Annotated in this window: 46 protein-coding genes and 1 tRNA gene (1 of these 47 running past the window's edge); 23 read left to right on the top strand and 24 right to left on the bottom strand. The window is 64.8% G+C overall.

Annotated elements, in window-relative coordinates:
* Together ACVJ19_RS30720 and ACVJ19_RS30715 are read left to right on the top strand one after the other, a co-directional pair.
* On the top strand, positions 1-2956 hold the 3' portion of the coding sequence (locus ACVJ19_RS30720; protein ID WP_453952891.1) for a DEAD/DEAH box helicase. Its footprint begins 350 nt before the window's first position; only the last 2956 of its 3306 coding nucleotides appear in the window; its start codon lies off the left edge, out of view; the stop codon is at positions 2954-2956.
* Positions 2957-3142: 186 nt separating this feature from the next.
* A complete protein-coding gene (locus tag ACVJ19_RS30715) occupies positions 3143-3817 on the top strand; it encodes a hypothetical protein (protein WP_453952890.1) in 675 nt (224 codons plus the stop codon).
* 45 nt (positions 3818-3862) lie between these two features.
* Here ACVJ19_RS30715 and ACVJ19_RS30710 read toward each other — a convergent pair whose 3' ends face one another.
* The 3 genes from ACVJ19_RS30710 to ACVJ19_RS30700 form a co-directional block, all read right to left on the bottom strand.
* Complete coding sequence (locus ACVJ19_RS30710) at positions 3863-4105, bottom strand: hypothetical protein (RefSeq protein WP_018642113.1); 243 nt, start codon at positions 4103-4105, stop codon at positions 3863-3865.
* A 522-nt stretch (positions 4106-4627) separates the two neighbouring features.
* Positions 4628-4798: a hypothetical protein gene (locus tag ACVJ19_RS30705; protein ID WP_235546311.1), complete on the bottom strand. Its 171-nt coding sequence runs from the start codon at positions 4796-4798 to the stop codon at positions 4628-4630.
* Between the two features lie 428 nt (positions 4799-5226).
* Complete coding sequence (locus tag ACVJ19_RS30700) at positions 5227-5385, bottom strand: hypothetical protein (protein WP_453952889.1); 159 nt, start codon at positions 5383-5385, stop codon at positions 5227-5229.
* A gap of 287 nt (positions 5386-5672) precedes the next feature.
* Between ACVJ19_RS30700 and ACVJ19_RS30695 the strand changes: the two genes are divergently transcribed.
* A protein-coding gene (locus ACVJ19_RS30695) for an IS3-like element ISRj2 family transposase (RefSeq protein ID WP_453947781.1) occupies positions 5673-6802 on the top strand; the annotation gives its coding sequence in 2 pieces (ribosomal slippage) (positions 5673-5925 and positions 5925-6802; 1131 coding nt in all).
* Between the two features lie 2190 nt (positions 6803-8992).
* On the opposite strand, the gene ACVJ19_RS30690 is transcribed toward ACVJ19_RS30695, so the two are convergent.
* The 4 genes from ACVJ19_RS30690 to ACVJ19_RS30675 form a co-directional block, all read right to left on the bottom strand.
* Positions 8993-10225, bottom strand: a complete 1233-nt coding sequence (locus ACVJ19_RS30690) for an IS110 family RNA-guided transposase (RefSeq protein WP_453952888.1) — start codon at positions 10223-10225, stop codon at positions 8993-8995.
* 573 nt (positions 10226-10798) lie between these two features.
* Positions 10799-10874 (bottom strand) — tRNA-Lys (locus ACVJ19_RS30685).
* Positions 10875-11201: 327 nt separating this feature from the next.
* Positions 11202-13865 (bottom strand): glycosyltransferase, encoded by a 2664-nt coding sequence (locus tag ACVJ19_RS30680; protein WP_453952887.1) that lies wholly within the window; start codon positions 13863-13865, stop codon positions 11202-11204.
* Positions 13866-14082: 217 nt separating this feature from the next.
* Complete coding sequence (locus ACVJ19_RS30675; protein WP_453952886.1) at positions 14083-14676, bottom strand: beta-1-3, beta-1-6-glucan biosynthesis protein; 594 nt, start codon at positions 14674-14676, stop codon at positions 14083-14085.
* A gap of 221 nt (positions 14677-14897) precedes the next feature.
* On the opposite strand from ACVJ19_RS30675, the gene ACVJ19_RS30670 reads away from it, so the two are divergent.
* Complete coding sequence (locus ACVJ19_RS30670) at positions 14898-16562, top strand: glycoside hydrolase family 17 protein (protein ID WP_453955251.1); 1665 nt, start codon at positions 14898-14900, stop codon at positions 16560-16562.
* Here the strand turns inward: ACVJ19_RS30670 and ACVJ19_RS30665 are convergent.
* The 3 genes from ACVJ19_RS30665 to ACVJ19_RS30655 form a co-directional block, all read right to left on the bottom strand.
* Positions 16522-16902, bottom strand: a complete 381-nt coding sequence (locus tag ACVJ19_RS30665) for a hypothetical protein (protein ID WP_211407859.1) — start codon at positions 16900-16902, stop codon at positions 16522-16524. The two genes, ACVJ19_RS30670 and ACVJ19_RS30665, sit on opposite strands and share 41 nt — an antisense overlap.
* 123 nt (positions 16903-17025) lie before the next feature.
* On the bottom strand, positions 17026-18162 hold the full coding sequence (locus tag ACVJ19_RS30660) for a hypothetical protein (RefSeq protein WP_453952885.1): 1137 nt from the start codon (positions 18160-18162) through the stop codon (positions 17026-17028).
* 111 nt (positions 18163-18273) lie between these two features.
* On the bottom strand, positions 18274-19662 hold the full coding sequence (locus ACVJ19_RS30655) for a hypothetical protein (RefSeq protein ID WP_453952884.1): 1389 nt from the start codon (positions 19660-19662) through the stop codon (positions 18274-18276).
* Between the two features lie 166 nt (positions 19663-19828).
* Between ACVJ19_RS30655 and glmU the strand changes: the two genes are divergently transcribed.
* Positions 19829-21184 carry a bifunctional UDP-N-acetylglucosamine diphosphorylase/glucosamine-1-phosphate N-acetyltransferase GlmU gene (gene glmU, locus ACVJ19_RS30650; protein WP_453952883.1) on the top strand — a complete coding sequence of 452 codons (1356 nt, stop codon included), beginning with the start codon at positions 19829-19831 and terminating at the stop codon, positions 21182-21184.
* A gap of 45 nt (positions 21185-21229) precedes the next feature.
* The gene (locus ACVJ19_RS30645; RefSeq protein ID WP_453952882.1) at positions 21230-21415 is read left to right on the top strand and encodes a hypothetical protein; all 186 of its coding nucleotides are present in this window, start codon (positions 21230-21232) and stop codon (positions 21413-21415) included.
* Between the two features lie 9 nt (positions 21416-21424).
* Here ACVJ19_RS30645 and ACVJ19_RS30640 read toward each other — a convergent pair whose 3' ends face one another.
* Entirely contained in the window at positions 21425-21643 is a 219-nt protein-coding gene (locus ACVJ19_RS30640) for a hypothetical protein (protein ID WP_260424098.1), read from the bottom strand.
* Between the two features lie 220 nt (positions 21644-21863).
* On the opposite strand from ACVJ19_RS30640, the gene glmS reads away from it, so the two are divergent.
* The 3 genes from glmS (at position 21864) to ACVJ19_RS30625 (ending at position 25514) form a co-directional block, all read left to right on the top strand.
* The gene (glmS, locus tag ACVJ19_RS30635) at positions 21864-23690 is read left to right on the top strand and encodes a glutamine--fructose-6-phosphate transaminase (isomerizing) (protein WP_453952881.1); all 1827 of its coding nucleotides are present in this window, start codon (positions 21864-21866) and stop codon (positions 23688-23690) included.
* 84 nt (positions 23691-23774) lie between these two features.
* Positions 23775-24551: a DUF502 domain-containing protein gene (locus ACVJ19_RS30630; RefSeq protein ID WP_453952880.1), complete on the top strand. Its 777-nt coding sequence runs from the start codon at positions 23775-23777 to the stop codon at positions 24549-24551.
* A 105-nt stretch (positions 24552-24656) separates the two neighbouring features.
* Entirely contained in the window at positions 24657-25514 is an 858-nt protein-coding gene (locus tag ACVJ19_RS30625) for a DUF1932 domain-containing protein (protein ID WP_453952879.1), read from the top strand.
* Here ACVJ19_RS30625 and ACVJ19_RS30620 read toward each other — a convergent pair.
* Positions 25511-26035, bottom strand: a complete 525-nt coding sequence (locus tag ACVJ19_RS30620) for an AAA family ATPase (RefSeq protein ID WP_453952878.1) — start codon at positions 26033-26035, stop codon at positions 25511-25513. The two genes, ACVJ19_RS30625 and ACVJ19_RS30620, sit on opposite strands and share 4 nt — an antisense overlap.
* Positions 26036-26138: 103 nt before the next feature.
* Between ACVJ19_RS30620 and panE the strand changes: the two genes are divergently transcribed.
* Entirely contained in the window at positions 26139-27068 is a 930-nt protein-coding gene (gene panE, locus ACVJ19_RS30615) for a 2-dehydropantoate 2-reductase (protein WP_453952877.1), read from the top strand.
* On the opposite strand, the gene recG is transcribed toward panE, so the two are convergent.
* The 3 genes from recG to ACVJ19_RS30600 form a co-directional block, all read right to left on the bottom strand.
* Positions 27065-29173, bottom strand: a complete 2109-nt coding sequence (gene recG, locus ACVJ19_RS30610) for an ATP-dependent DNA helicase RecG (protein WP_453952876.1) — start codon at positions 29171-29173, stop codon at positions 27065-27067. The two genes, panE and recG, sit on opposite strands and share 4 nt — an antisense overlap.
* Before the next feature lie 129 nt (positions 29174-29302).
* On the bottom strand, positions 29303-29926 hold the full coding sequence (prfH, locus tag ACVJ19_RS30605; protein WP_453952875.1) for a peptide chain release factor H: 624 nt from the start codon (positions 29924-29926) through the stop codon (positions 29303-29305).
* The gene (locus tag ACVJ19_RS30600; RefSeq protein ID WP_453952874.1) at positions 29923-31113 is read right to left on the bottom strand and encodes an RNA ligase RtcB family protein; all 1191 of its coding nucleotides are present in this window, start codon (positions 31111-31113) and stop codon (positions 29923-29925) included. Before ACVJ19_RS30600 ends, prfH begins: the two co-directional genes overlap by 4 nt.
* 410 nt (positions 31114-31523) lie before the next feature.
* Between ACVJ19_RS30600 and ACVJ19_RS30595 the strand changes: the two genes are divergently transcribed.
* From ACVJ19_RS30595 to ACVJ19_RS30585, 3 genes are all read left to right on the top strand, one after another.
* The gene (locus ACVJ19_RS30595; RefSeq protein WP_453952873.1) at positions 31524-31814 is read left to right on the top strand and encodes an FAD assembly factor SdhE; all 291 of its coding nucleotides are present in this window, start codon (positions 31524-31526) and stop codon (positions 31812-31814) included.
* On the top strand, positions 31811-35329 hold the full coding sequence (gene mfd, locus ACVJ19_RS30590) for a transcription-repair coupling factor (protein ID WP_453952872.1): 3519 nt from the start codon (positions 31811-31813) through the stop codon (positions 35327-35329). The genes ACVJ19_RS30595 and mfd overlap by 4 nt, the downstream gene beginning before the upstream one ends.
* Positions 35330-35685: 356 nt before the next feature.
* Positions 35686-36828, top strand: coding sequence for an acyl-CoA desaturase (locus ACVJ19_RS30585; RefSeq protein WP_453955250.1), 1143 nt, complete (start codon positions 35686-35688; stop codon positions 36826-36828).
* A 138-nt stretch (positions 36829-36966) separates the two neighbouring features.
* Here ACVJ19_RS30585 and ACVJ19_RS30580 read toward each other — a convergent pair whose 3' ends face one another.
* The 3 genes from ACVJ19_RS30580 to ACVJ19_RS30570 form a co-directional block, all read right to left on the bottom strand.
* Positions 36967-38190, bottom strand: a complete 1224-nt coding sequence (locus ACVJ19_RS30580) for a GGDEF domain-containing protein (protein ID WP_453952871.1) — start codon at positions 38188-38190, stop codon at positions 36967-36969.
* Positions 38191-38274: 84 nt separating this feature from the next.
* Entirely contained in the window at positions 38275-39777 is a 1503-nt protein-coding gene (locus ACVJ19_RS30575; RefSeq protein WP_453952870.1) for an AMP-binding protein, read from the bottom strand.
* 4 nt (positions 39778-39781) lie between these two features.
* Complete coding sequence (locus ACVJ19_RS30570) at positions 39782-41626, bottom strand: extracellular solute-binding protein (protein ID WP_453955249.1); 1845 nt, start codon at positions 41624-41626, stop codon at positions 39782-39784.
* A gap of 260 nt (positions 41627-41886) precedes the next feature.
* On the opposite strand from ACVJ19_RS30570, the gene ACVJ19_RS30565 reads away from it, so the two are divergent.
* Positions 41887-42714 carry an invasion associated locus B family protein gene (locus tag ACVJ19_RS30565; RefSeq protein WP_453952869.1) on the top strand — a complete coding sequence of 276 codons (828 nt, stop codon included), beginning with the start codon at positions 41887-41889 and terminating at the stop codon, positions 42712-42714.
* Positions 42715-42791: 77 nt separating this feature from the next.
* On the opposite strand, the gene hspQ is transcribed toward ACVJ19_RS30565, so the two are convergent.
* Complete coding sequence (hspQ, locus tag ACVJ19_RS30560; RefSeq protein WP_074120446.1) at positions 42792-43124, bottom strand: heat shock protein HspQ; 333 nt, start codon at positions 43122-43124, stop codon at positions 42792-42794.
* 106 nt (positions 43125-43230) lie between these two features.
* Between hspQ and ACVJ19_RS30555 the strand changes: the two genes are divergently transcribed.
* Positions 43231-44184: an AEC family transporter gene (locus ACVJ19_RS30555; RefSeq protein ID WP_453952868.1), complete on the top strand. Its 954-nt coding sequence runs from the start codon at positions 43231-43233 to the stop codon at positions 44182-44184.
* Positions 44185-44190: 6 nt separating this feature from the next.
* Here the strand turns inward: ACVJ19_RS30555 and ACVJ19_RS30550 are convergent, their stop codons facing one another.
* Positions 44191-45375: a UbiH/UbiF family hydroxylase gene (locus ACVJ19_RS30550; RefSeq protein ID WP_453952867.1), complete on the bottom strand. Its 1185-nt coding sequence runs from the start codon at positions 45373-45375 to the stop codon at positions 44191-44193.
* Positions 45376-45462: 87 nt separating this feature from the next.
* On the opposite strand from ACVJ19_RS30550, the gene pcsA reads away from it, so the two are divergent.
* From pcsA to ACVJ19_RS30535, 3 genes are all read left to right on the top strand, one after another.
* A complete protein-coding gene (gene pcsA, locus ACVJ19_RS30545) occupies positions 45463-46230 on the top strand; it encodes a phosphatidylcholine synthase (protein WP_453952866.1) in 768 nt (255 codons plus the stop codon).
* On the top strand, positions 46227-46961 hold the full coding sequence (locus ACVJ19_RS30540; protein WP_453952865.1) for a TerC family protein: 735 nt from the start codon (positions 46227-46229) through the stop codon (positions 46959-46961). Before pcsA ends, ACVJ19_RS30540 begins: the two co-directional genes overlap by 4 nt.
* 76 nt (positions 46962-47037) lie before the next feature.
* Positions 47038-48012: a quinone oxidoreductase family protein gene (locus ACVJ19_RS30535; RefSeq protein ID WP_453952864.1), complete on the top strand. Its 975-nt coding sequence runs from the start codon at positions 47038-47040 to the stop codon at positions 48010-48012.
* 153 nt (positions 48013-48165) lie between these two features.
* On the opposite strand, the gene ACVJ19_RS30530 is transcribed toward ACVJ19_RS30535, so the two are convergent.
* The 3 genes from ACVJ19_RS30530 to ACVJ19_RS30520 all read right to left on the bottom strand — a co-directional run bounded on the left by ACVJ19_RS30530 (position 48166) and on the right by ACVJ19_RS30520 (position 51533).
* The gene (locus ACVJ19_RS30530) at positions 48166-49362 is read right to left on the bottom strand and encodes an acetylornithine transaminase (protein ID WP_453952863.1); all 1197 of its coding nucleotides are present in this window, start codon (positions 49360-49362) and stop codon (positions 48166-48168) included.
* Between the two features lie 266 nt (positions 49363-49628).
* Complete coding sequence (locus ACVJ19_RS30525) at positions 49629-50270, bottom strand: hypothetical protein (RefSeq protein WP_453952862.1); 642 nt, start codon at positions 50268-50270, stop codon at positions 49629-49631.
* A 114-nt stretch (positions 50271-50384) separates the two neighbouring features.
* Positions 50385-51533 carry a tetratricopeptide repeat protein gene (locus tag ACVJ19_RS30520; RefSeq protein ID WP_453952861.1) on the bottom strand — a complete coding sequence of 383 codons (1149 nt, stop codon included), beginning with the start codon at positions 51531-51533 and terminating at the stop codon, positions 50385-50387.
* Positions 51534-51657: 124 nt separating this feature from the next.
* Here ACVJ19_RS30520 and ACVJ19_RS30515 point away from each other — a divergent pair, with 124 nt between their 5' ends.
* The 3 genes from ACVJ19_RS30515 (at position 51658) to ACVJ19_RS30505 (ending at position 53546) form a co-directional block, all read left to right on the top strand.
* A complete protein-coding gene (locus ACVJ19_RS30515; RefSeq protein ID WP_453952860.1) occupies positions 51658-52605 on the top strand; it encodes a hypothetical protein in 948 nt (315 codons plus the stop codon).
* 157 nt (positions 52606-52762) lie between these two features.
* Positions 52763-53194: a MerR family transcriptional regulator gene (locus tag ACVJ19_RS30510; RefSeq protein WP_453952859.1), complete on the top strand. Its 432-nt coding sequence runs from the start codon at positions 52763-52765 to the stop codon at positions 53192-53194.
* Entirely contained in the window at positions 53127-53546 is a 420-nt protein-coding gene (locus ACVJ19_RS30505; protein WP_453955248.1) for a carboxymuconolactone decarboxylase family protein, read from the top strand. Before ACVJ19_RS30510 ends, ACVJ19_RS30505 begins: the two co-directional genes overlap by 68 nt.
* 393 nt (positions 53547-53939) lie before the next feature.
* On the opposite strand, the gene rimO is transcribed toward ACVJ19_RS30505, so the two are convergent.
* Complete coding sequence (rimO, locus tag ACVJ19_RS30500; RefSeq protein WP_453952858.1) at positions 53940-55265, bottom strand: 30S ribosomal protein S12 methylthiotransferase RimO; 1326 nt, start codon at positions 55263-55265, stop codon at positions 53940-53942.
* A gap of 110 nt (positions 55266-55375) precedes the next feature.
* Between rimO and ACVJ19_RS30495 the strand changes: the two genes are divergently transcribed.
* The gene (locus ACVJ19_RS30495) at positions 55376-55966 is read left to right on the top strand and encodes an ANTAR domain-containing response regulator (protein WP_008564898.1); all 591 of its coding nucleotides are present in this window, start codon (positions 55376-55378) and stop codon (positions 55964-55966) included.
* Positions 55963-57126 (top strand): CmpA/NrtA family ABC transporter substrate-binding protein, encoded by a 1164-nt coding sequence (locus tag ACVJ19_RS30490; RefSeq protein WP_453952857.1) that lies wholly within the window; start codon positions 55963-55965, stop codon positions 57124-57126. Before ACVJ19_RS30495 ends, ACVJ19_RS30490 begins: the two co-directional genes overlap by 4 nt.
* The last annotated feature ends 302 nt before the right edge of the window (positions 57127-57428 follow it).

Raw genomic sequence — 57428 nt, 5'->3', positions numbered from 1 at the left:
CACCTTGCCGTTCGATCAGCTCGAGCCCTCGCATGAGCTCGCAGGGCGCAGAGCCTCGGTGCTGCGGCGCCTCGCAAGATCCAAGAAGCCGCTGTTTCTCGTCTCGACCGCGGAGGCGGTGATGGAGCGCCTGCCGCCGCCGGCGAGCCTGTTGCGCCTCAGCGTCAGCTTGAAGGTGGGCGGCGCGTTTTCCGAGCGGGAGCTCGAGAGCCGCCTCGAATCCCTCGGATACGATCTCGACGACGAGCCGGACTATCCGGGCGGGGCGCTGTTTCATGGACAGACCTTCGAGATATTTCCCGCAGGCGCGCTCGGTCCGTTCCGCATCGAGCATTCTGATCGCGCGATCGACCGCATCGTGGCGTTCGATCCGAAAGAGCACGACATCATCTTCGAGACGAAGGAGCTCGTGGTCGATCCGATGTCGGAGCGGCTTGGCTTTGCCGGCAAGGGCGGCAAGCGCGCGAGCCTGTTCGACTATTGCGGACGCGCCAAATGGATCGCCGATGCAGGCGTCCCTTCGCACGCCGACGGCTGGCTTGATACGATCGAGGAGGCCGCGCCGCGTGCGGAGCGGGAGCGCGAATATCTCGGACGCCGCGACTGGAAGCAGCTCTCCAGGGGCATGAAGGTGTTGCCGCGGACGGCATCGTTCCAGGCCGTGCCCGAATTCTCGAAGCTGACATCCGCAAGGAAAGCGCTGCGCGGCTTCGTCGAGGAGACGCGGCGCGCCGGTTCGCGGCTGATCCTCGTCGCCGCGCAAGAGGACGATCTGCGCGTGATGGAGCGGATGAGCGGCGTCAAGGCACAGCGCTGCGAGGATTGGGACGAGGCGACGCGCGGGGGAAACGGCGAGGCGGCGCTTCTGGCCGATCTCGATGCGGGCTTCGTCGTGCCGGGGCGAAAGCCTCTCGTCGTCGTGACGGCGTCCGACGTGCTCGGCAGCCGCGCGCATCATGCGCAGCCGATGGCGCGCGCCTGGAGCGCGGCGTTCGATCATGCCGATGTGCCCGAGCAGGGCACGGTGGTCGTTCATCTCCAGCGCGGCCTTGCCGTGCTCGACGGCTTGCAGACCGTCAACACCGGCGGCGGCGCCATGCGGGAGATGATCCGCCTCAAGTTCGCGGGCGACAATGCGGTCCTGGTGCCGCCGACGGATCTCGCCTTGATGTGGCCCTACGCCGCCGAGCTCGGCAAGCTGGCGCTCGACAAGGCGGACGGCAGCACATGGTGGGCACGCCGCAGCGAGGCCGAGCGCGAGATCCAGATCGCCGGCAAGGTGCTCGCCAAGCACATCAGCCAGCGCCGGCGGCGGCGCGCGGAAAAGCTGGTGCCGCCGGGATCGGCCTACGAGAAGTTCGTCGCGCGCTTTCCCTACTTCACCACGACCGATCAGGCCAAGGCGATCCACGACGTGCTGGATGATCTTGCATCCGGTCACCCGATGGACCGGGTGGTCTGCGGCGATGTCGGCTTTGGCAAGACCGAGGTGGCGCTGCGCGCGGCGGCCGCCGTGGTGCTGTCCGGCAAGCAGGTGGCGGTCGCTGTGCCGACGACGGTGCTGGCCCGGCAACATGTCGCAACGTTCCAGAAGCGCTTCGCGCCGTTCGGTATCGAGGTCGGGAACCTGTCGCGGGCTACCTCCGGCGCGGAGCTGCGCGAGACCAGGGAGGGCCTGCGCAGCGGCCGCATCAAGGTCGTGATCGGGACGCAGGCGCTCACGGCGAAGGATGTGAAGTTTAGCGATCTCGGCCTCGTCATCATCGACGAGGAGCAGCATTTTGGCGCGGCCGAGAAGGCAAAGCTCGCCGGCCTTGCGAAGAATGTCCATGTGCTGATGATGAGCGCGACGCCGATCCCGCGGACGCTCGCCGCAGGCCTTGCCGGCTTCCGCGACCTCAGCGTGATCGCCTCGCCGCCGGTGCATCGGCTGCCGGTCGCGACCAGGATTGCGCCGTTGTCGGATGCGGCCATTGCCTCGGCGCTGCTGCGCGAGCAGCGTCGCCATGGGCAGAGCTTCCTGATCTGTCCGCGCATCCAGGATCTCGATCCGATGTTGGCGCGGGTGCAGGCAGTGGCGGGCGACCTGCGCATCGTCTGCCTGCATGGCAGGCTGGCGGCGGACGAGATCGACGACCGCATGATGAGCTTCGTCGAGGGCAGGGCCGACGTCCTGCTTGCGACCAACATCGTGGAGAGTGGCCTCGACATTCCCCGCGCCAACACCATCGTGGTGTGCTGGCCCGAAAAATTCGGCCTCGCCCAGCTGCACCAGCTGCGCGGACGGGTCGGCCGCGGCGGCATCCGCGCCTTCGCCCATCTCTTGACCGAGACGGCGTCCGGGCATTCCGAGAAGCGGCTGGCCGTGCTCGAGGAGTTCAGCCGGCCGGGCGCCGGCTTTGCCATCAGCGAGCGCGATCTGGATCTGCGCGGCGCCGGCGATCTGTTCTCGGAGCAGCAGTCCGGCCACGTCCAGGTGTTCGGGCCCGTGCTCTACAGCCACCTCCTGAAAATGGCCTCGGAGAAGATCGACGAGGAGCGCGCCGCGGTGTGGGTGCCCGACCTCAACCTGCCGGTCGGCGACATGCTGCCCGAGACCTATATGCAGTCCGAGCCGGTGCGGCTCGAGCTTTATGCGCGCGCCGCACGATGCAGCAACGAGGACGATCTCGACGACCTCGAGGAGGAAACCTCCCGCCGCTTCGGTCCCTTGCCGAAGGTCGCCCGCGATTTCTTCGCCGCGGCCAAGCTCAGGATCGAGTGCAAGCGACGCGGCATCATCCGCCTCGACGTCGGCCCTGGCGCGGTGGCTGCGACGTTCCTGCCCGGACGGTTGCGGAAATCGAGAGGAAAGTCGCTCCAGCGCGACGGCGACCGCGTCGTCTATCACAGCCCGGTGCGCGATGCGCCGTTCGAGCGGGTGGAGGAGCTGTTCGAGGTATTGGACGAGGGGTAGGGCGCTGCCCACCACACATACCCCGTAATCGGCCGGGGTGGGATGGGCCCGTCGGCCGGCCGGGCCGCTAACGTGGAATTAATCAGAAAAGCCTACAATTTTAGGCAGTTGTGTATGGGTGCTGCGTAAAGGAGGCGTCGCGACGACGTTCCGGCGACGGCTTCCTTTTGCTCGCTCATGAGGTCAATGCAGATGACCACGACGTCCGAAGCGCAAGGCCTTGTCGAACAACTCGACCCTGCCGCCCTTGCAGCCGCCGCAGCACCCGAACCCGTCGCCCCGGAAGCTCCTGTGCCGACCAAGCGGTCCAGCCGGAAATCGGTCCTGGCACTCTCGGTGTGTGCCCTGGCCATCAACGGCTCGGCGGCCATCTACACGTGGCCGTCCGAGCTTCCGTCGCTGAATGTCCGCAAGTTCGCTGAACTGTTTCCGCGTCCGGAATCGTCCGCGCCAAAGCCGGATCCGGTGGTCGCCGCCTTGAAGGATATCCAGTCGGCCCAGCAGCAGCACACGGCTTCGCTGCAGGAGAACAACGCCTTGGTGCAGCAAAATGCAGTTCTGCAGCAGCAGGATACATTGGTGCTCCTGTCCCTGCGACAGAGCATCACGGACGAACGGGTCGATGTAAGGAAGATATCTTCGCAGCTGTCCACGCTGATCGCGAAGGTCGACTCGCTGCAAAATGTGATGATGTCGGACGTCACGTCCTCCATTCGACGAGCAAATGCGCGCTATGGACTGTCCGCAACGATGCGCAGGCGGATGGCGCGGGAATCGAAGCCTATAGGGCCTGTAGGGCCTGTGTCGGTTGGAGGAGCTCCGCTGAGCGTGCCGGCTACGGCGTCGGCTCCGGAGAGCTGAAGGCGTCAACTCCCTGACTGAATAAGGTTGGCCGAGTGCAGTCCGTCACTTCGAGGCGTGGTCGATCTTGTGCTGCAAATGCCCGGTGTCGTGATCGCGACGTAATTGGCTCAGCGATGTCTCATTGAGCTGGAGCAAGACCTCGCTGAGCTGTGTCGTATCAGGATAGCCGGCCGCAAAACCCTTTCCGTAGATCTTGCGCAACGTGCCGACCAGCGTGCTGCCATGCTTCTTGCTGATCCCGCCATCCTTGTCCCGGTGGCGGCCATCCAGGCCATGTTCCTTCATGTGTTTCTCCCTGTGCGGCGTCTTGAGCGCCTGGAGAGAGCGTGCTCCTAAACGAGTTGATTGGCAACGGCATGGCCCGCGGCAGTTGAGCGTTGGTCCGTGCGGCCGCAACAGTGTTGCCGTCACGTGTCCATCGCTGAGCTGTGATGCCGCCTTGGATTGCGGCGGGATCGTTGACGCATCACATCAACCCGGGCGGCGTTCGATTGGAACTGGTACGATGCGCTCTGTTCTCGCCTTGGGTCTGTTGATTGTCCTGTGCACTGCTGCGAACGCTGCGACGGCGCATCGCTGTCGCACACATCATCCGCGCTATCCCGCGGTCGATCGTTTCGGCGCAGACGAAGATCCTCGGGCACGCTTCGCGGTTCCCGGCTGGAGCGATGAGGCAACGCAGCGCTGGCTGAACAGCGCCTCGTCCAATGTCGGCCGAGGCGGATAGCCACCGCGATCGGTTGCGTTGGCAGCCCGCGGCGGCGATCTGATGGGATGGCTGATTTCCGAATAGCGGAGGCGGAGTGGCTAGGCCGCCTGCTCTTCGAACGAGGTGTAGATCCGGCCGGTCGGATCGACGATCTGAACGTCCCAGCACCCGTCCTCGACAAGCTCTCTGGCCTTCTTGAGCGCGGCTGCGAGCGACAGCCGCTTGAGGCTGACGACGCCTGCCGTGTCGAAACCGCTGATTTCAAACATGCCGCTCCCTCCTGTTTTCTCGAATCCTACACCTTTCTAGCGGGTTGTCTCGCGGCGTTTTGGGGTAGGGCGGTTGGAGCGGTCAGGGTTGCGTAATCCGGGAATCGAAACCTGCGCTGGGTCCGAACTCAGGAGCGCGTATCTCAGGGGTTCTGTTTGCTCCTTCGACCGGGAACAGCGGGCAGCAAGCCGCGCGATGTTGCCGCCCGAACACGTCACCGAATGTGCTGAAACGAACAGATCAGCGCTTCGATCTATGAGTAAGCTCGCATCTGCTCGGCCTTGAGAGGCGAGCATCTCCAGCGGCCCCGGCCTACACCCCAAAAGCCCCCCCGGCCGGGGCCGTCTTGCGGCTCCGTCGATATCGATTAGCGGCGAGGGGCCTTCCCTAACGAGGACGGCCGCCCGGTGGCGGCCAAGCGCAAGGGTTACCGGGTCGGAGATGCCTTCCATCCATAGGACTGACGCGCGATCTGGCCAGTGACGTCGAGATCCTTCTCGTCAGAGAGGCGCCAGGCCGCCACCCCGAAGCAGACGGTCAGAACGACGGCGGCCACTAGCAGCAGCATCGATAGAAACTGGCTCACGCCTACACCCCTGAACGCGACGCATGAGCGGAGCGACCACGGAACGTCGATTCGGAAAATGCAGACGCGCTGACCCATCCCCGATTTTCCCCCATCACTCACACCGGACCCAAGGTGCTCACGATTCCAATCGTGATCGGGACCAGCGCCACGATGGTCCATAGGACGGGCGAGCTAGAGGAAAGGCCAGCGATCAGTAAGAGCTGGCCCCGCAAATTCGGACAGTAGCTTGAGTGGATTTTCTGCCTGACAGCGGCGAGGATTCTTGCTGCGAATCAGGAGCGAAGATGACGAAGAAGAGCCGCCGGACGCATTCTCCGGCATTCAAGGCGAAGGTTGCTTTGGCTGCGGTCAAAGGCGACAAGACACTGGCGGAGCTGGCGCAACTGTTTGATGTTCATCCGAACCAGATCACGATCTGGAAAAACCAGCTCCTGGAAGGCGCCGCCGGCGTGTTTGGGCATGACAAGACATCGGCCGAGACGCCGGTCGATTTGAAGGCGTTACATGCCAAGATCGGCGAGCTGGCGTTGGAAAACGATTTTTTGTCCGGCGCGCTCACCAAGGCGGGCCTGCTGAGCGCAAAGCGATGATCGACCGCGATCATGATCTTTCTATCGTGCGCCAGGCGAAGGTCCTGAAGCTGGCTCGCAGCACGGTCTACTATGAACCTCGGCCAGTTTCGGCCGAGGACCTTGCCTTGATGCGTCGGCTCGATGAGCTGCATCTCGATTATCCCTTCGCGGGAGCGCGTATGCTGCGATCGTTGCTGCGGCGGGAGGGCGTATACGCCGGTCGCCGCCACATCGCGACGCTGATGAAGCGCATGCGGATCGAGGCGGTCTATCGTCGCCCGAAAACGAGCAAGCCGGCTCCGGGTCACAAGATCTACCCGTACCTGTTGCGCGGATTGAAGATCGAGCGGCCCGACCATGCGTGGGCAATGGACATCACCTACATTCCGATGCGGCGTGGCTTCGTCTATCTCGCGGCGGTCGTCGATGTGTTCAGCCGACGGGTCCTGGCCCATCGCGTCTCGATCACAATGGAGGCGGCCTTCTGCGTCGAAGCGGTCCAGGAGGCGTTGGCGAAGCACGGCAGGCCCGAGATTTTCAACACGGATCAGGGCAGCCAGTTCACCAGCCTCGAGTTCACCGATGTGCTGCTGGACGCGAAGATCGCCATCAGCATGGACGGCAAGGGCGCCTGGCGCGACAACGTGTTTGTCGAGCGGCTCTGGCGCACGGTCAAATACGAAGAAGTTTATCTCCGCGCCTACGACAGCGTGTCCGAGGCGCGAGCGTCAATTGCCAAGTATCTGGCCTTCTACAATCAGGGACGCCCTCACTCGAGCCTTGACGGGCGCACGCCCGACGAGGCTTACTTCGGCACGCAAGCTATGGTGATGGCCGCATGACCGTCGCCGACGGTTTTGTCGTCGCTCTGGTCGGGCTACGCCCTCCCGACGCAACGACAAAACCGTAAAGCCCCGCGTTCAGCATAACCCGGCAGGAATCCACTTAAATCCAGCGGGGCGCTGTCCAAACAACCGGGGCCAGCTCTGTATCCAGGCACCGAAACCCAGGAGGAGCGTCGAGATGGCATAGGCAACGACTTTTTCCATCGTTCGATCCACGAGCAACACAGGATCAATTGCGACTGTAAGATTCCCCGCGTGTGGGAACGTTCCTATGCGCCGCGGCGAGCGCGGTGGATGGAGCTGGAGGGGCGGTGCATCAACACGCTTGAGCGCGCCGATGTTCATCACCCGACCGGCGATGAAGGCGCTCTCTCACGTTTGTCTATCGAGTAGCCAGGGTGAAAGTCAGGTCTCGACCTCGAACATGAAGGATCTGATCATTCCCCGGATCAGGGCGCAAACGCCTGCTGGGTCGGCAATCGAAACCTGTCGGGGCAGACGCTGCGAGGAGTCCAAAACCTAGGGGTAGATAGGTTTTGATTGGATCCGAGCGACCCTCGGACGCTGACCCGATTTTTGCTGTCATCGATGCGGCCTGGGCAGCACAAGCCGAGAGCAAGCGGCGGCGGCGCGCCGGGCACATAGGAGGCTGCCGCTGGGCTGCGCAGTAAGATCGGAGCCCACCGGTTTATGCTGGCGGGTCTGAGCGCTCTAGTAGCGGTCGTAATACCCTGGTGCGTGCCTATGTCGGTGGGGTCGGTAATAGCCGTCACCGTAGCCGTATGGGGCGTAACGAGGTCTCGCGTAGGTGCCGGGGGCGCGATAGTCGTTCGGATAGCAGCGACCGTTGGAATAGTTGAAGTCGTAGCCATGCGGACACGAGCCGCCTCTTCCCGGGAATTGGACTTGTTGAGCTTGAGCTTCCTGGGCAGGCACCGCCGGCATTGGCCCAAGGGCGGCCAGCGCCAGTATCACAGCTTGAATAAGCACCGTTTCTCTCCCTCTTGATCATCCATAACGAAGGGCAAGGAAGCGAGTTCCTGCGATCGTGGTTATAGGACGCTGACGCACAACGGCCATTGAACGGAACATTCACTTGCCGTTCAGCCGTTCCCGCTGGCGGGCCTCTTGACGACAGCCCATGCGGGAGTCTGATCCGCGCCGATGGGGCAGCATCAGCATGACATCGACGAACTCGAGCGCATGGAGCGCATCTGCCAAGAGCTAGCAGGGAAGGCGACCATGCTGGAGGAGTGCGGCGGTTGAATTATAAACGGCCCCAATTGGGGGCCGCCAACCCGCTGATGGGGTTTTCCTCCAGCAGTCGGGGGGGCACCTTTCGTGCTGGGGCATCATAGAGATGCGCTGCTAGGCTGATAGTTCCTGGGCCAACTGAGGCGGCCTTACTGCTTTCGCAGCGCGTAGGGTGGGTTGAGCTCTTGCGAAACCCATCGCCGGCAATCGGTCGGTCGCTCCGCGGCCCTTTGTGGATTGTTCCGACAATCGATCGCGGATCGCAGTGGCGCTGATCGCAACGAGTGATTGGTTTCGCAAGAACTCAACCCATCCTACGCACTCTGCATCGGATCCTCGAATGGCCGCCCCCAGCCGCGTTCGGTCATTTGTTACGCAAGAGTTTGCTGTTCCTGTCCGTAACAGTACTGGCAATGTTGTGAAGCGAACAGAACGCGCTTCGGTCTGTGAGTAGGCTCGAAGTCGCTTGAGCTTCCCCAAGGTCCAAGCACCCCACGGCCCCGGCCTCAACGCCCACCACGAAACCCCAGCCGGGGCCGTTTTTCTCCCGCTATCGATATCCCAACGCCGCGTCGGCAGCCCAGCCCAATTGAAGTCCGGCCTGACGTCAGCGCCGCGATCGCCGCAGATGGTGCAGACGAAACGCGGCTCGATGTCGGACAGGCGCATCTCATTAGGCTAGCGATCAGCGCTCAGGGCAACGTGGTGGCTACAGTGATAGTCGGCGCAATAGATCAGTGCGTAGGACCTCCTACCCTTCGTCAAGGGTGTCCTGGTGGGCGAGCGTAGCACCGTGCTCGCCGCAGTCCAGGACGCTTCGCGCCGGCTTTGCCGGTGCCAATGGCATCCTGGACAGCGTCTGCGCGCGGGGCTCCGCTGATCAGCAGGTCGGGACGAAGGAACGGTCGCATGCGGCCGAACAAAGGAACAGGCTCAGCCTGCGCTGTTGTGCTCTGCGTCGTATGGCGTTTGGTTCTTGAGTGTCGTGCACAAGGCAAATAGCAGGCGATCCCCGACGCCACGTAGCGCACGCGCATGGCCATGCCCGCGCTGTCGCAAAGCGTCATAGCGTCGCCGGGTCGCAGCGTCGTGTTGCAGGGCAACGCGCGACCAATGATGAACGGCGCTTTGCAGTCGTCTGTTACAGGCAAGACGACGGATCACGAAGCGTTGCTTGCCGCTCTGCCGCGTCACCGGAGCAACCCCTGCCAAGGTGCGCAAGGCGTGGTAGTCTCGTCTGCGCAGGGGTTCTGTGGCCTCGGCGAGCAGTGTGGCGAGATTGATCCTGCCGATTCCTGGCCAGGAGCGAAGGATCGTCACGTCGCACTGCCCGGAGTTTTGCCCCGAGCCATTCTCTTCTTCGATTTGGACGCATAGACGGTCCAGGTTTTGCTGCGCGTCCTTGATCTGCTGATTGACCAGATGCAGACGTGCCGCAAGACTGCGGATATGAGCGCAGGCGGCCTGCGTTGTGCCAGGCGCCACGAACAGCGGGGTCTCGCGCAAAATCTTCAGCACCGCCGCCGCATCAAGGCGGCGGATACGATACGCGCCAAGAACGCGTGCAATCGCCTTCTCACTGGCGTTAGCTGCACTGTCGGGGGTCGGCACCTTCTGCCAAAGCGCCAGGAACCAGTCGTCGGCGACATCGTCGGTCAGTTTGACTGCCTGCGGATAATAGCGCCACAGTTGCTGACGCAGGCGATTGGCAAGGCGCGTACGCTCCTGCTGCAGTTCTTCCGCGAGGCGCGACCATTCGCGCAGCTCGATCACCGCCGGATTGTCGGCAGCAAGCTGGCGAAAGGCTTCCGGATCGGTGCGCAGCGAGCTGCCGAGCACATGGGCGTCGCGACGATCATCCTTGGCGCCGGCCACCGTGAAGCGATCACGGAACCGGTCAAGCTGCTTCGGATTGATGCCAAAGACCACAAAGCCATGCTCGAGCAGCATCTCCACCACCGGACCATGCGTCTCGATCGCCACCGCGATCTGTCCCGGTGCGGCTTTGGTCTTCTCGAGCAGCCAATCACGCAGCTCCGTCAACCCAGCTCCGCCATGCGCAAACTCGCGCCGACCGGCCGGTCGTCCCTCGGCATCCAGCAGGCAAACGCAATGGCTCTGCGTTGCCCAGTCGATCCCGACGAACCATTGTACGTCGTTGACCATTGTTGGATCTCCTCGCTCTCAAAGCGGGCCAACCGCGATCCTGATCGATCCCTGTACTGGCGCTCTCGGCGCAAACCTCCTATTGGACCTCGATCGCGGCCGCTCCACCGGGGCGCAAGTCCTACGTAGGTGCTCATGGCACAGATGGGGCAGGCTGCTCCCGGTGGATCGGCCCGTGTGACTAGTCTAAACCAACGGACCAGTCCCACCGCCAGAAGGGTACAGGGTGGGTTGAGCTGTTGCGAAACCCATCGCCGGCAATCGGTCGGTCGCTCCGCGGCCCTTTGTGGATTGTTCCGACAATCGATCGCGGATCGCAGTGGCGCTGATCGCAACGAGTGATTGGTTTCGCAATTGCTCTGCCCATCCTACGTGATCGAGCGCATGGAGCGCATCTGCCAAGAGCTAGCAGGGAAGGCGACCATGCCGGAGGAGTGCGGCGGTTTGCTTCTCATGGCCAATAACTACCGGCCCGAGATCCCGACCGCGAGCGGAGTAATCGATTGGCCAACACGGTGCCCACACGCGGCTTTTTCGGCCGGCCCATAATTCGCGCAAAGTCGTTGTCTGGCTTGGTGAGCGCGCTGGGGCTCGAACCCAGGACCCCGTGATTAAAAGTCACGTGCTCTACCGGCTGAGCTACGCGCTCCCATGGCCGCTGATGGCTTCGAAAAAGAATCGCCATCGTCTTCGGACATTCGAGAAGCATGTCTTGCCGCAACGCTCAACTCGCGTTGCGGGGAAAACCGGCTGTTTCCGGATCATGCTTTCGGCCCGCGCTGTGTAGGGGGAGTGGCTGCGGAGGTCAATAGCGGGGGTGGCTGCCGAAAGTCACGGCAGGAGAGGGGATTTTCTTTCGGTGTCCGCGACTTAAGGCGGAATTTTCAACCCGATTGGCGGGCCGCCATCCACGCCGAACTGCCGTATGGGCCGCCGGCCTGGGGGCTCGCCTGCGCCGCAGGCGAGCTTCGGTCCGTCAGTTCGCCTCGCGCCGGACCTCGTTCGGCACCGGCTGCGGCGTTCCCGCCGGGGTTGGCAGGGCGACCGGGCGCAGGCCGATCAGCTCGGCGGTACGGATCGCGCTGTCGCGCCAGAACTGGAACGAGTTGATGCGGCAGAGCTCGAGAATGGCGATGGCGACCGCGGCCAGGAACGGCAGGCTCTGCAGCACCAGGACGCCGGCGAAGATGTAGATCTCGGTGATCTGCCGGAAGCTGTTGGAGGCGACCAGCACGCCGGCGCCGACCAGGAGCAGGGTGCCGATCACGGCCTCCCAGAACGCCTGGAACTCGATCGACATCCTGCTAAGGCCGCCCTTGGAGGTGCGCGCGAACGCGATGTGCTCGGTGATCAGGCCCTGCGCGACCGCGCGCGACACCGTCCACTGCACGCTCATCGCCGCGATCATGGCGCCCAGCATCTGGCCCGGTTTGATCGCGACGCGGGCGCGGTACATCGACAGGAAGTGCGCCAGCGAGACGATGAAGGCGCCGATGATCGGCAGCGTCAGGATCTTGTCGGGAATGGCGATGTCGGCAAAGGCGACGATCGGCACCCAGACGAGGTTGAGCAGCGCCACGACCACGCCGAGGCTTTCGGCGCCCAGCCAGTTCAGCCAGCCGAGGCCGTATTCGCGTTTCTGGTCGGAGGTCAGCCGGCTCGCGCCCGGCAGGAAACGGCGCCAGTGCTTCTTGACGATCTGGAGGCCGCCATAGGCCCAGCGGTGGCGCTGCTTCTTGAACGCCTCGTAGGTGTCGGGGAGCAGGCCCTGGCCGTAGCGGTGGTTGGTGTAGTGCGTGACCCAGCCGAGCTCCTGGATCGCAAGGCCGAGGTCTGAATCCTCGCAGATCGTGTCCGACGACCAGCCGCCGGCCATGTCCATCGCGGCGCGGCGGATCAGGCACATCGTGCCGTGCACGATGACGGCATTGAGCTCGTTGCGCTGGACCATGCCGATGTCGAAGAAGCCGGCATATTCGCCGTTCATGATGTAGTGCATGATCGACAGGTCGCCGTCGCGATGCTCCTGCGGCGCCTGCACCAGGCCGACGCGCGGGTCGGCGAAAGCCGGCACGAGGTCCTTCAGCCAGTCGGGCTCGACGACGTAGTCGGCATCGAGGATGCCGATGATCTCGGCATCGACGGCGGTGCGGTCCATCGCGATCCGCAGCGCGCCGGCTTTAAAACCCTGCACCTTCTCGGCGTTGATGAACTTGAAGCGTTCACCGAGCGCGCGGCAATGGTCCTGGATCGGCTGCCAGAAGGCGGGATCCGGCGTGTTGTTGATGATGACGACGCATTCGTAGTTCGGGTAGTTCAGCCGCGACAGCGCATCCAGCGTCTGCTTCAGCATGTCGACCGGCTCGAAATAAGCGGGGATGTGGATCGAGACCTTCGGATAGTAGTTCTCCGGCACGTTCTCGACCGGCTTGCCCTTGGCGAGCAGCCGCTGCGGCGCGCGGCCGAAGGCGACCGCCGCGATCTCGTCGATGCGCGCCATGGCGATCAGCACCAGCGGAACGAGCAGGATCATGCCGAGCGTCAGCGCGAAGGCCGAGCCGAAGATGAAATAGTGCCCGTTCCAGAACGCGAACACGATCGCTGCCCAGGCGCCGACACCGTTGGCGGTGGCCGACAGCAGGAAGGCCTGTTTCGCCGTCGGCCGCTCGATCCGCAGGATCGGCAGCGACAGCAGGATGCCGACCAGAAGTGCGATCGTCATCAGTTTCCAGTAATCGGGATTCTCCACCGGGCCGGTCCAGGCGAATTTCGGCTCGCGGCTGGCGTTGAGGATGCCCCAATACGGACCGACGCCGCCCTCGAAGAACTTCCAGGGCTGATCGACGGCTTCGACGATGTTGTATTCCATGCCGATGGCTTCGGCGCGGCCGACGAAGTTGCGCAACGTCAGCGCCTGCTGGAACGGTCCCGGATCGGCGTTGCGCAAATTGTAACCCTGGCTCGGCCAGCCGAACTCGGCGATCACGATGCGCTTGCCGGGGAACAGGTTGCGCAGCAAATTGTAGCGGTCGACGGCCTGGTCGACGGCCTGATCCGAGCGGAAGTTTTCCCAATAGGGCAGCACGTGGGCGGCGATGAAGTCGACGTTGGAGCCGAGGTCCGGATTGTCGCGCCAGATGTTCCAGATCTCACCGGTGGTGACCGGCACGCGCACCGAGCCCTTCACCTTCTTGATCATGCCGATGAGGTTTTCGACCTTCTGCTCGTCGCGATAGATCACCTCGTTGCCGACGACGACGCCGTTGACGTTGCTGTTCTTGCGGGCAAGTTCGATGGCAGCCTTGATCTCCCGCTCGTTGCGATCCTCGTCCTTGTTGATCCACGCGCCGACCGTGACCTTGAGGCCGAACTCGGCGGCAATCGGAGGCACCAGCTCGTTGCCCTCAGTGGCTGCGTAGGACCGGATGGCCCGCGTCAGGGTCGAGAGCTTCTTCATGTCCGCGCGAATCTTGTCGGGGTCGACGTTGTTGTCGACGACATGTCCCGGCTCGAACGGTGTGTAGGAGAGGCTGGGCAGCAGGCCCCTAAAATCGGGAGCGGGTTCCTTGTCGCGCAAGACTCCCCACAGCCCAGCGTGAAGCGCGGACACGAGCAACAGAACGGCGGCGACAACGCGCATCGCGGCTAAACCAATAGGGGCTGAGGTGGCAGGGAAGCGGATCCGACCCCGAGATCCGACCGAGTCCGCGGCAAATGGAGCATACCTCTGCCGCGCGGTTTCACAACTGTCATGGGCTCATGTCCTTATGAGGGCATGTGCTTTTCGAACGACGCGCGGCAGTGCCAACTGCGTCTATGGCCGATCGTTCCTGAACGGAGGCTGAAGCGACCAGCGGCTATTTCTGGGGCGCCGGTGTCGGGCTTGCCGCAGGCGAGGGGCTCGCGGCCGGCTGCGGGGCCGGCGCATTGCCGGTGGTCGGCGCTGCCGGCTGGGAGGCGGTTGCGGCTGCCTGCTGCGGCTGGGAGGCCGGGTTGATCCAGCAAGCGTGCACGCGGCTATCCAGGGTCTCGGCGACCTTGGGATCGATCTGCCCGCCGAAGCGGGTCAGGCAGCGGAAAGCCGCCTGGATATGGCCGCCGGGGCAGCCGAAACGGTCGTAGAGGTCGAGATGGCGGAACGCGGTATCGAGGTCATCCCGCCACATCAGCCGCACCACGCGCCGGCCGAGCCAGACGCATTCCGGATTGCCGGCCGGGCCATTGATGACCTGGGCGGCTTCGGCGAATTCGTCGGTGCGGCGCTGGTTCTGGGCGGCGTCCTTGGCGGCGTCAGCGGGCTGGGCCGCGGCCTTGCCCTGATCGGGAGCCGGCGTGCCGCTCTGGGCGGAGGCACTATTAAGGCCGGCCAGACCAAGAAGGGCGGTGACGGCCAAGGTGGCGGCGAACTGCCGCAGGACCGCATTTCGTGACTGACACACCCGTTGCCGCATGAATTCCCCAACTTCTCCACTGACCGCCCGCGTCAGGATCCCGCGGACGCGCCGTGATGGCGTCCAAATGGGTCTCCAATGCGGCGGAAAATTCCCGCCGAGTCCCATGACCTGTATTTCGAATTTTGTCCAGCAAAGTCACGATCCTAGGCCTCTGTCGAACGGCCGCAGGTAAATTCCTTGGGGGCGCGAGGGATCCACCGGGAGTGCCCCCTTGGCAGATGGCGTGCGAGCAGGTAATCGACGGCCCTTCGCGGAGGACGGAACCGATTTCTCTTCGTACGCCACTGGCGCTTCTGCTCGTTTCACTGGGTGCGATTGCTGCCGTGTGGTGGTGGCTGGCCACGCCAATCACGCTCGCACGCGCCCCGATCGATCCCGCCGACAAGGTTCAGTGCGTTTCGTATGCGCCGTTCCGCGGCGAGCAGTCGCCGCTGAACGCATGGACCCATATCGAGGCCGACCAGATCGAGCAGGACCTGCGCCAGCTCAAGGAGATCACCGACTGCGTCCGCACCTATTCCATGGAGAACGGGCTCGACCAGGTTCCGGCGATCGCCGCCAAGGTCGGCGGGCTCAAGGTGCTGCAGGGCATCTGGCTCTCCAGCAACCGCACCAAGAATCTTGAGCAGGCCGCGCTCGCCGTCCGTCTCACCAAGGACTTCCCCAACGTCATCACCGCGGTGATCGTCGGCAACGAGGTGCTGCTGCGCGGCGAGATGACGACCGCCGATCTCGTCTCCATCATCCGCTCGGTGAAGGCGCAGGTCAGCGTGCCCGTCACCTATGCCGACGTCTGGGAGTTCTGGCTGAAGAACCGCGAGATCTATGACGCGGTCGACTTCGTCACCATCCACATCCTGCCCTATTGGGAGGATTTCCCGGTCAAGGCGAAATTCGCCGCCTCCCATGTCGAGGCGATCCGCGAGCGCATGGCGGTGGCGTTCCCCGGCAAGGAGATCCTGATCGGCGAAACCGGCTGGCCGAGCGAGGGGCGCATGCGCGAGGGCGCGCTGCCGTCGCGCACCAACCAGGCGCGCGTCGTCTCGGAAATCCTCAGCCTTGCGAAGGCGCAAAAATTCCGCGTCAACCTGATCGAGTCCTACGACCAGCCCTGGAAGCGCAAGCTGGAAGGCACTGTCGGCGGCTATTGGGGATTTTATGATTCCGTGCGCCGGAACCTGAAATATCCGCCGGGTCAGCCGATCAGCAATTTCCCGTACTGGAAATGGTACATGGGCGCCGGCATGGGCCTGTGCGTGCTGGTGTTCGCGGTGGCGCTGATCACGTTGCGCCGGCGGCCGTGGACGCCGCGCTTCTCGGCCTGGCTCGGTGTCGCCATCTCGGCGACCTCGGCGGGCATCCTGCTCGGGATCGGCGCCGACAAGATGTACTATGAGAGTTACGGCATCGGCGGCTGGCTGCATTGGGGTGCACTGCTGCTCGCCGGCATCCTGTCGCCGATCTTCTGCGCGCAGGCCATGGTGATCGGCCGGAGCCTACCGACCTTCCTCGATCTGCTCGGCCCGCGCGAGGGCCGCAAATGGTCGAAGCTTACCGCCGTGCTCGGCCTGACGTTGGCGGCGACCGCGGTGATCGCGGCGCAGACCGCGCTCGGCTTCGTGTTCGACCCGCGCTACCACGACTTCCCCTACGCCTCATTGACGATGGCGGTGGTGCCGTTTGCATTGCTGATGCTGAACCGGCCACAGATCGGCCAGCGTCCGATCGCGGAAGCGGTGTTCGCCGGCGTGCTGACGCTGTCGGCGGTCTATGTGCTCTTCAACGAGGGGCGCGACAACTGGCAGTCGCTGTGGACCTGCGCGATCTATCTCTTGTTCGCGCTTACGCTGTGGCGGGCGCGGGCCGAGCAAATCCAAGAATGAGAAGGCCGATCGCAAGGCCCGACAGCACGACATTGTAGAGCACGATGCCGAGGCCGGCGGCGATGATGCCGACGGTCAGCAGCACGATCGACGGCCGCATCAGGTTGAGCGTCGCCACCACCAGCGCGACGATGCCGAACACCGAATTCTTGAACAGCACGGTCGACACCGAGCGCGCCTTGCAGATCAGCGTCTGCAGGCCGGCGTCGCAGGCAAGGCCGACGGTCGAGAGCTCGATGCCGAGATAGCGCAGGTAAAGCGCATAGCCGACGGATGCGAAGCCGACGACGATCAGGAACTGCACCTGGTAGGGCGTGAGGCGGAAGGGCTTTTTTCTCATGGGTGCAATATGGTCGGGATGGCGGAAGGGGGCAACAGGGGAGGTGGAGGTTTTCTGCGGATTGGGGCGAGTTGTCGGCGATTGATGTGGTCCCGCCGACGCAGGCAGCACCCCAAATCGATACTATGAGGCGTTCCACTCGGCGCGCGGATTTTCTTCGGGTAGCTCCGGCACGTTTTCCAGATCTGCGTAGGGAATGCGCCATGGCCGTTCGTCATTGAAGGCCACGTTCCAAGTTTGGCAGGAAAGGCAGCGAATAGTTATGCCCTCTGGTATGTCGCCTCCGCGACATACGATGTGGTCACAGCGAGAGCATATAAAGTCAGTCAATCCAGGTCGAAATCGGATATCTTGAGCAATAAGCGGAGTGACGCGTTGGAATGATAAGACCGTCCTCGATGTTGCTTTCATCATCTTTCGAACGAGCCTGTGGGGGTGGTCGTTGTGTACCCCGCTCACGACAACGTAGTCTGGGAATCCAAGATCGCTAAACAATCTTAGTCGCACGATGTAGAAGCGGCGGCCATGATGGGTTTCCATGTCGAGCCGGATGGCATGGCGTGGGCTCTCGGCCGGTCTGTTTGTGACTAATCCGCCAACGAGCCAATGAATAGGAGTTTCGGGCGCCCCCACGAGGGTCGGGGTCAGCAGAGGTTGAAAGTTCTTGTCACCTAGTTCTGCGACAGTAAATGCATGAGCAATCTTAGCGAGCATTCGCCCAAAACGGAGGGGATCGGTTCGACCTGTCGGGACTGAAATTCCCGCGTCTTCTAAGATTGCAAAAAGTTGTCCGTTTGGCACCGCAAGCACTCTTGGCGTAGAGCCAGTCCACGCAGGATGATTTTGGGGAAACTGGAAATACATCTCCAGGTTGCTCTGACGTAGCGGGTAAGGAAGCAAGAGCTGCGGCAGCGGCAATCTTGGTAACAGCAGATGAACCGGATACTGAGCGATAGGGATTTGGACTGTTCTTTCCGATCCGTCAGGCATTTTTTTCTGGGCAGGGAGGGTCTTCGGTCTGTCTTTGGGGCGTTTCGTTGGAAGGCCGACCTGATATCTAAACGCGCCCAGCATGTTCTTTTGGCAGAATTGCTCTGCTCGATTAATGGCGCGTTCACACTCAGCGCAGCTCGCTTCAGGAAGTATTAGGTCTCCTCCCAACCCCTCGGGGATAATGTGTTCATCCCCAAGCTTTGCTCTCCTCTGCGAGTAGGAGGTGTCGCCGCAATAAATGCAACGCTTAACCGGGGCGTATCTCATGGAGCAATTCTCGAGGAGAGTAGCGGGTCATGGAGGTGGTCGAATCCTTGGCGAGGATACCAGCCAACGTTTCGGCAATCGGTGCAAAGGAGCCCGCCGCAGGTGCGGCGTTTACCGCCTGAAGAACGACGTCAGCGTCGAGCCCGCCGACGCCGTCTCCGGCTTTGCTTGCGGCGCGGGCTGCTGCGGTGCCGGGGCAGGCGCGGGCTCTTCGCGCTTCGATGAGCGCTTGGAAGAATAGCTGCGGCGGCGCTTGTCCGGCTTCGCATTTGGCGCGGGCGCTGGCGCGGTCTCGGCTTGCGGCGCCGCGTCCTGCGTCTTCTCGGCGTTGTTCTCCTGAACCCGGTCCTGGGACTTCTCTTGTCCCTTGTCTTGTACCTTCTCTTGCGCCTTCTCCGAACCGCCGCGCATCGACAGTCGCTGGCCGTCGAACACGGTGGTCTCGCAGTGGCGGCTGCTCTCGGATAGCCCGGCGCAGAGCTTTGCGGCGGCGGCGGCGTTGATCAGCGGGCCGGCTCCTAAGCGCAGCTGCATGCCGAGGCCGCTCGTGCCTTCCTTGATCATGATGATCGGACGCAGCACTGCGACTTCCGGATTGGACTTGGTCACGCCGCGCCAGAGCGCACGCAGGCCGTCGATCGAGTTGGCACCGCCGAGGTCGATCGCAAAGCGCGTCTGCTGGACCGCGATCGCCGGCGCCTCACTCTCGGCTGCCTCCGGCGGCTTGGCTGGTGCGGCCGCGGCGACTTCGGTCGGAGCTGGCGCGGCCTCGGGCTTCTTCTCGGCGGCTCTCTCGGCGGTCTCGGGCTGAACCAGCTTGGATGCGGCGGGATCGGGCGGCGCCATGATCGATTTGGACGGCACCAGCGGAAGCATCGGCAGCGCCGAGGTCGTTGCCGGCGCCTGTGAGACCAGCGATGCGGCTGCGGCGCTCTGCGGCGGCGGATTTGCCGGCTCCTTCGCTGCGTCCTTTGCGGGCTCCTTCGCCTGGTCCTTGGCGACCGAACGCGGCTTGTCGCCGGACGGCGCCGGCACCGAGGCAACCGGCCCGACGCTGGGCGCAGCCGCTGCGGGCTGTGCATCAGGTGTCGGCGCGTCCTGCGGCTTTGCGCTCTGTTTGGCGATGGCGCCGGTGACGGAATCGAGCCCTTGCTCCAGCACGGTGACGCGCGAATAGAGCCGGTCGCGATCGGTGTTCAGCGTCTCGATGGCGGCGGCGAGGCGGCGGGCCTCGTTCTGGCTTTCCTTGGTCAGCTGCTGCAACCGGTCGGCCTGGCGCGCCAGATCGGCAGACGCCACCTGATCGCGGCGCCAGCCGAGCTGAGCCTGGTTGGCCATCACGGCGAGGACGACGGCGCCGACGGCAGCCACGCCCCACGAGCCGAGCCGCCACAGCATGCGGCGGTCGAACGTACTTTCCTCGGCCAAAAGTCCGGAGAACAGCCCGCCGGTCTCCTTCGTGCCGAAGGCATCCGCCAGTGGGTCGGAATCCTTTGCCATGAACGTTAAATGCCCAGCCCTGTCCGGCTTCCCCCGAATCAATCAGGGAACATTAACAGGAAAACTCGGTCGCACTTGAATTCCGGGCGTTTGCGGGGGTAGCAAGGCGGCAGCTCACGAGGGCGGCCTGCCGCCAATTGATTCGGCCGTATCTGACAGGATTGCGATGACCGCCCGTTCCAGCCTCACAATCGTGCTCGCCGCCGGTGAAGGCACGCGGATGCGATCGAGCCAGCCGAAGGTGCTGCATCCCGTCGCTCACCAGAGCCTGCTCGCCCACGTGCTCGCCGCCGCACCGAAGGGAACCGGCACCTCGCTCGCCGTCGTGATCGGACCGGATCATCAGGCGGTGGCGGATGAAGCCAGGCGCATCCGCCCCGACGCGCTCACCTTCGTGCAAGGCGAACGCCTCGGCACCGCGCATGCGGTGCTGGCTGCGCGCGAGGCCATCGCACGCGGCGCCGATGATCTCCTGATCGCATTCGGCGACACGCCGCTGATCTCGGCCGAGACCTTTGCGCGGCTGCGCGCGCCGCTCGAAAGGGGCGCGGCGATCGCCGCGCTCGGTTTCCGCGCCGCCGACCCCACCGGCTATGGCCGCTTCATCGTCGAGGGCGAGCGCCTGGTCGCGATCCGTGAGCAGGCCGATGCCAGCGAAGCCGAGCGCAAGATCAATCTCTGCAATGCCGGCGTGATGGCGATCGACGGCCGCCGCGCGCTCGAAATCCTCGAGCAGATCGGCAATGCCAATTCCAAGGGCGAATATTATCTGACGGACGCGGTCGAAATCGTCCGCAAGCAGGGATGGGAGTCCGTGGTGATCGAAACCAGCGAGGACGAGGTGCGCGGCATCAACACCAAGGCGCAGCTCGCGGAAGCCGAAGCCGTGATGCAGGCGCGCCTGCGAAGAGCGGCGATGGAGGCCGGCGTCACGCTGATCGCGCCGGAGACCGTGTATCTGTCCGCCGACACCGTGTTCGGCACGGACGTCACCATCGAGCCGTTCGTGGTGATCGGCCCGGGCGTGTCGATCGCCGACGGCACGGTGATCCACTCCTTCTCGCACATCGTCGAAAGCACGCTCGGCAAGAAGGTCTCGATCGGTCCCTATGCGCGGCTTCGTCCCGGCACCTCGCTCGGCGACGGCGCCCGCATCGGCAATTTCGTGGAGACCAAGGCGGCGACGCTCGAGGCCGGCGTCAAGGTCAACCACCTCTCCTACATTGGCGATGCCACCGTCGGCGCCAATTCCAACATCGGCGCCGGCACCATCACCTGCAACTACGACGGCTTCAAGAAGCACAAGACCATCATCGGGCAGGGCGCCTTCGTCGGCACCAACTCCTCGCTGGTCGCGCCGGTCAAGATCGGCAACGGCGCCTATATCGGTTCCGGCTCGGTGATCACGCGCGACGTGCCTGATGATGCCATGGCGCTGGAACGCAACCAGCAGACCATCAGGGAAGGCGGCGCGGCGCGCTATCGCGAGATGAAGACGGGCGGCAAGAAGCCGGAGAAGTGAGTGGCCGAGTGCGGGCCCCCGATCGGTGTTGTTAGGGCTGCGCTCATGGACGAGGACTTCATCGACGATACGATCGCATTCCTCGTCAAGCGCGTCATCATGCCGCCGGGACGATGGGTGCTGGAACAGGTGGGCGAGCCCCGCCCAACCGAGATCGCATCGCTGGTCGCCGGACTGGCGTTCTGGGCGTTCGTCGTTTTCCTCGTCTTTGCCCTGGTGCTGGGGTGGTGAGGCGCGCCGCTATTCGTCGTCGGCGAATTCGGAGAAGATCGCGCGGGTCAGGCGCCAGCCGCGCGGCTTGGCGCGCTTGGCCGGTTCGCCTTGCTTATGCTTGATGAAGACGGGCTTGCTTTCCTTGCCGCGCTGGGGCGGCGGCCAATGGGCGAGGTGGGTGCCCGAGGTCTCGCTGGCACGCAGATACAACGACGACAGACCTTTGCGGTCGGATGAGCCTTTCATGGCCTTGTTCTCCTGACCGGAATCGTTGGTCAAACTTGTTGACAACAAGTTAACGCGCGGGATTAAAGGCCGGCCACATCGACGCAGGCAGGGCAATGGTGCCGGCGAATGCTGTCTCAATCAGCAATAATTATTGAGTATATGGTTCCCTCGGAATTTCGCTAAAAACTGAGCGCGTCGTTTTGGCGATTTTTCGACGATTTGGGGGATATTGATCCGCATGTGCGGGATTGTCGGCATTCTCGGGCGCGAGCCGGTTGCAGAGCAACTGGTGGATTCGCTCAAACGTCTTGAATATCGCGGCTACGATTCCGCGGGCGTCGCCACGCTCGAAGGCAAGCATCTCGAGCGCCGTCGCGCCGAGGGCAAGCTGAAGAACCTGGAGAAGCGGCTGGAAGCCGAGCCGCTCAAGGGCACGACCGGCATCGGTCACACCCGCTGGGCCACCCACGGTAAGCCCACCGTCAACAACGCCCATCCGCACGCGACCGAGCGCGTCGCCGTGGTCCACAACGGCATCATCGAGAATTTCCGCGAGCTGCGCGAGGAACTCGAGAAGAAGGGCACGGTGTTCCACACCGAGACCGATACCGAGATCGTGCTGCATCTCGTCGACGATTTGCTCACGCGCGGCAACAAGCCCGTGGAAGCGGTGAAGCTGGCGCTGGGGCGCCTGCGCGGCGCCTTCGCGCTCGGCTTCATCTTTGCCGGCGACAACGATCTGATGATCGGCGCCCGCAATGGCCCGCCGCTCGCGATCGGCTATGGCGACGGCGAGATGTATCTCGGCTCCGACGCCATCGCGCTCGGCCCGTTCACAGACACGATCAGCTATCTCGAGGACGGCGACTGGGCCGTGCTGACCCGCAAGAGCGCGACAATCTTCGACAAGGACGGCCACGCCGTCCAGCGCGAGAAGATCAGGCACGCCGCCTCGACCTCGCTGGTCGACAAGGCCAATTACCGCCACTTCATGGCCAAGGAGATCCACGAGCAGCCGGAAGTCGTCGGCCACACGCTGGCACGTTATGTCGACATGGCGAGCGAGCGCGTCGCGCTGCCGGTCAAGCTGCCGTTCGACTTCAAGAATATCCAGCGCATCAACATCACCGCCTGCGGCACCGCGAGCTATGCCGGCTTCGTCGCAAAATACTGGTTCGAGCGCTTTGCGCGCGTGCCGGTCGAGGTCGACGTCGCCTCCGAATTCCGCTACCGCGAGGCGCCCCTGCGCAAGGGCGATCTCGCCATCTTCATCTCGCAGTCGGGCGAGACCGCCGATACGCTGGCGGCGCTGCGCTACGCCAAGGCCGAGGGCGTGCACACGATCGCGGTCGTCAACGTGCCGACCTCGACCATCGCGCGCGAGAGCGAGACCGTGCTGCAGACGCTGGCCGGTCCCGAGATCGGCGTCGCCTCGACCAAGGCCTTCACCTGCCAGCTCATGGTGCTGGCGAACCTCGCCATCGCCGCCGGCAAGGCCAGAGGCGTATTGTCCGACGAGGACGAGACCAAGCTGGTCCACGGCCTCGTCGAGGTCCCGCGTCTGATGTCGGATGCGCTCACCACCGAGCTCCAGATCGAGAAGCTTTCGCGGGAGATCGCGAAATCTCGCGACGTGCTCTATCTCGGCCGTGGCACCAGCTTCCCGCTCGCGCTCGAAGGCGCGCTGAAGCTGAAGGAGATCTCCTACATCCACGCCGAGGGCTACGCCGCCGGCGAGCTCAAGCACGGCCCGATCGCGCTGATCGACGAGACCATGCCGGTCGTCGTCATCGCACCCTATGACCGGGTGTTCGAGAAGACCGTCTCGAACATGCAGGAGGTCGCCGCCCGCGGCGGCAGGATCATCCTGATGACCGACGCCAAGGGCGCGGAGGAGGCGACCGTCGATTCCCTCGTCACCATCGTCATGCCCGACATGGCGGCGGCGTTCACGCCGATGGTCTATGCCGTCCCGGTCCAGCTGCTCGCCTATCATACGGCTGTCATCATGGGTACCGACGTCGACCAGCCGCGCAATCTCGCGAAATCGGTGACCGTGGAATAGGCAGAAGGGATATCGGCCGGCCGCAGTCTTCCAAAACCTGCTAGAAGACCCTAGCTTGTGTGTTGCGACCGACCTGGAACCCGAATGACCCCCCGCGACGACGTCCCTGCGCCGCTTGATCCCGCTCCGGAACCGCATACCGGCCTGATGGGCCGCTTCCGCAATTATTTCCTGACCGGCCTCGTCGTGACGGGACCGATCGCGATCACCCTCTATCTGGTCTGGTGGTTCGTCACCTGGGTCGACGGCGTGGTGCGGCCCTTCGTGCCGCTGGCCTATCGGCCCGAAACCTATCTGCCCTACGGCGTTCCCGGCTGGGGACTGATTGTCGCATTCTTCTCGCTGACGCTGGTCGGCTTCCTCGCCGCGAACCTGATCGGCCGGACGCTGGTCGATGTCGGCGAAACCTTCCTCGGCCGCATCCCGGCGGTGCGCGCGATCTATCGCGGGCTGAAGCAGGTGTTCGAGACGCTGTTCTCGGGCAAGGGCTCGAGCTTCCGCAAAGTGGGCCTGGTCGAGTTTCCCTCGCCGGGCATGTGGTCGATCGTGCTGATCTCCCAATCGCCGAGCGAGGACATCGCCCGCAGCCTGCCGGGGCAGGAGGAGCATGTGTCGGTGTTCCTGCCATGCTCGCCGAACCCGACCACCGGCTTCTTCTTCTACGTGCCGAAGAGCAAGATCATCGAGGTCGACCTCAGCGCCGAAGATGCCGCAACCCTGATCATGTCGGCCGGCGTGGTGCAGCCGGGCTCGGCGCCCGACCCGAAAAAGGCTGCAGCGCTCGCGGGCATGGCGAATGCCGCGCGCATCGCCAACGCCTCGACGCTCCAGCCGCAGCCTCAGCCTGCGAAGGTGGAGTAGGGCCATTCCGCTGCGGGATGGCCGCATTCACGCAAGGACTCGCATCCTCTGTTAGTCTTCCGTTCGAACTGAGCGCCTCGCTCGGAATTCGACCTGGAGTGCACGATGTCAAAGACCATTGCGATCCTCGCACCCGGCGCCATGGGCAGCGCCGTGGCCCGCCGCCTCAGCGAAAACGGCGCGCGCGTGCTGACCTCCTTGAAAGGCCGCAGCGAGGCAACGCTGAAACGGGCCGCCGAGGCCGGCATGATCGGCGCCGAGGACGATGCGATTGCAGATTCCGACATCATCCTCTCGATCGTGCCGCCGGGCGAAGCGGTGGCGCTCGCCGAACGCCTGGCCGCGCTGATCGTCCGGCGCGCCAAGAAGCCGGTCGTGGTCGATTGCAACGCGGTCAATGTCGATACCGTGCAAAGAATCGAGGAGATCATCGGCTCGGCGCAGGCGCCCTTCGTCGACGGCGGCATCATCGGCTTCCCGCCGCAGCGAGGTAGCAAAAGTCCGGCGTTCTACCTGTCCGGCGAGCATGCGAAAGACGTCGCGGTGCTGAAGGATCTCGGCCTCGACGTGCGGATCGTCGAAGGCCCGGTCGGCGCCGCCTCCGCGCTCAAGATGTCCTACGCCGGCATCGTCAAGGGCCTCGCCGGCATCGGCTCGGCCATGGTGATCGCGGCGACGAAGGCAGGCGCGGCCGATGCGCTCCGCGACGAGCTCGCGCTGAGCCAGCCCGCGATCCTGGCCCGACTCGAAGTGGCGCTGCCGGACATGATTCCGAAAGCCTATCGCTGGGTCGCGGAGATGCGTGAGATTTCCGGCTTTCTCGGTGACGATCATCCGGCCAGCCAGATCTATGAGGGTTTTGCGCGCTGGTTCGAGCACCTCGCGGCGGATGCGAACGGCGTGGCTGTGGATGCGGAGCTGATGAAGGCATTCGCAGCGCGCATCGCGCGGAAGAAGTCCTAGTCGCCTGGCCTAGCCGGAATAGAATCCAGGAAGCCTTCAATGTCCCGGTCGCGCCTCAAGCGCACGACCGGCACGTCCGCGCCATACTGCAGGCGCTCGGCCTCGATGACCGGCGCACGCTCGATGTCGTAGCGCCACGCCTCCTGCATCAATTTCCAGTCAAACTGTTCCGGGCATCCCTCCGGCAGGTCGGGGCGCGCGGCGTCGCGATCGAAGGCCGAGCGCCAGAGAATGCGCCACTGGCAAAGCCAGCGCGGGCGGTCGATGATGACAAGCGTATCGGCGCGCGCCAGCGTGAGATCGAAGGCCAGCCCCGAGAAACTGCCGTCGACCACCCACGCATCGCCCGCGATCGCTTCCGTGACGCGCGTTCGAAAGCTTGGCTTGTCGGACGGCTTCCAGCCGGGGCGCCAGTAGAGCACGTCGAGATGCACCACGGGCAGCCCAAGCTTTCGCCCGAGATTCCGCGAGAGACTTGTTTTGCCGCTTCCCTGAGAGCCAACGACGATGATCCGGCGCATGTCGGGAAAGTTTCACGAAATGAGCCGCGACGAAAGATTGCATTTCAGCTTGCCGTTCCAGGGGCGGGGTGGCTGAATGCGCGACGCGTGCAAGGGAGTTCGAATGAGAGTGCTTGTCATCGGCGCGGGGGCGCTTGGCGGCTACTACGGAGCTTGCCTCGTCCGCGCGGGTCGCGACGTGACCTTTCTGGTGCGCGAGAAGCGGGCCGAGCGATTGCGGCGGAATGGATTGCAGGTGGTGAGCCCGCACGGCGACTTCGCCGTGCAGCCGAAGCTTCTTCTGGCTGGCGATCTCAAAGACCCGTTCGACGTCGTGCTCGTCGGCGTGAAATCCTACTCGCTCGACGACGCGATGAACCAGTTTGCGCCGGCCGTCGGCCTCAACACGATGATCCTGCCCATCCTGAACGGGTTGAAACATATCGACGCGCTCAGCGCCAGGTTCGGCGCTGCGCGCGTCCTCGGCGGACTCGCGAACGTCAGTGCCGGACTCGATGCGGATGGTCGTGTCGTTCAGTTCATGGCCAGTCAGACGATTGCCTTCGGCGAGATCGAGGGAACGCTGAGCGAGCGTGCGCTCGCGCTGGAGACACTGCTCCAGGTCCCCGGCATCGACGTGCGCGCCAGCGAAGCGATCATGCAGGATATGTGGGAGAAATTCGTTCAGCTCAGCACGCTGGCCGGCATCACCTGCCTGATGCGCGCGAGCATCGGCGACATCCTGGCCGTGCCCAACGGCGAGCAGTCGATTTTCCGCCTGTTTGCCGAATGCTGCACTGTTGCGACGGCTTCAGGTTTCGAGCCACGCGCGCCGTTCATCGAGTTTGACCGAAAACTGTTCACCACGCTGGATTCGCCGCTGAAGGCCTCGATGCTGCGCGACATCGAGCGCGGCTCGATCACCGAGGCAGAGCATATTTTGGGCGACATGGCCAACCGTGCCCGTGCGCTTGGCATCGACACGCCGCTGCTCGATCTGGCCCGCGCGCATGTGGCGGCCTACGAGATCGGGCGGCGAAGAGCAGGGGGCTAACCCGCCCCGATCAGCGGGATCGCTTCGTCGCGCTCGTAGAGATACAGCAGGCAGCGCAGCGCCTCGCCACGCTCGCCCTTCAGCTTCGGATCGTCCTTGAGGATGCGCAGCGCCTCGTCTCTAGCCTGGGTGATGAGCTGGCCGTGCACCTCCGAGCGCGCGATGCGGTAGCCGGGCAGGCCGCTCTGGCGCACGCCGAGCACGTCGCCTTCGCCGCGCAGCTTCAAATCCTCCTCGGCGATGCGGAAGCCGTCAGTGGTCTCGCGAATCACTTTCAGGCGTGCCTTCGACATTTTGCCGAGCGGCTCGCCATAGAGCAGGATGCAGGTCGAGGCTTCCGAACCGCGTCCGATGCGGCCGCGCAGTTGGTGCAGCTGGGCAAGGCCGAAGCGCTCGGCGTTCTCGATCACCATGATGGTCGCGGCCGGCACGTCGACGCCGACCTCGACCACGGTGGTTGCGACCAGCAGCCCGATCTCGTGGGCCGCGAACTGGCCCATCACGCGGTCCTTCTCGGTGCCCTTCATCTGCCCGTGCACGAGGCCGACGCGGTCGCCGAAGCGCTTTTGCAGGCTCTCGAAACGCTTGGTCGCGTTGGTGAGATGCTCGGTGCCCTCGGCCTCGGATTCCTCGACCAGCGGGCAGATCCAGTAGACCAGCTTACCGGACTCGAGCGCGCGGCCGACACCTTCCATGACCTCTCCAAGCCGGCTCATGGCGACGGCACGGGTGTCGATCGGCTGGCGGCCGGCGGGTTTCTCGCGCAGCTCGGAGATGTCCATGTCGCCGAAATAGGTCAGCACCAGCGTGCGCGGGATCGGGGTTGCGCTCAGCACCAGCACGTCGACCGCTTCGCCCTTCGACGTCAGCGCAAGGCGTTCGCGCACGCCAAACCGATGCTGCTCGTCGACGATGGCGAGCGCGAGATCCCTGAAGATCACGTCGTCCTGGATCAAGGCATGAGTGCCGACGAGGAGATCGATCTCGCCCTCGGCAAGCTGGGCGATGATCTCGCGCCGCTCCTTGCCCTTTTCGCGGCCGGTGAGGATGGCGACGCGCAGGCCGGCGCGCTCGGCGAGCGGGGCGATGGTCTTGATGTGCTGGCGCGCCAGGATTTCGGTCGGTGCCATCAGCGCGGCCTGCTTGCCGACTTCGGCCACTGCGGCGGCCGCGAGCAGCGCCACGACCGTTTTGCCCGAGCCGACGTCGCCCTGGAGCAGGCGCAGCATGCGCACCGGCTGCTTCAGGTCCTCGGCGATGGCGGCCGCGGCGCTGCGCTGGGAGGGTGTGAGCGCGTAAGGAAGGGCGTCGATGATCTCATTGCGCAGGTGCCCGTCGCCGGCATTGCGCACGCCGGCGGGGCGGCGCAGCTGTGCGCGGATCAGGGCGAGCGCGAGCTGGCCGGCGAGGAGCTCATCGAAGGCGAGGCGCGACCAGAACGGCTGGTCCGGCAATATGTCGGTCAGCTCGACCGGCAGGTGCACGCGCGCGAGCGCCTCCGCGATTGGCGGGAAGTGGCAGCGGCGCAGCACCTCGGGGCTGATCCACTCGGGCAGGGACGGTAGCTTCTGCAGCGCCTGCGCGATCGCGCGGCGGAGCGAGCCGAGCGCGAGGCCTTCCGTCAGCGGGTAGACCGGGTCGATGCCGGAGAGTTTTGCGATCGCCTCCTCGTCGAGCACGCGGTCCGGATGCACGATCTGCGGGATGCCGTCATACATCTGCAGCGTGCCGGAGACGTAGCGCTTCTCCCCCATCGGCAGCAGCTTCTCGACATAGCCGGGCTTGGCGCGGAAGAAGGTCAGCACGACATCGCCGGTATCGTCGCTGGCATAGACCAGATACGGCGCGCGTGAATTGCGCGGCGGGGGCGGGCGATGGCGATCGACGGTGACCTCCAGCGTCACCATGGTTCCAACGGCCGCGTCTCGGATCTTCGGCCGGGCGCGGCGGTCGATGACCTGGCTCGGCAAATGCAGCAGCAGGTCGACCAGCCGCGGCGTCTCGCTCCGGCTAAGCAGATACTGCAACAGCTTGTCCTGCTTCGGACCGACGCCGGGCAGGCTGGTCACGGGAGCAAACAGCGGATTGAGCAGGCTGGGGCGCATTGGTGAAAATTAGAACTGTTCGCTACCGTGATGGCCAGTTTTGTGCGGGACGTCCACGGCTTTATTCCGTCCCGGCCATGATGGGGCTGCCTGGACCGGCGGAACGCTGCCGATCCAGGCTCGGCTACGCTATGTGGCTCGAAACGCGGCGCCTTTGAACCGCTTGACCGGCTGGCCGCGCTCGAGCTGATCGTGTGCCGCGTGGGTCTCGTTCCGGGCGGCGATCGCGGCCAGTTCGCCTTGCAGCCTGAGCAGGGCCGCCAGCCGCTCCAGTGCCAGCGCCTTGTTCCGATGTTGCGAACGTTCTTCGCGCGCCACGACCGCAAGCCCGCTTGGAACGTGGACGGCCCGCACGGCGCTTTCGGTCTTGTTCTGATGCTGGCCGCCCGGGCCACCGGCCCGGAAGGCTTCAAAGCGAACATCCTGGGCGCTGATGGCCTTCGGCGCGTCGGGCAGCGCTGGAAGCTCGAAAACGCCGATGAACCAGTTCTTTCGCTTGTGATGCGGCCTGAGCGGGCTTTGCGCCGTCCATTGGACCGCACCAATCCACGGGCGCGCAAAGGTGGCTGCGCCATCGCCATGGACGACAACGAGCGCTGATGCCGGACCGTGCTTGTCGGGACTGGGTCCTTCGAGATGGTCTGTGTCGAAACCGAGCGAGGTCGCTTCGGCGACGAGAGCTGCAACTGCATTCGCGACCGCGATCCGGCATTCCGCCGGGCCGCGCCCGCTGGTGAACAGAAGCCGGATCATCGCCGATCCTCCTTCCAGCTTTTGTCGCGCTTGCCGCTCGCCGCGACGCTGGACTGGGCCTTCTTGAAGGTCAGCAGCGGCCGGAAGGTGGCCACCACGCGCACGAGGCCGAACTCCACGAGGTCGGCGATGACGCGCTCGATGCTCTTGTAGGCGTCCGGCGCTTCCTCCGCGAGCAGGCTGCGATCCCCGCAGACGACGATGCCGCCGAACGGATTGCGTTCCAGCCTTGCGATGTCGGATTTCTTGACCCGGACGCGACCGTGCATGGACGCACGGTCGTACTTGCGGCCCGCTCCGTGCGCGAGCGATGCAAGTGCTTCGGCTTGCATGTCCGCCAGAGGCTCGACCAGGTACGACAGCGTTCCGCGCGATCCTGGCACCGGCACCAGCCCGCGATCCGCGGCGGCCGCTCCCTTGCGATGCAGTGCCAGGACATCACCTGTTGCGTTATGCTGATACTCGACCATGTTGTGCGCAAGGTCGTTCACCGGACGCAGGCCGGCGCGGGCCGCCGCGCCGGTCCGCTCTGCGATGATGCGACGATTGAGCTTCGCCCACCGCACGGCGTGATCATGTTCTGCCAGATAGGCATTTCCTTCGTCGCTGCCGATGGAAAGGCAATCCTGTCCGCCCCGCAAAGCCCGCTCCAGGATCGAGAAGCCAAGGCCTCGCGAGCCGGAATGAACCAGGACGTACGCCAGGCTCCGGTCGAGGCCAGCTCTCGCGGCTGCGTCCGGCGCAAGGATTTCGTCGATGGCTTGCAACTCGCAGAAATGGTTGCCGCTGCCGATGCTGCCGAGCCCAGCATCGAAGGTGGTGGCCCCGAGGTCTGCGTCGGCCAGCGCTTTTTCCACGTCGCCATTCCAGGGTTGGTCGAGCGCGTGCATGCGTTCGGCAAGATGATCGAGCCGCAGCTTGCGCGCCGCGATGTCCAGTTCGAACAGGCCCATGCCGCAGCCGATGTCCGAGCCGACCAGTTGCGGGTGAATCCGGTCGGACAGAATAGCGCAGCCGACGGGACCATATTTGCCCGGATGAAGATCAGGCATGGCGGCGACCGCCCGGACTCCAGGCAGCCCAGCGACGTGTTCCAGTTGAAGCGTTGCGCTGCCTTCGATCCACGATTTGGACGAGGCGAAGATGTGGACCGGCGCGCGGCCGTCCACGTTGGGAAAAGTGCCCATTAAAAAAGCTTTCAGAAGATAGGGATGTCGACACGCGCAGGGACGCGCGTGGTTTCCCTAACGGCGCGGCCGACGCACGCGCAGTTTAGGCGATGCCCTCGACGGGGCGGCGAGACATGATCGTCATCGAGCCTTCTCCCTGATGGTCGCGCGAATAGCGCGACGGAACCGGCAAGACACATAGCGGCGAAATCGAAAAGCCGCAAGTCACGGGTCAAATCTCAGGTGATGACGCCGGTCGAGCGTGGATCCCGGTCGTGGGTGGGAGCATGCCGGATCGGGCCTGCAAGCCACACCCCGTATTTTTGCACGGACTGGCGCGGGGAATGCTGCTGACTTTCCTAGGTGCAGTGGCTATATCACCCCCGCCCGGCACGTCCGGGCTTTCTGCGTTTGACTGGATTTGAGACATGACGGGAACGACACGATCGAGCAGCGGGCTGGATGATCGCCGCAAGCGGCTTCTGTTCCGCTGCTGGCACCGCGGCACGCGCGAGATGGACCTGATCCTCGGCCGCTTTGCCGACGCCGAGATCGGCAACCTGTCCGAGGCCGAGCTGACGCAGCTCGAGCGACTGCTCGAGGTCAACGATCCCGATCTCTATGCCGCCATCACTGGCGACAAGGTGCTGCCGGCCGACGTCACCGGCGCGCTGTTCGCCCGCATCAAGGCGTTTCCGATCGCGGACGGCAACGCATGAAGCAGGGGATGAAATCGCCGGCCGAGCTGCTGACGCCCGGCCGCGCGCTGACGCTCGCCAATGTCGCGGAGGGCGCCGAGGGCCTGATCGTCTCCGATCTCGCCCGGGCGATCGCGGCGCGGCCGAAGAAGCCGGCGGTCAGCCTCGCGGTCGTCTGCCGCGACGGCGGGCGCATGCAGCAGCTCGAACGCGCGCTGCGGTTCTTCGCGCCCGATCTGCCGGTGCTGACCTTCCCGGCCTGGGACTGCCAGCCCTATGACCGCGTCTCGCCGCATGGCGGCATTCTCGCGCAGCGCCTGACCACGCTGGCGCGGCTGGCTTCGCTCACCGGCAGCGACAAGCCGCTGATCGTGCTGACGACGGTGAATGCCGTGGTGCAACGCGTGCCCGCGCGCGAGCTCGTCGCTGCGCAGGCGCTGTCGGTTGCCCCGGGCAACGTCGTGCCGATGGACACCGTCGTCGCCTGGCTCGAGCACAACGGCTACAATCGCTCCTCCACCGTGCGCGAGCCCGGCGAATACGCCGTGCGCGGCGGTATCCTCGATCTTTTTCCGGCCGGCCTCGAGCAGCCGGTCCGTTTCGACTTCTTCGGCGACAGCCTGGAATCGATCCGCTCCTTCGATGCCGAGACCCAGCGCACGCTGCTCGACATGCGCTCGCTCGACCTCGTGCCGGTCTCCGAGTTCCAGCTCGTCACCGACACGATCCGCAGATTCCGTATGGGCTATGTCGCGGAGTTCGGCGCGCCCGAGCGCGACGATGCGCTGTACGAGGCCGTCAGCGAAGGCCGCCGCCATCCCGGCATGGAGCACTGGCTGCCGCTGTTCCAGGACCGGATGGACACGCTGTTCGATTATCTGCAAGGGGCAGTTGTCGCGATCGAGCCGCAGGCCGAGGACGCCGTCCGCGAGCGCTTCAAGCAGATCCTCGACTACTATCAGGCCCGTCGCGAGGCGATGGAGCATCCCGGCGGCGGTGCCATCTACAAGCCGCTGCCGCCTGATCGGCTCTATCTGACCGACGAGGAATGGGCGAAGCGTCTCGGCGAGATCCCGCTGGCACGTCTGACGCCGTTCTCGGTGCCGACCGACGGCACCAGCGTCGTCGATGCTGGCGCACGCAAGGGCCGCGACTTCGCGCCGGAGCGCAACGACACCACCGTCAACGTGTTCGAGGCCGTCGTCAGCCACGTCATGGCGCTGCAGGCCCAGCGCAAGAAGATCGTGATCGCGCTGTGGACCGAAGGCTCGCGCGACCGCATGACCTCGATGCTGCGCGACCACAAGCTCGCCCATACCACCAGCGTCAACAGCTGGCGGACGGTGCAGGCAACCCAGCGCAACGAGACCATGCTCGCCGTGCTCGGCCTCGAGAGCGGTTTCGAGACCGACGAGATCGCCATCATCAGCGAGCAGGATATCCTGGGCGACCGCCTGGTGCGGCCGCGCAAGGCGAGCCGCAAGCTCGACAATTTCATCTCGGAGGTGACGAGCCTTGCCGCCGGCGACATCGTCGTCCATGTCGAGCACGGCATCGGCCGTTTCATCGGGCTGCAGACGCTGGATGTTGCCGGCGCGCCGCATGATTGCCTCGAGCTGCATTATGCCGCCGAGACAAAGCTGTTCCTCCCGGTCGAGAACATCGAGCTCTTGTCCCGCTACGGCTCGGACCAGACCACGGTCGAGCTCGATCGTCTGGGTGGCTCCGGCTGGCAGACCCGCAAGGCCAAGCTGAAGAACCGCATTCGCGAGATCGCGGGCGAGCTGATCAAGATCGCTGCCGCGCGCCATCTGCACGAGGCGCCGAAGCTGCCGGTGCAGCAGGGCCTTTATGACGAGTTCTGTGCGCGTTTCCCCTATGACGAGACCGAGGACCAGTTAGGGGCGATCGAATCCACCCTGAAGGACCTCGAGCTCGGCCGTCCCATGGACCGCCTGATCTGCGGCGACGTCGGTTTTGGCAAGACCGAGGTTGCGCTGCGCGCGGCGTTTGCGGTTGCGCTCGAAGGCAAGCAGGTCGCGGTCGTGGTGCCGACGACGCTGCTGGCGCGCCAGCACGCAAGAACCTTCACCGATCGCTTCAAGGGCTTTCCGGTGAACGTGGCGCAGGCCTCGCGCCTGGTTGCAACCAAGGAGCTGAACCAGGTCAAGAAGGGCATTGCCGATGGCTCCGTCGATATCGTCGTCGGCACCCACGCGCTGCTCGGCAAGGCTATCAAGTTCCGCGACCTCGGCCTCGTCATCGTCGACGAGGAGCAGCATTTCGGCGTCACCCACAAGGAGCGGCTGAAGGCGCTTCGTTCCGAGGTGCATGTGCTGACGCTGTCGGCGACGCCGATCCCTCGGACGCTGCAGCTGGCGCTGACCGGCGTCCGCGAGCTCTCGATCATTGCTTCGCCCCCGGTCGACCGCCTCGCAGTCCGCACCTTCGTCGCCCCGCATGACCCCCTGATGATCCGCGAGGCGCTGTTGCGCGAGCGCTATCGCGGCGGCCAGGCGTTCTATGTGGTGCCGCGCATCGACGACCTCGCCGAGGTCAAGGACTTCCTCGACAAGAACGTGCCGGAGATGAAGGTCGCGGTCGCGCACGGCCAGATGCCGCCCGCCGTGATCGAGGACATCATGACCGCGTTCTATGACGGCAAGTTCGACATCCTGCTGTCGACCACGATCGTCGAGTCCGGCCTCGACATCCCCAACGCCAACACGCTGATCGTGCACCGCGCCGACATGTTCGGCCTCGCCCAGCTCTACCAGCTCCGCGGCCGCGTCGGCCGCTCCAAGCTGCGGGCCTATGCGCTGTTCACGCTGCCGGCGCAGCAGAAGATCACGGCGGAGGCCGAGCGCCGGCTCACCGTGCTGCAATCGCTGGAGACGCTGGGTGCCGGCTTCCAGCTCGCGTCCCACGACCTCGACATCCGGGGCGCCGGCAATCTGCTCGGCGAGGAGCAGTCCGGCCACATCAAGGAGGTCGGCTTCGAGCTCTACCAGTCGATGCTGGAGGAGGCGATCGTCAACCTCAAGGCCGGAGTCTCCGAGCCCGCCGCCGACCGCTGGTCGCCGTCGATCACGATCGGCATGCCCGTGCTCATCCCGGAGGATTACGTCAGCGATCTCTCGGTGCGGCTGTCGCTGTACCGGCGTCTCGCCGATCTCGACACCGAGGAGGAGATCGAGAATTTTGGCGCGGAGATGCGCGACCGTTTCGGCGTGCTGCCGGACGAGGTGCGCTATCTCTTCAAGGTCGCCGCGATCAAGGCGTTCTGCCGCAGGGCCAATGTCGAGAAGATCGATGCCGGCCCGAAGGGCGCCGTGATCGTCTTCCGCGACAATTCCTTCGCCTATCCCGATCGCCTCGTGACCTTCATCCGCAGCCACGGCCAGGCCGCCAAGGTGCGGCCCGACATGAAGGTGGTGTTCCTGCAGGACTGGGAGACGCCGGAAGAGCGCCTCGCCGGCACCACGGAGATCATGCGCCAACTGGCGCAACTCGCCGAGAGCAAGAAGGCGGCGTAGGGGCCGTAGTATTCCGGAGGCGGCGCAGCGCGAAACGGTGCGCCGCACTTTGGTCCGAAAACAGCGACATATGAACACTTGCGGAATGACCGAACAACAGCCATGGTCAGTTCGTCGAGTTCGACCGAACGACTTGGCCTCGCCAACGATAGAGCGCCTGACTGACGATCCTCCCGCCAAATCTCGAATTCGCCAACTGAGCCCCTGAGTACAGGATCCATCGATCCGCGACTGGTTCACCGGCCGCGGTTTTTTTATACCGGTCGCGGGTTGGCCCGCGCATCGAAACAGTTGAGGTCGCGAGCGTGTCTATCAATATCGGTTCAGGTCCGGAAAATGACGAGCACGACGACGTCATGTATCCGCAGGTCCTGCCGTTTGTGCTGGTCCATCTAGGATGCGTCGCGGCGATCTGGTCGGGCGTGTCGTGGCAAGCCATTGCCATTTGCGTGGCTCTGTACTGGCTGCGCATGTTTGGGATCACCGCCGGGTATCATCGGTATTTCTCGCATCGCGCTTACGCGACCAGCCGTGCGTTTCAGTTCATCCTCGCCTTCCTTGCCCAGAGCAGCGCCCAGAAGAGCGTGCTCTGGTGGGCCGCCAAGCATCGCCATCATCATCTTCATTCGGATACGGCGCACGACGTGCATTCGCCCCGGCACAAGGGCTTCGTCTACAGTCATGTCGGCTGGATCTTCTACCGGCAACACGATGCGACCGACCTCGTGAAGGTGTCGGATCTGGCGGCGTATCCCGAGTTGATGTGGCTGCACAGGCTGGAGCTTCTGCCGGCGGTTGTGGTCGCTGGTCTGTGCTTCCTCTTTGCGGGCTGGTCGGGCCTTGTGGTCGGATTCCTCTGGAGCACCGTGCTGGTGTATCATGCCACGTTCTGCATCAACTCCCTCGCACATGTTCATGGGCGCAGGCGGTATGTGACCGGTGATGACTCCCGCAACAACTGGCTGCTCGCTCTCTTCACGATGGGCGAGGGGTGGCACAACAACCATCACGCCTATCAGGCCAGCGCCCGGCAGGGCTTCCGCTGGTATGAGATCGATCTGACCTATTATGTTTTGGTGGCCTTGTCCTGGCTCAGGATAGTCCGGGATCTGAAGATGCCGCCGAAGCAGGTTCTGCGCAACGAGCATCGGTTGGGATCACGCGTGGTCAAGCAGGCGGCCGAGCAGCTCGCGGCGCGCTTCAATCCAGAGCACATCGCGTCGGCGATCAGGACGTCGATCCACGAGACCGAATTGTCGGTGCGGGACGCCATCCACCTGTTGCAGCACCGTGCCGATCTGCGTCTGGCCAGCATGCCGACCCGCGACCAGTTGCTGGCCGAAGCGCAACGCATGTTCGCCAAGACGATGTCCCTGGACGACATTGTCGATCGTGCCTACGAGCTCCTGAATGACTCCGTCGGCTTTCTCCTGGCCACTCCTGCTCCCGCTCCGGCTCTATCGACCAGTGCTCGACCAGGGGCGAATGGTGGTGCTTAGCGCGAAGACCAGATCCGGCATCAAATGATCTCGTAGGGTGGGCAAAGGCGCACTTGCGCCGTGCCCACGATCCTTCCAAGACGACTGAAAGCGGTGGGCACGCTTCGCTTTGCCTACCCTACAGTTTGGAGATCGTCGCTACGACGCCGCCCGCGATGCGTCCGCTGACAGCCTTGCCAGCAACGACCTTGCGGTATCCGACGGCGACAGCGAATCCACGCTCACAACCGGATCGCTGCGCATCTCGTGCTTGCCATTGGACGTGTGCCGCATCACCGCCGACAGGCGGCGGGCGATCATATGGGCGGTGCGGAAGTCGGTTTCCGCAAATACGACGATCACCGAGCCATCCTTCTGAGCCGTGCCAAAGTCCATCTGCCGCATCAGGCGGCTGAGGATGCGCGCGGCATCGAGCTGGGCGCGGGAATTGCCCGGGTCGAAGGCGAAGCGCGCCACCGACAGGCCGCCGCCGCGGGCCAGCGTCTGCTCGACCGCCTTGGCAAAGTCGCGGGCGAAGGCTTCCGTCGTGAGCAGGCCGCTGCGCGGATCGAGCCAGCCGCCGGCATCGATCGAGCGCAGCGTGCGGCTCAACTGTGCCTCCATCGCGTGCTGGCGGATCAGCGGCAGCGCGTTGGCGGCGATCCTCGTCGGCTCGCCCGCGATCAGCTCGAGATTGGGCAGGTCGTAGCTCTGCACGAGCTGGTGCGCGGTGACGACCACGGGCAGGGTGCGGAAGCGGGTGTCCTCGGCGAGCACCGTGAGGAAGGCATCGGTCACGCGCGCGGTGAACCCTTCGGCGAGCACGACGCCGTCGATGTCGCGGGTGTTGAGATGTTTCGCCGCGGCCTCGATCGAGAGCGCGCCGACCACGCCGACGCGCTCGCCGAGTGCGACGGAGAGTGCGGGATAGGTCGCGCCGCGGCCGATCAGCAGCACGGTGGCGTCGCGCGCCGGATCGCCCTCGGGCAGCGTGACCTTCGCCTCGGGCAGCCGGCGCAGCACGGTCGCGTGGAGGGTGCGGACGCGGAGCGCGGCGCGCAGCCTTGCGCTCAGGCGATCGGGTTGGCCGCCGCGCGAAGCAAAGGGCAGGGCGTTGTGCGGCAGCGTGCCCGCCGCATCCAGGGCCACGAAGGGAAGGTAGGGCGATTGGTCGGCGATCTTCCTGGCGAGCAGCGCCAGATGCGGCTCATGTCCGCTGTGCATCGCGGCGAGGACGGCGGCCGGCTGTACCTGCTCGACCGCGCGCGTCGCGCTGGCCCAGTCGGTGTCGACCACGGGGAAGAGCCGGGCCTCGTCCAGCGCCGCAACAAAGGCGGGGCGCTCGGCATTGGACACAAACAGGATCGGGCCCGCCTGGGACATCGAAAAGCTCTGATCACGCAACAGATGCGCGCAATCTAGTTTGGCCGCCTTAATGCGGCGTCAACGGAGCCGGCGAAACTGTGCTCAAGCCGGCCCGGAGCGGTCGCGAAAAGCCTCAACCATCAGGGGGTTAAGCCCGAGCTCGCTGAGCGCCTCGCGGGCGCGGGCATTGTCCTGGGCCCGTCCTGCCAGCCGGTGGCCGGAGAGGCGGTCGGGCAGCGCGGTGAGCAGGGCGCCCTGGCCGAGCCGGCGCGCCCATTCCTGGAGATCGTTGGAGAGGAAACGGTAGCCGCCGACCGCCATGATGCCGGAAGGCGGTGCGGTGATGCAGATCGCGCCGCTCGGCCGGTCGAGCCGCGCCGCGTAGCCGGTGTCGACATAGTCGCGTGGCGGCTGCGCCGTCAGTGTCTCGCCGACCGGCTGCGGCGGGGCGTAGGCCGCGATCGGCACCATCGCCCCGCGCAGGCCGAGCGTGCCCTTCGGCGTCAGCAGGATCTCGCCGGCAATCGAGGAGCCAGCCTGTTCACGCGGTGCGCCGTGCGGTCCCGGCATCACCGGCACCGGCATGCCGTCCTCGCCGCGGCGGGCGCCGAACAATCCGGCCTCGCCGAACAGATAGACGTCGGTCAGCGGCGCATGCGGCGCGATCCAGGCATCGCTCGCCGCCACCTGTTCCGGCGCGCGCCACAGACCGATGACGTTGCGCAACGTGGGCATCCGCGCTGCGAGGTCGGCATCGCCGAGCCGCAGTGCGAGCTGCGCGGGGGCGATCAGCACCTCGCATTCGTGCTCGTTGATCTGCTGCTCCAGCACGTCGTTCTCGAACGGATGATGCAGCGCCAGCGTTCCGCCCGACAGCAGCCACACCGCGAGCGAGGAGGCGAGGCCTGCGAACGACATCGGCGTGAACGCCGCCATCACGGTTGCGCCCTGCTTGACGTCGGCTTCGAGCGACATCGCAAGACCGCCGGCGATCAGGCTGAAATGCGGCCGCGGCACCGGGCGAAAGCCTTCCGCCGTGACGTCGAAGGAGATCATCGCCGCCTTGCGGCCGTCCTGGATCACGGCGCGCGTGGTGCCGGGCGGTCGTGCCAGCACGTCGTCGAGCGAGGCCATGCCTTCGGGCAGGTCGGCTCCGAAGCCGTAGACATGACGGATCGAGAACGCCTCGGCGGCGGCGTGCATCGCGAGGTCGGCATAGCTGACGCCGTCGACCGTGCTCATGGTGACGATGGCGCGCGCCGCGGTGCGGTTGAGCGCCGCGGTCAGTTCCGCGTGCCGCCACAGCAGCGGCAGCACGGCGACGACGAGGCCGGCGCGATGGGCGGCGAGCACGGTCAGCACGAACTCGACGGTGTTGGGCAACTGGATCGCGATGACGGAATTGGCCGGCAGGCCCGATTCGACGAAATGGGCTGACAGGGCCTCGATGGCCGTGTCGGCCTCGGCATAGCTCATCCGTCGCGGCTGATGTCCGGTGATGCGCGCCTTGTTGAGGGGATCGAGCAGGGCGGTTGCGTGCGGCTGCCGCATCAGCGTGCGCTGAAACAGCGTGTCGAGCGTCGGCGATACGGCTGGCTGGTTCACGGCGTCACTTCGTTTGCGTCGCTTGAGGCTCACCCTTCAACCACCAGGTCTCCGGCAGGTAGCCGGACAGCGCGGTAGCCTTCGGCCGTTCTATCCGATTCCAGCGCGCGATCCATTGCTCGGATACGTTAAACAGCGGGATTGTGTAGCAGCCCGCGATCAGGGCGCGGTCGAGCGCGCGCACCGCCGAGACGAAATCCGTATGTTCACGGGCCTCCAGCAGGGCGCCGATCATGGCGTCGATGGCGGGATCCCTGGCGCCCATGTAGTTGCGGGTGCCCGGATTGTCGGCGGCAGCGCTGCCCCAATAGAAATACTGCTCGTTGCCGGGCGACAGCGACTGGTCCCAGCGGTTCTGGATCATGTCGAACTCGTAAGCGAGCCGGCGCTGGTCGAATTGCACGGGATCGACCGCACGCACGCTGGCCTCGATGCCGGCGCGCTTGAGGTCGCGCTGGAAGGCGAGCGCGATGCGCTCCTGGTCGCGGGTCGTGACCATGATCTCGAAGGTGAAGGGCGCCTTGGTCGCACGGTTGCGCAGCACGGTACCGTCGAGATCGTAGCCGGCCTCCGACAACAGCTTCAGCGCGGCGCGTAGCGTCGTGCGGTCGCGGCCCGAGCCGTCGGTCACGGGCAGGCGGTAGCTGCCGTCCATGATCTCGGGCGGGATCTGCGCGGCGAACGGTTTGAGCAGCTCGCGCTCGCGCGCATCCGCAGGCCTGGCATAGGCCGACAGCTCCGAGCCGGCGAAATAGCCGACGACGCGCGCATAGAGGCCAAAGAAGTAGTTGCGGTTGACCAGCTCGAAATCGAACAGCAGCGTCAGGGCCCGGCGCACCCTGATGTCGGCGAAGACCGGACGACGCGTGTTGAACACCAGGAACTCGGATGGCTGCGGTACGCCGGGCTTGACGGTGTCGCGGATCACCTCGCCGCTTCTGGCGGCCGGAAAATCGTAGCCGTCGTGCCAGCGCAAGGGCTCGTGCTCGACGCGGAAATCGTAGAGGCCGCGCTTGAAGGCCTCGAACTGGCCGTTCGCCTCGCGAAAATAGTCGAGCCTGATCTCGTCGAAATTGTAGAGCCCGCGATTGATGGCGAGGTCGCGGCCCCAATAATCGGGATTGCGCGTGAGCGTCACGCTGGCGCCCGGCTTCACCGCGGTCACGCGATACGGGCCGGAGCCGACCGGGCTCGTCAGCGTCGTCTCCTCGAAGGTCGCGACATCGACCGCATGCTTCGGCAGGATCGGCATCAGGCCGAGGATCAGCGGCAGCTCGCGGTCGTTGGCCCCGGTGAGGTCGAAGCGAACGGTGAGGGGATCGGTCGCCTGGGCCTTCGCGGCCTTGGCATAGTACTGCCGCAGGTTCGGACGGCCGTGGTCACGCAAAAGCCGCCAGGAGAACAGCACGTCCTCGGCGGTTACAGGCTTGCCGTCGGCGAAACGGGCGCGGGGATCGAGCCGGAACGTGACAAAGGTCCGCTCATCGTCGGTCTCGACGGATTTTGCGAGCAGGCCGTAAAGCGTGAATGGCTCGTCCTGGCCGCGTGCCAGGAGGCTCTCGACGACGTAGCTGCGCATCTGATGCACGGGCAATCCCTTCACGATGAAGGGATTGAGACTGTCGAAGGTTCCAAGAATACCCCAGGTCAGCCGGCCGCCCTTGCGGGCATCAGGATTGGCGTAGGGCATGTGGGTGAAATCGGCAGGCATCGCCGGCTTGCCGTGCATGGCGATGGCATGGGCTTCCTCGGCCCGCGCACTGCCCCCCAACAGCCCCCAAGCGAGCGCAAAGGCAAGGGCGCAGAGGCGGAGACCGGGGCCCTCGAAGAGGCGCTGGAACATGAACATCGGCACACGTTGATTCGAGGACCGGCGGGCCTGAATCCTATCACAGGGATTTTCACTGGGCGCAGCTGCGGATGTGGTCAAAGACGCTTGTCGGCATTGATCTTTTCGTCGGCCACGCTAAGAAGGCACCCAATCGCGCAAGAGCGCCGAGCCCGTCACTTATCCGCCTCAATTGACGGGGAGAGAGCCGCGCCCAAGGCGGCTTGGTTCGGTGCTTCGGAGCGGTTCGGGCATTTCCCGTTCAGAAAGGGTTTTCTGCAATGAATTTCCGTTATTTGGCCGCGTCCGTCCGGCCGCGCGGGCGACTTCTCGCCTTGTTGACGGCGACGGCATTGGTCGTCCCGTTTGCCGCCGAAGCCCAGACCCCGGCGCCGGCTCCCGGTGCGCCCGCCGCACCCAAGGCGGCCCCGGCCCCGAAGGCGGCGGCTCCGAAGGCTGCCCCCAAGGCTCCGGCGCCCGCCCAGGCGCAGCCGGCCCAGCAGGCTCCCGCAGGTGCTCCGGCGCAGCAGGGCGCAGCCCAGCCCGCCGACCAGCAGATCCAGCTGATCTACGCTCCCTGGACCAAGTTCTGCCTCAAGGGCCAGGACGCCAACGCCAAGCAGGTCTGCTTCACCGGCAAGGACGGCCGCATCGAATCGGGCCAGCCGGTCATTGCCGCCGTCATCATCGAGCCGGAAGGCGAGCCCAAGAAGATCCTGCGCGTGACGCTGCCGCTTGGCATGCAGCTCGTGCACGGCACCCGCATCATCGTGGACAGCAACGCGCCGCTGCAGCAGCCGTATGTGATCTGCTTCCAGAACGGCTGCATGTCCGACTACGAGGCCACGCCCGAGCTCATCAACAGCATGAAGAAGGGCCAGAATCTCGTTGTCCAGGCGATCAACGCCAATGGCGCGCCGCTGACCCTGCCGCTGCCGCTCGCCGGCGAATTCCAGAAGGCCTATGACGGTCCGCCGACCGATCCGAAGGTGTTCGAGGAAACCCAGAAGAAGCTCCAGGAAGAGCTTCAGAAGAAGGCCGACGAGCAGCGCAAGAAGCTCGAGCAGCAGGGCACGCCGCCTGGCGCACCTCCGACCGCCCAGAAATAATTGGGACCAAATCCCGGACATGAAAAAGGCGCTCATTCGAGCGCCTTTTTTGCCGACCCGCCGTGTCCGAGCGCAGATCAATTCAGCGAGGGATTGCGCGGGCGGTAGCCGCCGCCCTTGTCTTTGATGAAGATCTCGGCGACCTGGGAATGCCGGATCGGCTCGCCGGAGTCGTCGGGCAACAGGTTCTGCTCGGAGACGTAGGCGACGTACTCGGACTCCGCGTTTTCCGCGAGCAGGTGGTAGAACGGCTGATCCTTGTGGGGCCGCACCTCCTCGGGAATCGACAGCCACCACTCCTCGGTGTTGTTGAATTCCGGATCGATGTCGAAGATCACGCCCCGGAACGAGAAGATCCGGTGGCGCACGACCTGTCCGATCTGGAATTTGGCTGTCCGCGCTTTAATCATCCCCCGTCGATAGACCAGGATTGTGGCCGATGCTAGTGGCCTTATCGGGAATTAACCTTCGCGTCCGGGGCGGATAGCCCCCAAGTCTTCAGAAAACACTTCACCAATGCTCGATATCCTCAACCTGGCTCTACCTTATTTCGGCCTCATCTTCGTTGGTTTCGCTTGCGGCAAGGTCAAGGCCCTGCCGGAATCGGGCCTCGCCTGGATGAACTTCTTCCTGCTCTACGTGTCGCTGCCGGCGCTGCTGTTCGCGATCATGTCGAAGACGCCGTTTGCGGAGCTGAACAACCCGCCGTTCCTGGTGGCTACCACGCTGTCGACGGTTGCGGCGTTCACCCTGGCGCTGGTCGTCGGCAAGGTGCTGGGGCGCCTGACATTGCGCGAGGCGACGCTCGCGGGGCTTTCCGGCGGCTACGGCAATATCGGCTATATGGGGCCGGGGCTGGCGCTCGCGGTGCTCGGGACGAAGGCGGCGGCGCCGACTGCGCTGATCTTCTGCTGCGATAGCATCTTCCTGTTCACGATCGTGCCGCTCTTGATCGAGCTCTCCGACCGCGACCATCCCTCGATCGTGCACGCCTTTGGCGTCGTGCTGAAGCAGATCGTGCTCAACCCGCTGATCATGTCGGCCTGCTTTGGCGCGGCGGTGGCGGCGCTCCATATCGAGCTGCCGGTCGCGCTCGACCGCACCATCACCTTCCTCCAGAACGCGGCCGCGCCGACCGCGCTGTTCGTGCTCGGCGTGACGGTGGCGCTCCGTCCGTTCGACCGTGTGCCGTGGGAGGTGCCCGGCGTGATCGCGGTGAAGCTCCTGATCCATCCGCTTGCGGCGTTCGGCCTGATGCTGGCGTTCGGCCCCTTTGCGCAGCCCTGGGCTGCGACCGCCGTGCTGATGGCCTCGCTGCCGCCGGCATTGAACGTGTTCGTGATCGCCCGGCAGAACGATGCCTGGGTCGAGGCCGCCTCCGTCGCCGTGCTGCTCGGGACGTTTGCATCGGTGGTCACGCTGACCAGCGTGATGTGGTTGCTTCAGACCGGCCGGCTGGTGTTTCCGTAATAGGCGTTACCGCCGCCAGGTCGGCGTCAGGCCCTCGCGCATGGCAAAACGCCTGAGCGGGCCGATGGCGCCGAGCAGGTGCATGCCGACGGCGCGGACCGGCTGGAGCGGCAGGAAATCGTTGAGCAAAGAGCGGTTGGCGATGTCGATCGCAAACGTCCGGCTCAGGATGTCGGGCCGCCGGGCGCGGTCGTAGCGCGTGAGCACGTCGCCCGCGCCGGGATCCTGGCCTGCCGCGATGGCCTCGCCCGCGAGCCGCGCGATGTCCGCGGCATCGCGCAGGCCGAGATTGAGGCCTTGGGCGCCGATCGGCGGGACCACATGGGCGGCTTCCCCGACCAGCGCGATACGGTCGCAGCCGAACGATCTTGGACGCTCGATCGCCAGCGGGAACAGGTTACGCCCGGGCTCGACCGTCATGCGCCCGAGGATCGAATGTGACTGCTTCTCGATCGCGGCGGACAACTCCTCGTCGCTGAGGCCGCGCAGCCGCTCGGCCTCCGCGGGCGCCGAGACCCAGACGATGCTGGAGCGGTCGCCGGGCAGGGGCACGAACACGCAGGGCCCGTGTGGCGTGTGGAACTCGGTCGAGACGTTGCGATGCGGCCGCGTGTGGCCGACGTTGAAGGTCAGCGCGGTCTGCGTCAGCTCCCGCCGCGTCACCGCGATGCCGGCAGCCTCCCGGCATAGCGAATGCCGGCCGTCGGCGCCGACCACCAGCCGGGCCGAGAGGAATTGTGCGGAGGCAGTGCGGATCGCGACATCGTCGGCTTCGATGACGACGCTCTCGGCCTCGTCGTCGAAACGGACGATCCCGGGCAGCTCGGCCGCGCGCTCTTCCAGCGCCAGCATCAGCGAGCGGTTGTCGATGTTGTACCCGAAGGCGTCGAGCATGATTTCGTGACAGGAGAAACGGACCTCCGGCGCGCGGAACAGCCGGCCGGTGTCGTCGACGAGCCGCATGACCTCCAGCGCGGCCGCCTTGTCCTTGCAGCGCGGCCAGACGTCGAGGCTCTCCAGGAGATCGATGGAGGCACCGAGCAGCGCCGTGGTGCGATTGTCGGCATAGGGCAGACGCCGTGCCACCAGCGCGGTCCGTGCTCCGGACTGCGCCAGTGCGATCGCCGCTGCGAGCCCGGCCGGTCCGCCGCCGATCACGGCTGCGTCAAAAAGTGTCGATGCGTCTGTCATGGAACGACAAATGACACGCCCCGCGGCAAATTCAAGCCCACCTATTTTTCCTAGGTTTTATGGCGAATTGTGCGACCGGGCACCGCAATGGCTTATGTGCAAATCGGTCTCATTCTGATAGCAGAAGCCATGGACAGCCGAGAGGATTCCCTGAAGCCGACACCCGCGATCCGCGCCGCGGCGTTCTCGGTGCATATCTTCACCGCCTTCGGTGCGGCGATCGCGCTATTGGCGATGCTGGAGGCCGTGCGCGAGCACTGGGCGGCGATGTTTCAGTGGCTGGGCATCGCGCTGATCATCGACGCCGTCGACGGTCCGATCGCGCGCCGGCTCGACGTCAAGAACGTGCAGCCGAACTGGTCGGGCGACGTGCTCGATCTCGTGGTCGACTTCGTCACCTATGTGTTCGTGCCGGCCTATGCGATCGTGGCGAGCGGGCTGTTGCTGCCGGTCGCAGCGCCCTTGCTCGGCGTCGCCATCATCGTCACCAGCGCACTATATTTCGCCGATCTGCGCATGAAGGCCGACGACAATCACTTCCGCGGTTTCCCGGCGCTGTGGAATGCGGCGGCGTTCTACCTGTTCCTGCTGCACTGGTCGCCGCTGTGGTCCACGCTGCTGGTCGCGGCCCTGGTGGTGCTGACCTTCGTGCCGTTCCACGTGCTGCATCCGGTCCGCGTCGTGCGGCTGCGCTGGCTGACGATGTCGCTGATCGCGATCTGGGCGCTGCTGTCCCTCTACACGCTGGACATGGACTTTCACGTCGGCCCCGTCGTGACGGTTGCGCTGTGCGCGATCGCGCTCTGGATCAGCTTCAGCGACGCCTTGATCCGCCTCGCAAGATCCTTCGCATGATGCATCTGGTCACCAGCCCCGAGGCGTGGGCGGCGCTGCTGACCCTGACCTCGCTCGAGATCGTGCTCGGCATCGACAACGTCATCTTCCTGTCGGTGATCGTCTCGCGCATCCCGGAGCAGCAGGCGAACCGTGCCCGCCAGATCGGGCTGGCGCTGGCGCTGATCTTCCGCATCATGCTGCTCAGCGTGCTGGTCTGGCTGATCGGCCTGACCGCGCCGGTGTTCTCGTTTGCAGGTTATGATTTTTCCTGGCGCGATCTGATCCTGATCGGCGGGGGCCTGTTCCTGATCGCGAAGGCGACGCACGAGATCCACGCCGAGGTCGAGGCCGATGACGACGAGGGCGATGAGAAATCCGGCGGCAGCGCCTTCTTCTGGGTGATTGTCCAGATCGTGATCATCGACATCGTGTTCTCGCTGGACTCGATCATCACCGCGATCGGCATGGCGCAGGACATCGAGATCATGGTCGCGGCGGTCGTGATCGCCTGCCTGATCATGTACATTTCGTCCGGGCCGGTGTCGCGATTCGTCGCGGAGCATCCGACCACGAAGATGCTGGCGCTGGCCTTCCTGGTGCTGATTGGCGTCGCGCTGGTCGCGGACGGATTCAAATTCCACATCCCGCGCGGCTACATCTATTTCGCAATTGCGTTCTCGGCGGCGGTCGAATTCTTCAATGTGCTGGCCAAGCGCAACCGCAGGAAGGCGCGCAAGCTGTCGGTCTAGCCGTTAACGTGGGCGCCGAGTTGACAAGGCGGGCGCGATGTCTTTCGCTTAGCCTTGGAGAAGAGGAGGTCAGGTGATGACCAAAGCCGTCCGGGTGCACAAGGTCGGGGGTCCCGAAGCCCTGGTCTATGAGAGCATCGAGGTGCCGGCGCCTGCCGCCGGCGAGGTGCGCATCCGCCAGCATGCGGTCGGCCTCAACTTCATCGACGTCTATTACCGCACCGGCCTCTACAAGGCGCCGGGGCTGCCCTTCATCGCCGGCAACGAGGCCTCGGGTGAGGTGGTCGCGGTCGGGCCGGGCGTCACGCATTTCCATCCCGGCGACCGCGTCGCCTACTACCACAATCTCGGCGCCTATACCGGCGAGCGCAACATCCCCTGGGAGAAGCTGGTCAAGCTGCCCGACCACATCACCCATGAGCAGGGCGCCGTCCTGATGCTGAAGGGGCTGACGGTCTGGTATCTCCTGCACAAGACCTTCAGGGTCGAGCCGCACCATCGCGTGCTGATCCACGCCGCCGCCGGCGGCATCGGCCTGCTCGCCTGCCAATGGGCGAGCGCGCTCGGCGCCCATGTCATCGGCACCGTCGGCTCGCGCGAGAAGGCCGAGCTCGCGGAGGCCAATGGCTGCGACCACGTCATCCTCTACAACGAGGAGGACTTCGTCGCGCGCGTCAAGCAGATCAGCCGCAACGAGGGCTGCGACGTCGTCTACGACGGCGTCGGCAAGGCGACCTTCCCGGGCTCGCTGTCCTGCCTGAAGCCGCGCGGCATGTTCGTCTCCTTCGGCAATGCCTCAGGTCCGGTGCCGCCGTTCTCGATCGCCGAGCTCAACAATCACGGCTCGCTGTTCGCGACGCGCCCGAAGCTCAACGACTATATCGGCACGCGCAAGGAGCTGCTGGAAGGCGCCGACACGCTGTTCGCCGCCGTCATCAACGGCAAGCTGCACGTGCCGATCAACCACGCCTACGCGCTCAAGGACGCCGCGAAGGCCCATATCGATCTCGAAAGCCGCAAGACCACGGGCGCGTCGATCTTGAAGCCGTAGCTCCCGTGTCCCGGACAAGCCGCAGCGCGCAAGCGTTGCGGCGCAGAGCCGGGACCCAGTTTGGCAACAGGGTACCATGTGGTGAGATGGGCCCCGGCTCTGTAGCGCACCGCCGAAGGGGCGCTGCGCTACGTCCGGGGCACAAGGCCGCTTCTACGCCACGCGTCGTGCCGCGCCGGCCTTGGTCAAGATCCCGTCGAGACAATCGATCATCTCGGCGATCTCTCCCTTCGTGACGTTCAGCGCCGGCATGAAGCGCAGCGTGTCGACCTGCGGGGCGTTGAGCAGCACGCCGGCCTCGAACGCCTGCGCGACGATCCCGGGCGCGATCGGCAGCTTGAGGTCGAGCGCGAGCAGCAGGCCGCGTCCGCGGACGCCGCCGAGCCCGTGCCGGGCGGAGACCTTCTGCAACTCGCTTTCGAGCAAGAGGCCGGTCTCGGCGACCGACTTCAGGAAGTCGGGCTTCTTGACCTCCTCCAGCACCGCAAGGCCCGCCGCGCACATGATCGGGTTGCCGTTGAAGGTGCCGCCCTGGTCGCCATGCTCGAAGCAGGATGCGCGTTCGGTCGCAAGCAGCGCCGCGAGCGGCACGCCGCCGCCGATGCCCTTGCCCAGCGTCATGATATCGGGGGCGATGCCGGCATGCTCATGGTGAAAGAGTTTTCCGGTCCGGCCCATGCCGGTCTGGATCTCGTCGAAAATGAGCAGCAGCCCGTGCGCCTCGGTCAGCGCGCGCAGCTCTTTCAGGAACGCATCGGTCGCGGGCCACACGCCGGATTCCCCCTGGATCGGCTCGAGCATCACGGCCACCGTGTTGGCGTTGATCAGCTTCTCGACCGAGGCGATGTCGTTCAGCTTCGCCTTCTTGAAGCCTGACACTTTCGGCTCGAACAGCGGCTCGAACGCCTTCTTGCCCGAAGCCGACATCGTCGCCAGCGTCCTTCCGTGGAAGCCGCCTTCGAAGCTGATGATCTCGAACGCGCCGTTCCTGTGCAGGCTGCCATATTTGCGCGCGAGCTTGATCGCGCCCTCATTGGCTTCCGCGCCCGAATTGGCGAAGAACACCTGGTCGAAGGCGCTGTTCTCGACCAGCGCCTGCGCCAGCTTGAGGCTCGGCTCGTTGTAGAATGCCGGGCTCGGCGTCAAAAGCCGCTTGGCTTGAGCTGTGAGCGCATCGGCGATTGCGGGCGGGGAGTGGCCGAGACAGTTCACGGCCCAGCCCTGCACGAAATCGAGATAGCGCTTGCGGCTGTCGTCCCAGAGGTAGGAGCCGGCGCCGCGGACGAACACGGCCTTGGGCCGTGCGGTGATGTCCATCAGCGCGTCATACGGATGAGTGGCGGTGGTCATGTCGAACTCCTCTGGAGGCGGGTGAAAAAGGCGCGCGAAAAGCAAGAAGGCCGCACTTTGCGGGTGCGGCCTTCTCGAAAACTGGCTGAATTCTAGTGCTTCAGCGGCGTCGTCGGACATGGCGCAACCCATCATCGTCGCGGGTGCGACGACGGAAAGCTGCGCGTTGATGGGTCCGAGAGTTGATCATGGGGCGCGTCCGTACAGCCGAATGGCAGGACTTGTCAAGCGGCCGTTTTGCAAGATGCCCGCCGAACGTGCATCGATCAGGTCAGGTGCGCCGCTTCCTCGGCGTCCTCGTCGCCCCAATCCGCATCCGCGATGGCGCTGTCGATGAACTCACCGCGCATCAGCTTGAGCGGCGAATTCCAGTACAGCGCGATGTTGTGGAAGGGGTCGGTCAGCACCTTGAATACCCAGACGAGTCCGGTCGTGACGTCACGCGTTGCAAAGAGCTGGAGCATGCGGGCAAGCCCGCCAGCGATGCCGATCGCGAGCCAGAGCGCGCCGACATGGCGGACGAAGTCGAAGCGGCCGACGGGAGGATCGAACAGTCCGAACAGCGTCGGGAAGACGTAGAGCGCGATCGGCGCGCTGCCCCAGACCAGCAGCAGGATGATCTTGCGGGTCTGGTTATAGCCGACCTTGACCGCTTCCTTGTAGGCGTTGCTGACGTCGTTGACGGCGTCATAGCCGTTCGGCTCGAAGAAGAAATGCCCGGTTTGCCGCGTCAGCATGGCGAGCCAGCCGACGAGACCCGCGAGGGCAGGGTCTTTGAACAGCAGCGCATAGCAGCCGAGGAAGATCACTGCGCTGAGGAGGTGAAGCGTCTGGTTGACGGTGCTCTGGTGGTAGAAGCGGTAATCGTCGAAGCGCTGCGTGCGCAGCATGACTGAGAGGCGGCTCATCAAAAGATCCTCGCTCGCGTTGAAAGCGCGGGCAGAGTTAGGACGAGTCCGTGACCCCTGCGTGAATGCACTATAGTGTCACATTGCTCGCGCGCGCAGAGCGGCGCGAGAGGATTACTCGACACCGTAATGCGCGAACACATCGGCGATGCCGGCGTTGATCGCTTTCGCCGCTGCGATGTCGCGCTCGGCGCCTTCGTTGTCGCCCTTCCTCCGCTTCGCTAGTCCGCGGCCGTAAAGTGAGCTGTCGAGCTGCGGCCTTGCGTTTAGCGCTGCGTCATAGTCGGCAATCGCCGCGTCGAGATTGCCGAGCTTGAGATAGGTGAGGGCGCGGCTGTCGAGCGTATCAGGGTCGTTGGGCGCCATCCGCAGCGACTGCTCGCAATCGGCCAGCGCCTCCTGCAAGCGCCCGCGGATCGCGCGCGTCATGCAGCGCGAATTGAACACGCCGGAATAGATCGGATTGGCCTTGATCGCGCGGTCGTAATCTTCCAGCGCCAACGCATAGTCATGCGTATCGAAATACATGCTCGCGCGCGCATAGTAATCGAGGTCGTTGTTCGGAGAGAGCTGAAGCGACCTGGAGAAATCGGCCAGCGCGCGGGCACGGTCGCCGCGGTCACGATAGATGCGAGCCCGGTTGCCATAGGCCGGGCCGTAATTCGGGTCGAGCTTGATCGACATGTCGAGATCGGCGAGCGCCCGATCGGCCTTGTCGTGCTCGCGATAAGTCGAGCCGCGGTTGTAATAGGCCAGCGCGAATTTCGGATCGAGCTTGATGGCCCGATCGTAATCGGCGATCGCATGCGCGTAGTCGTCCTTGCCGGAGTATGAATTGCCGCGGTTGTTGTAGTATTGCGCGTCACCGGGCTCGAGCCGGATCGCGCTCGTATAGTCGGCGATGGCATGGTCGCGATCGCCGAGATCGTCATAGGCAATGCCGCGATTGTACCAGGCGATGGCGTCCTTGGGATCGAGATCGATGGCGCGGTTGAGGTCGGCCACGGCGCGCTCCATGTCCCCCTTGCGCCGAAAGATCTCGCCGCGATTGGCAAGCGCCCGCGCGTTGGAGGGATTGGCCCGCAGCACCGCCGAGCAGCCGGCGAGGCGCTGCTCGTCGCTAACCTGGTCGGTGCCGAAGCACCATTGCCGCGCCTGCGCCGGCGACGGGGATTGGGCAGCGGCGGGAAGCGCAAGCAGGATCAATGCTGTGCCAATCGCGTACAGCCCGCTCCGGATACCAACCTTGTGATTGTATTTCATCGCTCACCGCGTAGAAACCATTGAGCCTCTAGCGCGTTTGTGATCAACGGACGCCAATTGGTTCGAACCGAACGCGACTCGGTTCAGACCAAGGGAGACGGGACCAACCAGACAGTTTTCAGCCTTGTCCGATACCCCTTACCCGATTGACCTCGACAGCATTCGCGGCGCGTTTCCGCCGGGAATCGAAGCGCCGCCGCTGCTGGTCGACTTTGCCACCTGGCTCAAGGGGCGCCCCTGGGGCAGCGTCGGCTGCTTCTCCCTGCAGGGCCAGTTCTCCGATTCCGCGCCGATCGTCGACGGCAGTCCGTTGCGCGACAGGTTCTCACTTTTCATGCGCTTGCCCGACGGCTCGGCTGTCGGCGGCTGGTATGGCGCCGGTCTCGACCGCGACAACCCGCCGATCGTCGGACTGGGGTCGGAGGGCGACTACGAGTTGCTCGCACCGAGCCTCGATGGCCTGCTCGCCAAACTGACGTCGCAGCAATTCGAGAAGGCCTGGAGCGATCTCAGGCCGCACGAGGAGGTCGAGTGCCAGACCGTCGAGCTCGCGCAATGGCTCGCCGAACGGCCGACCGGCGAGGCGGCGGCGCCGGACGACGGCGCATCGGAGCTGCCCGACTTCCGCGGCTTCGTCGAGAAATGGAGCCGGGATCGCGAAGATTATTGGGCCAATCACCGCCTGATGGCCGAGCTGGGCTGGCGCCTGGCCGCGCATCTGCCTAAGGGCAAGAAACCCTGGGACAAGACCCACTTTGAGGTCGCGATCGTCGGCAAACAGTACGAGGCGCGTGTCCTGACGCGCGGACCGCAGCCGTTCGAGGAAGCCGCCTCGATCGAGTCCCTGCTGCGCGATCTGCGCGAGGAGATGCGCCGCGCACAGCCCGAGCTGGGCCTGTGGTACGTGATGAATTTCGGACTCTATGCCGATGGCCGCATCATGCCGAGCTTCGAGTACGATGTGCGCCCAACCATCGGCGGCGAGCCGGCGCAGCTCTCCGAAGCGAAGGCCGATCTCGCCCGCGCACCAAGGCCGGAGCGCTGGGTGCCGAAATGGCTGGCGGCATCCTGAAGCTCGGACTCCCGCGATGCTGCCGCCCAGCCGGCGCGCCGAGATCTTCTGCTGTCGTGCCATCTTGACCTCGCGGGAACGGCACCTTCGATCCCCCTTGACTTAGAGTGCGCTCGAAGGGGTATCTGTACGTGCGTCAGTACGAGAACGGGCACACATGAAGATCGGCGACCTCGCAAAACGAACCGGCTTGTCGACCCACACGTTGCGTTATTATGAGCGCATCGGGCTGCTGCCATACGCAGACCGGGATCGTTCCGGCCAGCGTGACTTTGACGCATCGATCCTCACATGGATCGCATTCCTCGGTCGGCTCAAGACCACGGGAATGCCGATCCGGGACATGTTGCGTTATGCGGCGCTTCGTGACGAAGGCGAAGCCACCGGGTCAGCCCGGCGGCAGATGCTGGAAGTCCACCGGGAACAGGTTCGCACGCAGATTGCCGAACTCCAGGAATGCCTGCTCGTCCTTGATACCAAGATCGCCGGCTATGCCGGCGACGAACAGAGGACGAAGGAAAATGACGCACGCCCAAACACAAGCCGAAAGCCGCTTCGATCGCGGCCAGCGGGCCCTGTCACGCATTGACGGCAAAGCCGGCGAAAAGGTCGTCGCCTCACTCGCCGACATCGCTCCGGATTTCGCACGATACGTGATCGAGTTTCCCTTCGGCGACATTTACAGCCGCCCGGACCTCGGCCTGCGCGATCGAGAGATCGCGACGATCGCCGCGCTGACGGCGCTCGGAAATGCCGCGCCTCAGCTCAAAGTGCATATCGAGGCGGGTCTGAACGTCGGGCTGTCTCGCGACGAGATCGTGGAGATCATCATGCAGATGGCCGTCTATGCGGGCTTCCCGGCGGCGGTGAACGGGCTGTTCGCAGCCAAGGAGGCGTTTTCCGCGCATGACGGACGGCAGGCGTCGGGAGAAGCGACATGACGAACTTGCTCCAACATCCTTTGTGCTCGGCAGCCTGTTCGCGTTAAGAACACGCGTCAAAATTGGAATCTAAAGCCCGTTCCGATTCCATCTCTATCGGAACGGAAATGACCCCGGTGCTCTGCTTCATTCGGACGACGCGAAGCGTGCCGATCTCGCCCGCGCAGCCAGGCCGGAGCGCTGGGTGCCGAAATGGCTGGTGTGACTGAACTCTAAGCCCCGGCGGCGGTCCGCTCCCTCTCCCGCTTGCGGGAGAGGGGTGGGGAGAGGGTGCCTCCGCAGAGAGACTCCCAATGAGGAGAAAGCCCTCACCCGCGCCTTCGGCGCGACCTCTCCCGCAAGCGGGAGAGGTTACAGCGAGTGCGTGGCTGAACCGATCGCGACAGCGGAAGATCAAAATCCCGCGACGCTGCCGTGCAGATCGTACTGGTCGGCGCGCTCGATCTTCGCGGTGACGATCTCGCCGACGCGCAACGGGCGGCGGCTCGACAGATACACCGCGCCATCGATCTCCGGCGCATCGGCCTTGGAGCGGCCCTTCGCAACCGTCGGACCGACCTCGTCGATGATGATCTGCTGGCGCGTGCCCACCTTGCGCTTCAGCCGGCGCGCCGAGATCTTCTGCTGGCGGGCCATCAGCGCGTTGTAGCGCTCCTGCTTGACCTCTTCGGGGACTGGATTCTCGATCGCGTTCGACGTGGCGCCGGCAACCGGCTCGTATTTGAAGCAGCCGACGCGGTCGATCTCGGCCTCGTCGAGCCAGTCGAGCAGATAGGCGAAGTCGGCATCGGTCTCGCCGGGGAAGCCGACGATGAAGGTGGAGCGCAAGGCGAGATCGGGACATTCCTCGCGCCAGCGCTTGATCCGCGCCAGCGTCTTGTCCTGCGCCGCCGGACGCTTCATCGCCTTCAGCACCTCGGGGCTCGCATGCTGGAACGGGATGTCGAGATAGGGCAGCACCTTGCCCTCATTCATCAGCGCGATGACCTCGTCGACATGCGGGTAGGGGTAGACATATTGCAGCCGGACCCAGGCCCCGAGTTCGCCCAGCTCGCGCGCGAGATCGAGGAATTTGGCGCGGACCTGGCGGTCCTTCCACGGGCTCTCGGCATATTTCAGATCGACGCCGTAAGCCGAGGTGTCCTGCGAGATCACCAGCAGCTCCTTGACGCCGGCGCCGACCAAGCGCTCGGCTTCGCGCAGCACGTCGTTGGCCGCACGCGAGACGAGGTCGCCGCGCAGTTTTGGGATGATGCAGAAGGTGCAGCGGTTGTTGCAGCCCTCGGAGATCTTCAAATAGGCGTAGTGGCGCGGTGTCAGCTTGATGCCCTGCGGCGGCACCAGGTCGAGATGCGGATTGTGCGCCGGCGGCAGCGCGCGGTGCACGGCGTCGAGCACGCTCTCATATTGCTGCGGGCCGGTGATGGAGAGCACGCCCGGATAGGCCTGCTCGATCTGCTCCGGTTCCGCGCCCATGCAGCCGGTCACGATCACCTTGCCGTTCTCGGCCATGGCCTCGCCGATCGCCGATAGCGATTCCTGCTTGGCGCTGTCGAGGAAGCCGCAGGTGTTGACGATGACGATGTCGGCCCCGTCATGCTTGCGGGCGAGCTCGTAGCCCTCCGCGCGCAGGCGCGTGATGATGCGCTCGGAATCCACCAATGCCTTGGGACACCCGAGCGACACGAAGCTGACCTTGGGCGCAGCCGTCTGATCCATATCTGATCTGCCTGATTGACCGGCCTGAGCTAGTCCCAATTGCCCATAATTACAACCCTTTGCATGGCCCTCCGGCGTGCTATGGATGAATCACCTGCCGTGAGTGAGCCATGAGCGCCGAACAGTCGCCTAAAATCGTGATTGTCGACGAGAGCCCGATCCGGGCTGCGATCCTCGAGGAGGGGCTGCGGGAGGCCGGGTTCACCCAGGTCGTCCATATCCGCGAGATGCAGAGCCTGCTCGCCCGTATTTATGCGGTGGACCCCGACATCATCCTGATCGATCTCGAAAACCCCAGCCGCGACGTGCTGGAGGCGATGTTCCAGGTCAGCCGCGCCGTGAAGCGGCCGATCGCGATGTTCGTGGACCAGAGCGATTCAGCCTCGATCCAGGCCTCGGTCGAGGCGGGGGTGTCGGCCTACATCGTCGACGGGCTGAAGAAGGAGCGTATCAAGCCGATCCTCGACCTCTGCGTGTCCCGTTTCAACGCCTTCGCGAAACTCCAGGAGGAGCTCGAGCGCACCAAGTCGCAGCTCGAGGACCGCAAGATCATCGAACGCGCCAAGGGCATCCTGATGAAGGTGAAGGGCCTCACCGAGGACGAGGCCTATGTGCTGCTGCGCTCGACTGCGATGCGCGAGAAGAAGAAAATCGGCGAGATCGCCCAGTCGATCATCACCGCATCGGAGATGCTGAAATGACTGGACCGCTCCGCATCGGGTTCATCCCGCTGGTCGATGCCGCAGCCCTGATCGTCGCCGTCGACAAGGGATTCACCGCTGCCGAAGGGCTCGACGTCGAGCTGGTGCGCGAGGTGTCATGGTCCAACGTGCGCGACAAGCTCAATATCGGCCTGTTCGACGCGGCACATCTGCTGGCGCCCGTCGCGATCGCATCCTCGCTCGGGCTCGGCCACGTCAAGGTGCCGATCGCCGCGCCCTTCAATCTCGGCATCAACGGCAATGCGATCACGGTGTCGCCGGCGCTGCACGCGGCGCTGATGGAAGAGATCGACGGCGACCGATTCGATCCGCTCGCCACCGCGAAGGCGCTGGCGAAGGTGGTCGCCAAACGCCGCAAGGCCGGGGCCGATCCTCTCACTTTCGGCATGACCTTCCCGTTCTCGACCCACAATTATCAGCTGCGGTTCTGGATGGCGGCGGCCGGCGTCGATCCCGACGAGGACGTGCGCCTCGTCGTGCTGCCGCCGCCCTATATGGTCGACAGCCTCAAGAGCGGCCATGTCGATGCATTCTGCGTCGGCGCGCCCTGGAATTCGGTCGCGGTCGATCTTGGCATCGGCCACATCCTGCATTTCGTCTCCGACATCCTGGTCCGTGCGGCGGAGAAGGTGCTCGCGGTCCGCCAGGTCTGGGCCGACAAGAATCCGGACGTGGTCGCTAGCCTGGTGCGCGCGGCCGTGAAGGGCGCCGAGTTCATCGAACAGCCTGCGAACCTCACCGAGGCGGCGCAGATTCTGGCGCAGCCCGAGCGGATCGGCGTCGATGCCGAGGTGATCCAGCGTACCCTCACGGGACGCCTGAAGATCTCGCCGGACGGCACCTTCCGCGAGAGCGGCCGTTACCTGCTCGTCGGACGCGAAGGGGCAGGGCGCCCCGAGCCGGTCCAGGCCGCCTGGCTCTACGCCCAGATGGTGCGCTGGGGTCAGACGGCGCTGACGCCTGACGGCGTCAAGACGGCCATGGCCGTGTTCAGGCCCGATCTCTACGACGCAGCCGTCGGCCGCCAGCCGCCCACTGAGGCGCCCGCGGCCTTCGGCGCGTTCGCCGGACCCGCCTTCGATCCCGACAACATCCGGGGCCACCTCGAGGCCTTCGAGGTCGGTCGCTGGAAGGCCTGATTCGTTTCCTGCATCGTTTTTAGGCGATGGGCGGCAGCGGCTAAATTTTGAGCCGAGTGCTCGAATTTCGTGTGAGTTCCGGGATCGATGTTTTCCGGGCCGCTCTTAATCCATTGAAAGATAATCGTTTTCCGTTTCGTGAAAGCTGGCACGCAACTTGTATGTTGCACTGCGGCCAGCTTGTCATTGGTGCCTGCTGAGCCAAGTCCCACAGCAACGAAGCTGATTGGACCGTCGGGTTGCAAAGCTGGCTCCATCGCCAGCTGAGTTCCCCGCGGGTCGCGCAATTTTCCGTCGATACC

The sequence above is a fragment of the Bradyrhizobium sp. USDA 376 genome (genome assembly GCF_054063675.1).
Note: the sequence above shows the minus strand (reverse complement) of the source record. Positions and strands in the feature narration are given on the sequence as shown.

Bases quoted from the DNA above. Each gene is read 5' to 3' on its own strand.
- mfd (WP_453952872.1), top strand. From the start codon at position 31,811: ATGAAGCAGGGGATGAAATCGCCGGCCGAGCTGCTGACGCCCGGCCGC.
- rimO (WP_453952858.1), bottom strand. From the start codon at position 55,265: ATGGATCAGACGGCTGCGCCCAAGGTCAGCTTCGTGTCGCTCGGGTGT.
- ACVJ19_RS30525 (WP_453952862.1), bottom strand. From the start codon at position 50,270: ATGAGCCGCCTCTCAGTCATGCTGCGCACGCAGCGCTTCGACGATTAC.
- ACVJ19_RS30535 (WP_453952864.1), top strand. From the start codon at position 47,038: ATGACCAAAGCCGTCCGGGTGCACAAGGTCGGGGGTCCCGAAGCCCTG.
- ACVJ19_RS30630 (WP_453952880.1), top strand. From the start codon at position 23,775: ATGACCCCCCGCGACGACGTCCCTGCGCCGCTTGATCCCGCTCCGGAA.
- ACVJ19_RS30520 (WP_453952861.1), bottom strand. From the start codon at position 51,533: ATGAAATACAATCACAAGGTTGGTATCCGGAGCGGGCTGTACGCGATT.
- ACVJ19_RS30565 (WP_453952869.1), top strand. From the start codon at position 41,887: ATGAATTTCCGTTATTTGGCCGCGTCCGTCCGGCCGCGCGGGCGACTT.
- pcsA (WP_453952866.1), top strand. From the start codon at position 45,463: ATGGCTTATGTGCAAATCGGTCTCATTCTGATAGCAGAAGCCATGGAC.
- ACVJ19_RS30715 (WP_453952890.1), top strand. From the start codon at position 3,143: ATGCAGATGACCACGACGTCCGAAGCGCAAGGCCTTGTCGAACAACTC.
- ACVJ19_RS30625 (WP_453952879.1), top strand. From the start codon at position 24,657: ATGTCAAAGACCATTGCGATCCTCGCACCCGGCGCCATGGGCAGCGCC.
- ACVJ19_RS30710 (WP_018642113.1), bottom strand. From the start codon at position 4,105: ATGAAGGAACATGGCCTGGATGGCCGCCACCGGGACAAGGATGGCGGG.
- ACVJ19_RS30705 (WP_235546311.1), bottom strand. From the start codon at position 4,798: ATGTTTGAAATCAGCGGTTTCGACACGGCAGGCGTCGTCAGCCTCAAG.
- panE (WP_453952877.1), top strand. From the start codon at position 26,139: ATGAGAGTGCTTGTCATCGGCGCGGGGGCGCTTGGCGGCTACTACGGA.
- ACVJ19_RS30645 (WP_453952882.1), top strand. From the start codon at position 21,230: ATGGACGAGGACTTCATCGACGATACGATCGCATTCCTCGTCAAGCGC.
- ACVJ19_RS30640 (WP_260424098.1), bottom strand. From the start codon at position 21,643: ATGAAAGGCTCATCCGACCGCAAAGGTCTGTCGTCGTTGTATCTGCGT.
- ACVJ19_RS30585 (WP_453955250.1), top strand. From the start codon at position 35,686: ATGTATCCGCAGGTCCTGCCGTTTGTGCTGGTCCATCTAGGATGCGTC.
- ACVJ19_RS30620 (WP_453952878.1), bottom strand. From the start codon at position 26,035: ATGCGCCGGATCATCGTCGTTGGCTCTCAGGGAAGCGGCAAAACAAGT.
- ACVJ19_RS30555 (WP_453952868.1), top strand. From the start codon at position 43,231: ATGCTCGATATCCTCAACCTGGCTCTACCTTATTTCGGCCTCATCTTC.
- ACVJ19_RS30490 (WP_453952857.1), top strand. From the start codon at position 55,963: ATGACTGGACCGCTCCGCATCGGGTTCATCCCGCTGGTCGATGCCGCA.
- glmU (WP_453952883.1), top strand. From the start codon at position 19,829: ATGACCGCCCGTTCCAGCCTCACAATCGTGCTCGCCGCCGGTGAAGGC.
- ACVJ19_RS30510 (WP_453952859.1), top strand. From the start codon at position 52,763: ATGAAGATCGGCGACCTCGCAAAACGAACCGGCTTGTCGACCCACACG.
- ACVJ19_RS30530 (WP_453952863.1), bottom strand. From the start codon at position 49,362: ATGACCACCGCCACTCATCCGTATGACGCGCTGATGGACATCACCGCA.
- prfH (WP_453952875.1), bottom strand. From the start codon at position 29,926: ATGATCCGGCTTCTGTTCACCAGCGGGCGCGGCCCGGCGGAATGCCGG.
- ACVJ19_RS30655 (WP_453952884.1), bottom strand. From the start codon at position 19,662: ATGGCAAAGGATTCCGACCCACTGGCGGATGCCTTCGGCACGAAGGAG.
- ACVJ19_RS30505 (WP_453955248.1), top strand. From the start codon at position 53,127: ATGACGCACGCCCAAACACAAGCCGAAAGCCGCTTCGATCGCGGCCAG.
- ACVJ19_RS30690 (WP_453952888.1), bottom strand. From the start codon at position 10,225: ATGGTCAACGACGTACAATGGTTCGTCGGGATCGACTGGGCAACGCAG.
- ACVJ19_RS30495 (WP_008564898.1), top strand. From the start codon at position 55,376: ATGAGCGCCGAACAGTCGCCTAAAATCGTGATTGTCGACGAGAGCCCG.
- recG (WP_453952876.1), bottom strand. From the start codon at position 29,173: ATGCGCCCCAGCCTGCTCAATCCGCTGTTTGCTCCCGTGACCAGCCTG.
- ACVJ19_RS30670 (WP_453955251.1), top strand. From the start codon at position 14,898: ATGGCGTGCGAGCAGGTAATCGACGGCCCTTCGCGGAGGACGGAACCG.
- ACVJ19_RS30570 (WP_453955249.1), bottom strand. From the start codon at position 41,626: ATGTTCATGTTCCAGCGCCTCTTCGAGGGCCCCGGTCTCCGCCTCTGC.
- ACVJ19_RS30600 (WP_453952874.1), bottom strand. From the start codon at position 31,113: ATGGGCACTTTTCCCAACGTGGACGGCCGCGCGCCGGTCCACATCTTC.
- ACVJ19_RS30675 (WP_453952886.1), bottom strand. From the start codon at position 14,676: ATGCGGCAACGGGTGTGTCAGTCACGAAATGCGGTCCTGCGGCAGTTC.
- ACVJ19_RS30660 (WP_453952885.1), bottom strand. From the start codon at position 18,162: ATGAGATACGCCCCGGTTAAGCGTTGCATTTATTGCGGCGACACCTCC.
- glmS (WP_453952881.1), top strand. From the start codon at position 21,864: ATGTGCGGGATTGTCGGCATTCTCGGGCGCGAGCCGGTTGCAGAGCAA.
- ACVJ19_RS30580 (WP_453952871.1), bottom strand. From the start codon at position 38,190: ATGTCCCAGGCGGGCCCGATCCTGTTTGTGTCCAATGCCGAGCGCCCC.
- ACVJ19_RS30595 (WP_453952873.1), top strand. From the start codon at position 31,524: ATGACGGGAACGACACGATCGAGCAGCGGGCTGGATGATCGCCGCAAG.
- ACVJ19_RS30680 (WP_453952887.1), bottom strand. From the start codon at position 13,865: ATGCGCGTTGTCGCCGCCGTTCTGTTGCTCGTGTCCGCGCTTCACGCT.
- ACVJ19_RS30550 (WP_453952867.1), bottom strand. From the start codon at position 45,375: ATGACAGACGCATCGACACTTTTTGACGCAGCCGTGATCGGCGGCGGA.
- ACVJ19_RS30540 (WP_453952865.1), top strand. From the start codon at position 46,227: ATGATGCATCTGGTCACCAGCCCCGAGGCGTGGGCGGCGCTGCTGACC.
- ACVJ19_RS30665 (WP_211407859.1), bottom strand. From the start codon at position 16,902: ATGAGAAAAAAGCCCTTCCGCCTCACGCCCTACCAGGTGCAGTTCCTG.
- hspQ (WP_074120446.1), bottom strand. From the start codon at position 43,124: ATGATTAAAGCGCGGACAGCCAAATTCCAGATCGGACAGGTCGTGCGC.